General features: G+C 63.3%; 54 protein-coding genes (2 of these 54 running past the window's edge). 24 read left to right on the forward strand and 30 right to left on the reverse strand.

Annotation, left to right across the window (positions count from 1 at the left end):
- Positions 1–127 carry the 3' portion of a histone-like nucleoid-structuring protein MvaT gene (gene mvaT / locus JV551A3_RS26060; protein WP_015271662.1) on the forward strand. It extends 251 nt beyond the left edge of the window, so the window shows 127 of its 378 coding nt (coding positions 252–378); its start codon lies beyond the left edge, outside the window; it ends in the stop codon at positions 125–127.
- A gap of 85 nt (positions 128–212) precedes the next feature.
- Here mvaT and sbcB read toward each other — a convergent pair whose 3' ends face one another.
- The 3 genes from sbcB to JV551A3_RS26075 all read right to left on the reverse strand — a co-directional run bounded on the left by sbcB (position 213) and on the right by JV551A3_RS26075 (position 2,583).
- On the reverse strand, positions 213–1,646 hold the full coding sequence (gene sbcB, locus JV551A3_RS26065) for an exodeoxyribonuclease I (protein ID WP_133975192.1): 1,434 nt from the start codon (positions 1,644–1,646) through the stop codon (positions 213–215).
- A gap of 67 nt (positions 1,647–1,713) precedes the next feature.
- Entirely contained in the window at positions 1,714–2,073 is a 360-nt protein-coding gene (locus JV551A3_RS26070) for a PilZ domain-containing protein (RefSeq protein WP_114170035.1), read from the reverse strand.
- A gap of 123 nt (positions 2,074–2,196) precedes the next feature.
- Positions 2,197–2,583: a tol-pal system YbgF family protein gene (locus tag JV551A3_RS26075; protein WP_025340503.1), complete on the reverse strand. Its 387-nt coding sequence runs from the start codon at positions 2,581–2,583 to the stop codon at positions 2,197–2,199.
- Positions 2,584–2,762: 179 nt separating this feature from the next.
- On the opposite strand from JV551A3_RS26075, the gene pyk reads away from it, so the two are divergent.
- Together pyk and JV551A3_RS26085 are read left to right on the forward strand one after the other, a co-directional pair.
- Positions 2,763–4,214: a pyruvate kinase gene (gene pyk, locus JV551A3_RS26080; protein ID WP_133975194.1), complete on the forward strand. Its 1,452-nt coding sequence runs from the start codon at positions 2,763–2,765 to the stop codon at positions 4,212–4,214.
- Between the two features lie 220 nt (positions 4,215–4,434).
- Entirely contained in the window at positions 4,435–5,643 is a 1,209-nt protein-coding gene (locus JV551A3_RS26085; RefSeq protein ID WP_133975196.1) for an NHL repeat-containing protein, read from the forward strand.
- Positions 5,644–5,767: 124 nt separating this feature from the next.
- On the opposite strand, the gene JV551A3_RS26090 is transcribed toward JV551A3_RS26085, so the two are convergent.
- Positions 5,768–6,688, reverse strand: coding sequence for an iron-sulfur-binding ferredoxin reductase (locus JV551A3_RS26090; protein ID WP_133975198.1), 921 nt, complete (start codon positions 6,686–6,688; stop codon positions 5,768–5,770).
- 377 nt (positions 6,689–7,065) lie between these two features.
- Between JV551A3_RS26090 and JV551A3_RS26095 the strand changes: the two genes are divergently transcribed.
- Entirely contained in the window at positions 7,066–8,589 is a 1,524-nt protein-coding gene (locus tag JV551A3_RS26095; protein WP_112250390.1) for a fumarate hydratase, read from the forward strand.
- Positions 8,590–8,708: 119 nt separating this feature from the next.
- Here JV551A3_RS26095 and JV551A3_RS26100 read toward each other — a convergent pair whose 3' ends face one another.
- A complete protein-coding gene (locus JV551A3_RS26100) occupies positions 8,709–9,581 on the reverse strand; it encodes a carbon-nitrogen hydrolase family protein (protein ID WP_133975200.1) in 873 nt (290 codons plus the stop codon).
- Positions 9,578–10,168 (reverse strand): GNAT family N-acetyltransferase, encoded by a 591-nt coding sequence (locus tag JV551A3_RS26105; protein ID WP_112250386.1) that lies wholly within the window; start codon positions 10,166–10,168, stop codon positions 9,578–9,580. The genes JV551A3_RS26100 and JV551A3_RS26105 overlap by 4 nt, the downstream gene beginning before the upstream one ends.
- Positions 10,169–10,283: 115 nt before the next feature.
- Here JV551A3_RS26105 and JV551A3_RS26110 point away from each other — a divergent pair, with 115 nt between their 5' ends.
- Entirely contained in the window at positions 10,284–10,682 is a 399-nt protein-coding gene (locus JV551A3_RS26110; RefSeq protein ID WP_015271666.1) for a nuclear transport factor 2 family protein, read from the forward strand.
- Between the two features lie 124 nt (positions 10,683–10,806).
- On the opposite strand, the gene JV551A3_RS26120 is transcribed toward JV551A3_RS26110, so the two are convergent.
- From JV551A3_RS26120 to JV551A3_RS26145, 6 genes are all read right to left on the reverse strand, one after another.
- Positions 10,807–11,385 (reverse strand): DJ-1/PfpI family protein, encoded by a 579-nt coding sequence (locus tag JV551A3_RS26120; protein ID WP_112250384.1) that lies wholly within the window; start codon positions 11,383–11,385, stop codon positions 10,807–10,809.
- 51 nt (positions 11,386–11,436) lie between these two features.
- A complete protein-coding gene (locus JV551A3_RS26125) occupies positions 11,437–12,594 on the reverse strand; it encodes a phospholipase D-like domain-containing protein (RefSeq protein WP_133975202.1) in 1,158 nt (385 codons plus the stop codon).
- A gap of 1 nt (position 12,595) precedes the next feature.
- Positions 12,596–13,177 carry a YceI family protein gene (locus tag JV551A3_RS26130; protein WP_013974065.1) on the reverse strand — a complete coding sequence of 194 codons (582 nt, stop codon included), beginning with the start codon at positions 13,175–13,177 and terminating at the stop codon, positions 12,596–12,598.
- Positions 13,178–13,221: 44 nt separating this feature from the next.
- Positions 13,222–13,518: an amidase gene (locus JV551A3_RS26135; RefSeq protein WP_133975204.1), complete on the reverse strand. Its 297-nt coding sequence runs from the start codon at positions 13,516–13,518 to the stop codon at positions 13,222–13,224.
- Positions 13,515–14,597 (reverse strand): serine hydrolase domain-containing protein, encoded by a 1,083-nt coding sequence (locus JV551A3_RS26140; RefSeq protein ID WP_133975206.1) that lies wholly within the window; start codon positions 14,595–14,597, stop codon positions 13,515–13,517. The genes JV551A3_RS26135 and JV551A3_RS26140 overlap by 4 nt, the downstream gene beginning before the upstream one ends.
- Positions 14,598–14,764: 167 nt before the next feature.
- Positions 14,765–15,652 carry an acyl-CoA dehydrogenase middle domain-containing protein gene (locus tag JV551A3_RS26145; protein ID WP_133975208.1) on the reverse strand — a complete coding sequence of 296 codons (888 nt, stop codon included), beginning with the start codon at positions 15,650–15,652 and terminating at the stop codon, positions 14,765–14,767.
- A 159-nt stretch (positions 15,653–15,811) separates the two neighbouring features.
- Here JV551A3_RS26145 and olsB point away from each other — a divergent pair, with 159 nt between their 5' ends.
- Both olsB and JV551A3_RS26155 read left to right on the forward strand, forming a co-directional pair.
- Positions 15,812–16,567 (forward strand): L-ornithine N(alpha)-acyltransferase, encoded by a 756-nt coding sequence (gene olsB, locus JV551A3_RS26150; RefSeq protein ID WP_133975210.1) that lies wholly within the window; start codon positions 15,812–15,814, stop codon positions 16,565–16,567.
- Positions 16,567–17,355 carry a lysophospholipid acyltransferase family protein gene (locus JV551A3_RS26155; RefSeq protein ID WP_133975212.1) on the forward strand — a complete coding sequence of 263 codons (789 nt, stop codon included), beginning with the start codon at positions 16,567–16,569 and terminating at the stop codon, positions 17,353–17,355. The genes olsB and JV551A3_RS26155 overlap by 1 nt, the downstream gene beginning before the upstream one ends.
- A gap of 122 nt (positions 17,356–17,477) precedes the next feature.
- Here JV551A3_RS26155 and JV551A3_RS26160 read toward each other — a convergent pair whose 3' ends face one another.
- Positions 17,478–18,062, reverse strand: coding sequence for an acyl carrier protein phosphodiesterase (locus JV551A3_RS26160; RefSeq protein WP_133975223.1), 585 nt, complete (start codon positions 18,060–18,062; stop codon positions 17,478–17,480).
- A gap of 150 nt (positions 18,063–18,212) precedes the next feature.
- Between JV551A3_RS26160 and JV551A3_RS26165 the strand changes: the two genes are divergently transcribed.
- Together JV551A3_RS26165 and JV551A3_RS26170 are read left to right on the forward strand one after the other, a co-directional pair.
- Positions 18,213–18,515 carry an ArsR/SmtB family transcription factor gene (locus JV551A3_RS26165; RefSeq protein WP_003258229.1) on the forward strand — a complete coding sequence of 101 codons (303 nt, stop codon included), beginning with the start codon at positions 18,213–18,215 and terminating at the stop codon, positions 18,513–18,515.
- Between the two features lie 17 nt (positions 18,516–18,532).
- Positions 18,533–19,582, forward strand: a complete 1,050-nt coding sequence (locus tag JV551A3_RS26170; RefSeq protein ID WP_133975225.1) for an alkene reductase — start codon at positions 18,533–18,535, stop codon at positions 19,580–19,582.
- A 123-nt stretch (positions 19,583–19,705) separates the two neighbouring features.
- On the opposite strand, the gene JV551A3_RS26175 is transcribed toward JV551A3_RS26170, so the two are convergent.
- The 3 genes from JV551A3_RS26175 to JV551A3_RS26185 form a co-directional block, all read right to left on the reverse strand.
- Positions 19,706–20,575, reverse strand: coding sequence for an ATPase (locus tag JV551A3_RS26175; RefSeq protein ID WP_133975227.1), 870 nt, complete (start codon positions 20,573–20,575; stop codon positions 19,706–19,708).
- Positions 20,576–20,662: 87 nt separating this feature from the next.
- Positions 20,663–21,658 carry an NAD-dependent epimerase/dehydratase family protein gene (locus JV551A3_RS26180; RefSeq protein WP_133975229.1) on the reverse strand — a complete coding sequence of 332 codons (996 nt, stop codon included), beginning with the start codon at positions 21,656–21,658 and terminating at the stop codon, positions 20,663–20,665.
- A gap of 49 nt (positions 21,659–21,707) precedes the next feature.
- A complete protein-coding gene (locus JV551A3_RS26185) occupies positions 21,708–22,598 on the reverse strand; it encodes a LysR family transcriptional regulator ArgP (protein ID WP_133975231.1) in 891 nt (296 codons plus the stop codon).
- A gap of 97 nt (positions 22,599–22,695) precedes the next feature.
- Between JV551A3_RS26185 and JV551A3_RS26190 the strand changes: the two genes are divergently transcribed.
- The 9 genes from JV551A3_RS26190 to JV551A3_RS26230 all read left to right on the forward strand — a co-directional run bounded on the left by JV551A3_RS26190 (position 22,696) and on the right by JV551A3_RS26230 (position 36,642).
- On the forward strand, positions 22,696–23,295 hold the full coding sequence (locus JV551A3_RS26190; RefSeq protein WP_133975233.1) for a LysE/ArgO family amino acid transporter: 600 nt from the start codon (positions 22,696–22,698) through the stop codon (positions 23,293–23,295).
- A 475-nt stretch (positions 23,296–23,770) separates the two neighbouring features.
- Complete coding sequence (locus tag JV551A3_RS26195; RefSeq protein WP_013974076.1) at positions 23,771–24,367, forward strand: superoxide dismutase; 597 nt, start codon at positions 23,771–23,773, stop codon at positions 24,365–24,367.
- Positions 24,368–24,718: 351 nt separating this feature from the next.
- Positions 24,719–26,773, forward strand: a complete 2,055-nt coding sequence (locus JV551A3_RS26200; RefSeq protein WP_166674302.1) for a putative bifunctional diguanylate cyclase/phosphodiesterase — start codon at positions 24,719–24,721, stop codon at positions 26,771–26,773.
- A gap of 158 nt (positions 26,774–26,931) precedes the next feature.
- The gene (locus tag JV551A3_RS26205) at positions 26,932–28,269 is read left to right on the forward strand and encodes an imelysin family protein (protein ID WP_112250358.1); all 1,338 of its coding nucleotides are present in this window, start codon (positions 26,932–26,934) and stop codon (positions 28,267–28,269) included.
- A 321-nt stretch (positions 28,270–28,590) separates the two neighbouring features.
- Positions 28,591–30,018: a di-heme oxidoreductase family protein gene (locus JV551A3_RS26210; protein WP_133975235.1), complete on the forward strand. Its 1,428-nt coding sequence runs from the start codon at positions 28,591–28,593 to the stop codon at positions 30,016–30,018.
- 20 nt (positions 30,019–30,038) lie between these two features.
- Positions 30,039–31,103 carry an imelysin family protein gene (locus JV551A3_RS26215; protein WP_133975237.1) on the forward strand — a complete coding sequence of 355 codons (1,065 nt, stop codon included), beginning with the start codon at positions 30,039–30,041 and terminating at the stop codon, positions 31,101–31,103.
- 2 nt (positions 31,104–31,105) lie between these two features.
- A complete protein-coding gene (locus JV551A3_RS26220; RefSeq protein ID WP_133975239.1) occupies positions 31,106–32,203 on the forward strand; it encodes a DUF1513 domain-containing protein in 1,098 nt (365 codons plus the stop codon).
- Between the two features lie 233 nt (positions 32,204–32,436).
- Positions 32,437–33,585 (forward strand): efflux RND transporter periplasmic adaptor subunit, encoded by a 1,149-nt coding sequence (locus JV551A3_RS26225; protein WP_133975242.1) that lies wholly within the window; start codon positions 32,437–32,439, stop codon positions 33,583–33,585.
- Positions 33,586–33,597: 12 nt separating this feature from the next.
- A complete protein-coding gene (locus JV551A3_RS26230; RefSeq protein ID WP_133975244.1) occupies positions 33,598–36,642 on the forward strand; it encodes a multidrug efflux RND transporter permease subunit in 3,045 nt (1,014 codons plus the stop codon).
- A gap of 168 nt (positions 36,643–36,810) precedes the next feature.
- Here the strand turns inward: JV551A3_RS26230 and JV551A3_RS26235 are convergent, their stop codons facing one another.
- The 5 genes from JV551A3_RS26235 to colR all read right to left on the reverse strand — a co-directional run bounded on the left by JV551A3_RS26235 (position 36,811) and on the right by colR (position 40,523).
- Positions 36,811–37,044 carry a hypothetical protein gene (locus JV551A3_RS26235; protein WP_112250346.1) on the reverse strand — a complete coding sequence of 78 codons (234 nt, stop codon included), beginning with the start codon at positions 37,042–37,044 and terminating at the stop codon, positions 36,811–36,813.
- On the reverse strand, positions 37,041–37,742 hold the full coding sequence (locus JV551A3_RS26240; protein WP_133975246.1) for a lipopolysaccharide kinase InaA family protein: 702 nt from the start codon (positions 37,740–37,742) through the stop codon (positions 37,041–37,043). Before JV551A3_RS26240 ends, JV551A3_RS26235 begins: the two co-directional genes overlap by 4 nt.
- Positions 37,743–37,748: 6 nt before the next feature.
- A complete protein-coding gene (locus JV551A3_RS26245; protein ID WP_133975248.1) occupies positions 37,749–38,432 on the reverse strand; it encodes a class I SAM-dependent methyltransferase in 684 nt (227 codons plus the stop codon).
- A gap of 107 nt (positions 38,433–38,539) precedes the next feature.
- Positions 38,540–39,850 (reverse strand): sensor histidine kinase, encoded by a 1,311-nt coding sequence (locus JV551A3_RS26250; RefSeq protein ID WP_133975250.1) that lies wholly within the window; start codon positions 39,848–39,850, stop codon positions 38,540–38,542.
- On the reverse strand, positions 39,840–40,523 hold the full coding sequence (colR, locus tag JV551A3_RS26255; RefSeq protein WP_003255215.1) for a two-component system response regulator ColR: 684 nt from the start codon (positions 40,521–40,523) through the stop codon (positions 39,840–39,842). The genes JV551A3_RS26250 and colR overlap by 11 nt, the downstream gene beginning before the upstream one ends.
- Positions 40,524–40,706: 183 nt before the next feature.
- Between colR and JV551A3_RS26260 the strand changes: the two genes are divergently transcribed.
- A complete protein-coding gene (locus JV551A3_RS26260; RefSeq protein ID WP_133975251.1) occupies positions 40,707–41,435 on the forward strand; it encodes a phosphatase PAP2 family protein in 729 nt (242 codons plus the stop codon).
- Positions 41,436–41,600: 165 nt separating this feature from the next.
- Here the strand turns inward: JV551A3_RS26260 and groL are convergent, their stop codons facing one another.
- The 5 genes from groL to JV551A3_RS26285 all read right to left on the reverse strand — a co-directional run bounded on the left by groL (position 41,601) and on the right by JV551A3_RS26285 (position 46,364).
- On the reverse strand, positions 41,601–43,241 hold the full coding sequence (gene groL / locus JV551A3_RS26265) for a chaperonin GroEL (RefSeq protein WP_085626533.1): 1,641 nt from the start codon (positions 43,239–43,241) through the stop codon (positions 41,601–41,603).
- 50 nt (positions 43,242–43,291) lie between these two features.
- Positions 43,292–43,585, reverse strand: a complete 294-nt coding sequence (locus JV551A3_RS26270) for a co-chaperone GroES (RefSeq protein WP_003260750.1) — start codon at positions 43,583–43,585, stop codon at positions 43,292–43,294.
- A 334-nt stretch (positions 43,586–43,919) separates the two neighbouring features.
- A complete protein-coding gene (locus tag JV551A3_RS26275) occupies positions 43,920–44,381 on the reverse strand; it encodes an FxsA family protein (protein WP_025340530.1) in 462 nt (153 codons plus the stop codon).
- Positions 44,382–44,448: 67 nt separating this feature from the next.
- Positions 44,449–45,180: a HugZ family pyridoxamine 5'-phosphate oxidase gene (locus tag JV551A3_RS26280; RefSeq protein ID WP_133975253.1), complete on the reverse strand. Its 732-nt coding sequence runs from the start codon at positions 45,178–45,180 to the stop codon at positions 44,449–44,451.
- 173 nt (positions 45,181–45,353) lie between these two features.
- Positions 45,354–46,364 (reverse strand): DUF481 domain-containing protein, encoded by a 1,011-nt coding sequence (locus JV551A3_RS26285; protein WP_112250332.1) that lies wholly within the window; start codon positions 46,362–46,364, stop codon positions 45,354–45,356.
- A gap of 166 nt (positions 46,365–46,530) precedes the next feature.
- On the opposite strand from JV551A3_RS26285, the gene JV551A3_RS26290 reads away from it, so the two are divergent.
- Positions 46,531–46,884, forward strand: a complete 354-nt coding sequence (locus tag JV551A3_RS26290; protein WP_085592113.1) for an MGMT family protein — start codon at positions 46,531–46,533, stop codon at positions 46,882–46,884.
- 43 nt (positions 46,885–46,927) lie between these two features.
- Positions 46,928–48,475 (forward strand): AmpG family muropeptide MFS transporter, encoded by a 1,548-nt coding sequence (locus JV551A3_RS26295; protein WP_112250330.1) that lies wholly within the window; start codon positions 46,928–46,930, stop codon positions 48,473–48,475.
- Between the two features lie 132 nt (positions 48,476–48,607).
- Here the strand turns inward: JV551A3_RS26295 and JV551A3_RS26300 are convergent, their stop codons facing one another.
- From JV551A3_RS26300 to JV551A3_RS26310, 3 genes are all read right to left on the reverse strand, one after another.
- Positions 48,608–49,846 carry an MFS transporter gene (locus tag JV551A3_RS26300; protein WP_133975255.1) on the reverse strand — a complete coding sequence of 413 codons (1,239 nt, stop codon included), beginning with the start codon at positions 49,844–49,846 and terminating at the stop codon, positions 48,608–48,610.
- Between the two features lie 215 nt (positions 49,847–50,061).
- Positions 50,062–50,904, reverse strand: coding sequence for a mechanosensitive ion channel family protein (locus JV551A3_RS26305; RefSeq protein WP_046616540.1), 843 nt, complete (start codon positions 50,902–50,904; stop codon positions 50,062–50,064).
- A gap of 113 nt (positions 50,905–51,017) precedes the next feature.
- Positions 51,018–51,503 carry a YajQ family cyclic di-GMP-binding protein gene (locus tag JV551A3_RS26310; protein WP_016713577.1) on the reverse strand — a complete coding sequence of 162 codons (486 nt, stop codon included), beginning with the start codon at positions 51,501–51,503 and terminating at the stop codon, positions 51,018–51,020.
- Positions 51,504–51,603: 100 nt separating this feature from the next.
- Here JV551A3_RS26310 and JV551A3_RS26315 point away from each other — a divergent pair, with 100 nt between their 5' ends.
- Genes JV551A3_RS26315 through JV551A3_RS26325 form a run of 3 tightly spaced genes read left to right on the forward strand, consistent with a single transcriptional unit; the run spans position 51,604 to position 55,158 of the window.
- The gene (locus JV551A3_RS26315; RefSeq protein WP_133975257.1) at positions 51,604–52,521 is read left to right on the forward strand and encodes a putative 2-dehydropantoate 2-reductase; all 918 of its coding nucleotides are present in this window, start codon (positions 51,604–51,606) and stop codon (positions 52,519–52,521) included.
- 38 nt (positions 52,522–52,559) lie between these two features.
- A complete protein-coding gene (locus JV551A3_RS26320) occupies positions 52,560–54,590 on the forward strand; it encodes a sensor histidine kinase (protein WP_133975260.1) in 2,031 nt (676 codons plus the stop codon).
- Between the two features lies 1 nt (position 54,591).
- Positions 54,592–55,158 carry a cob(I)yrinic acid a,c-diamide adenosyltransferase gene (locus JV551A3_RS26325; protein WP_085614292.1) on the forward strand — a complete coding sequence of 189 codons (567 nt, stop codon included), beginning with the start codon at positions 54,592–54,594 and terminating at the stop codon, positions 55,156–55,158.
- A gap of 144 nt (positions 55,159–55,302) precedes the next feature.
- Here the strand turns inward: JV551A3_RS26325 and JV551A3_RS26330 are convergent, their stop codons facing one another.
- Positions 55,303–56,217, reverse strand: partial view of a Nudix family hydrolase gene (locus JV551A3_RS26330; RefSeq protein WP_133975262.1) — the 3' portion only. Its footprint extends 30 nt past the window's final position; 915 of the gene's 945 nt are visible here — the last part of the coding sequence; its start codon lies off the right edge, out of view; it ends in the stop codon at positions 55,303–55,305.

Genomic DNA, 56,217 nt, shown 5'->3' on the forward strand with positions numbered 1-56,217 from the left:
GCAATACAAGAACCCGCACAACAATGAAGTGATCGAAACCAAAGGCGGCAACCACAAGACCCTGAAAGAATGGAAAGCCAAGTGGGGTGGCGATGTGGTTGAAAGCTGGGCGACCCTGCTGGACTGATTGTCCGCACACGCCTGCTGCTTATCGCAACAAGAACGCCGGCATATTGCCGGCGTTCTTGTTTGTCCGCGTTTTGTGTCAGCGCTCAGCCAATTGCAAACTGTGCCTGCAATTGCCGGGCATGTACCTGCCACGCGTCCAGCACCCGCCGCCCCGCCTCGTCGGCGCCCTCCCAGGCCTGCTGCCGCGCCTGTTCAAAGTCGCCCAGCGTATTCGGCGCGCCCCACCGCGGGTCGCTCAGGCGCTGCTGGCAGAAGCTGAACCAGCGTTGCCGCTCTTCTCCGGTCAGGGTCTCGGGGAAGTTTCGCGCCCGATAGCGGAACAACAGTTCAGGCAGGCGCGAGTCATCGAACATCCACTGCCCGCGCCCCAACTGCGCCGGTTCCAGTGCACGAACTTGCTCACATAAGCGGCGATCACGGTCCCCCAGAAAACCGTCATACAACTGTTGTTCCGGGTCTTCACTCGGGGCGAAGTCTTCCTTGCCGTAGATGTGTTCCAGCTTGTCTTGCCATTGCGCCTGTTGCTTGGCCAATTCTTCGCCACGCAATTGTAACAACGTCAAGTCCAGCCCCAGCCGTCGTTGATCGGCCGGGCGCAATACCGAAAGTGGCGCCAGTACCGGGCAGCGATTGATCTGCACCAGTTTGAGCGGCACGGGTAATTCGCCTTCGGCCAGTTCTTCATGGCGGGTATACAAACGCTGGCGTAGAACTTCAGCACTTTCCCGTAGTAACGGTAGGGTTTCCTGATGCAGGTCGCACACAATCAGTGCATTGCGATTACGCGGGTGCCAGGCCAGTGGCAATACGACACCAAGGTAATTGCGTGCCGCCGAGAAGCGCCCGGATATATGTACCAGAGGCTGCAACAAACGGATCTGCTCCATCACTTTATGCTTGCTGCGCAACTGGAACAGCCAGTCATACAACTTGGGCTGTTTTTGACGGATCAGGCGGGCCAGGGCGATAGTTGCCCGCACGTCGGAAAGCGCCTCGTGAGCATGCCCGTGGTCGATGCCATTGGCCTTGCTCAGCAGTTCCAGGCGCAGGCTGGTGCGCCCGTCCTGTTGCGGCCACTCGATGCCGTCCGGGCGCAATGCATAGGCCGTGCGCACGATGTCGATCAGGTCCCAGCGGCTGTTGCCGCCCTGCCACTCTCGCGCGTAGGGGTCGAAAAAGTTGCGGTACAGGCTGTAGCGGGTCACTTCGTCGTCGAAGCGTAGGGTGTTGTAGCCAGCACCGCAGGTGCCAGGGTGCGCCAGTTGCGCATGTACCCGGGTCATGAACTCGGCTTCGCACAGGCCCTGCTCGGCCAGCAGTTGCGGAGTGATACCGGTCACCAGGCAGGCGGCCGGGTGCGGCAGGATATCATCGGAGGGCCGGCAATAAAGGCTGATCGGCTCGTCGATTTCGTTGAGGTCGAAGTCGGTGCGCACGCCGGCCACCTGTAGCGGCCGGTCACAGCGCGGGTTGATGCCGGTGGTTTCGTAGTCGTGCCAGAAAATGCTGGAGGTCACGGGGTCGTCCTGTATCGAGGTCGACCCGATTCTAGCGCGATTCTGGCCTGAGCCAGGATGCGCAGACTCAGACGGAAGCGTTGGCCGGGTTGAAGCTGAAAAAGTCGCGCAACGAGCGGACGAATTCGTCGTATTCGCGAGGCGCCTGCAGCAGCATGAAGCCGGAATCGTAATGCCCCGGCGTCTGGTCTTCGCGGCACCACAGGCAACTGGCGGTGAGGTTGACGAACTGATGCCCGCCCCCGACCAGCGGCAGACGCAACTGAAGGTCGTAGTCGGGCCCGACCAGCACCGGCAACTGGCTGATCAGCATGAGCCCGTCCTCGGAGGCATTGCCCAGCTGGCCGATCAGCTGACCGGTACAGCGGTTGAACACCTGCAGGACACAAGGCAGTTGATGGCGTTCGATGTGGCGCTTGTTGAACATGATCGCGATTGCAGTCCGTATCCGGAGCCAGGAATACGTGGAACTGGCGGTTGTTGTAACAGCTGAGTTACAGATTAGCCCAGTGCACGCGGCAAATCCTGTTAAATAAAATGCACCTTGGTGTTAACGCCAAGGTGCGGCGGTCACCGGGTTTGCCACGGCGGCTTCGGCGCCGCGCAAATGGCCGAGTTTCTCCAGGGTCTGCAGGCGCGCCTGGGCGCGATAGGCGTATTCGTTGCCCGGGTACTGCTGGATCAGGTACTGGTAGGTCTGCGCGGCATCCACGTACAACGCCTGGCGCTCCAGGCACTGGCCGCGCAGCAGCGACACCTCGGGGTGGATGAACGGTCGCGCACGGCTGGTGCGGTCGACCTGTGACAGCTCGAGCATGACCCGTGCGCAATCGCCACGGTCGTAGGCGCGGTAGGCATTGTTCAGGTGGTGGTCCATGGACCAGCGGGTGCAGCCGACGGCGCTGGCCGCCAGGGCTAAAACGATCAGGGCTCGCATGGGGGTCTCCTTTGATGCCAGTGTATCGGCCTTTGCCGGCAAATCTTCACACCCTTTTGCAAGGATACCTTGCCCGTTCAAATGCCACCCTGCCTTGGTCGCAGGTAGTGCAACGGAACAATGACTACAGCGAGATTCAGGAGTAGCCTTTCGCTGCGCTTCACTATAGGAGTCTGTGCATGAGCATCCGCCGTACCAAAATCGTCGCCACCCTTGGCCCCGCCAGCAACTCGCCGGAAGTGATCGAACAGCTGATCCTCGCCGGCCTGGACGTGGCACGCCTGAACTTCTCCCACGGCACTCCGGACGAGCACAAGGCCCGCGCGCGCCTGATCCGTGAAATCGCCGCCAAGAACGGCCGCCATGTTGCACTGCTGGGCGACCTGCAGGGTCCGAAGATCCGCATCGCCAAGTTCGCCAACAAGCGCATCGAATTGAAGATCGGTGACAAGTTCACCTTCTCCACCGCCCACCCGCTGACCGAAGGCAACCAGGACATCGTCGGTATCGACTACCCCGACCTGGTCAAGGACTGCGGCGTTGGTGACGAATTGCTGCTCGACGATGGCCGTGTGGTGATGCGCGTCGAAACCGCCACCGCAGATGCCCTGCACTGCGTGGTGATCATCGGTGGCCCGCTGTCGGACCACAAGGGTATCAACCGTAAAGGCGGCGGCCTGACCGCACCGGCCCTGACCGAGAAGGACAAGGCCGACATCAAGCTGGCCGCGGAAATGGACCTGGACTACCTGGCCGTGTCCTTCCCGCGTGACGCCAGCGACATGGAATACGCACGCAAGCTGCGTGACGAAGCTGGCGGCAGTGCCTGGCTGGTGGCCAAGATCGAACGCGCCGAAGCGGTGGCCGACGACGAGACCCTCGACAAGCTGATCCTCGCCTCCGACGCCGTGATGGTTGCCCGTGGCGACCTGGGCGTGGAAATCGGTGACGCCGAGCTGATCGCCATCCAGAAGAAGATCATCCAGCACGCCCGCCGCAACAACAAGGCGGTGATCGTGGCGACCCAGATGATGGAGTCGATGATCCAGAACCCGATGCCGACCCGCGCCGAAGTGTCCGACGTGGCCAACGCCGTGCTGGACAACACCGACGCGGTGATGCTGTCGGCCGAAAGCGCCGCTGGCTCCTACCCGATCGAAGCCGTACAGGCCATGGCCCGCATCTGCCTGGGTGCCGAAAAGCACCCGACCAGCCAGAAGTCCAGCCACCGCCTGCACACCACCTTCGAGCGTTGCGACGAAAGCATCGCCCTGGCGGCCATGTACACCGCCAACCACTTCCCTGGCGTCAAGGCGATCATCGCCCTGACCGAAAGTGGCTACACCCCGTTGATCATGTCGCGTCTGCGTTCGCACGTGCCGATCTTCGCCCTTTCGCCGCACCGCGCCACCCAGGCACGCGCCAACATGTTCCGTGGCGTCTACCCGATCGCCTTCGACCCGGCTTCGCTGCCGGCCGACAAGGTGAGCCAGGCGGCCGTCGACGAACTGCTCAAGCGTGGCCTGGTGGAGCAAGGTGACTGGGTGATCCTGACCAAGGGTGACAGCTACCACACCATCGGTGGCACCAATGGCATGAAGATCCTGCATGTCGGTGATCCTCTGATCTAAGCTCTGTTTATTACTGTACAAAGCCCTGCGAACGTAGTTGAGCGGGGCTTTTTATTATCCGGATCGAGACCGCTTTTATTAGCAAAGGTGCGAGTAGACGCCCTGAAATGCATTGTTTGCACCATCTCTACTCATATATAACCTAGTATTTTTGCCAGTAGTTACCCTGCATTGACCATGTGATCATTCAAGCTCCTTTCAGCATACTAGAGTTTACGAAATGAGCGAACCCAAACCATCCTCGGGCTTGTTAGACCCAGACTATGGGGAAAAAGGCGTTAGCCATCCCCACCCCGATATGCTTGCGATCACCGCATCAGTCGACGCTCAGCCGGGGAGATTGATTACCGGAATTGGGTCAAGTGAGCGCTACTTCATCGCAAAAGTCGATGATTCCGGAAAGCTCGACAAGCGATTCGGTACAGACGGTATCACTTGGGGACACTTCCCCGGAGATGGCTATGTAAGGAGCATACAAACTACCGCCGACAACCGAGTATTTGTCATCGGCAGCGAAACGAGAGATTACTACAACAACTTAATTGTTGCTCGCTTCGATGAGAACGGTCAGTTGGATATAGGTTTCGGAGACAACGGCTACAAGCTTATAGAATTACCCATTCAGAGAAAACGTCACGACTCAGCTACTGCAGAGATCTCACACAACCCTGGGCACGCCAACCAGACTCACCTGCTCGCGGCCGACAAAATCTACATTTTTGATCATTTCGCCAAGTCAAGCGCAGTGGTTCGACTGGACCTTGACGGGAACCTGGACAGGAGCTTTAGCGAAAACGGCTATAAGTACTTGACCCCACCAGGATATGAGGGTTCCTCTAACCTAGCCTTCTCCATGACAATTAGAAATAACAAAATTTATGTATGCGGCTCTATTTTCAGTTGGGATAACCTACCCTTTGTAGCATGCCTCAACGATAACGGAACGGAAGACAAAGGCTTTAACAATACAGGCTATCATGTGCTCACCGAGCAAAAAAATCATTCGCTCAGGGATATCGTAGCACTGGAAAAACAACAAGGCATTGTATGCTGCGGTTATAGCGGCCTGGGATACATTTGCGGCTTTAAAGAAAATGGCGAATTAGACTTTATCAAATATACTGATTCCAAGCAGGTCGAAGCCAGGTGGCAGTTTGTCCAAACATTCAATGAACACATCATTACCGTTGGCACAGCAAGGATTGGCGGAGAAACTGTAGATCATGACGAGATCATCGTAGGCCGTTGGAATCTTGATGGCAGCCCCGACACATCATTCGGCCGGTACCAGCAAGGGTGGGATCATTTGGCCTTGGGCCTTGGTAATGAATATGCGTATAGCGCTGATAGGGAAACCGACGGCAAAACAATAATTACCGGCAACACGGGTGGTGGAGTAATACTTCGTTGTCTAACCGCCGTTAAATAATCGGTTTCACAGGATACCCTTATACGGACCTACCCGTAACAACCCCCAGCTAATTGCAGTGGTGCGCTCTATGCGATAGGTCCGTACTACAGGTCCCTCAACACGTAACCTCTCCCCAAAGCGATCAAAGAGCACTAACAAACCTATCGGTAAACACCTGCCTGCGCGGCACACCGGCAATGAACAGCCACCGCGCCAACCGCTCGACACTGTTGGGCGCCCCGCACACCAGCGCTACCGTCTGGCGCGATGACGGCCGCAGCCCGGCCAACGCTTCATCCAACTGCTCTGCCAATACCAACTCGACATTCACACCCGCCATCTCACGCAACGGCTCGGCCAGATAATGCCCGGCGCCCTCGCGCGCCACATGCATCACCCTGATTTCACCTTGGTGCCCCTGCCGCAATGCCTCGCGCAAGATGCCCCACAACGGCGCCAGCCCGGTCCCCGCCGCCAGCAACCACAGCGGCCGCTGCTGCCAGTCCGGGTCGTAATGCAAGGCCCCACCCCTGAGCTCGCCCAGGCGCAGCACATCACCCAGTTGCAAGCCACGGGCCCTGTCACAAAAGGCACCGGGGCGCTGACAGTCGATATGGAACTCGAGATAATCATCTTCGCCCGGCAGGCTGGCCAAGGAGTAAGGCCGCGCTACCGCGCCATTCCACAGCACCACATGCTGCCCCGCCTGGTAACGCATTGCCCGTTCGGGGCGTAACCGTACGCGCAGCACATCGCCGAACCAGTCCAAGGCACACACCTGCGCCGGCAGGCCATCCTGCTGCGGGTCGAACAGCGCCACGCGCAGGTCTTCGACTACCTGGCACTGGCAGGCCAGGCGCCAGCCCTGGGCGTGCTTGTCCTGCGCCAGGGCCTGGGGCAAGGCGTCCAGCGGTTGCCCGGCCAGGCAGCGCACCAGGCAGGCATGGCAACTGCCGGCGCGGCAGCTGTAAGGCACGTTGAGCCCGGCATCATTCAAGGCATCGAGCAGGTTGCTGCCGGTCGGCACCGCCCAGCGGCGCTCGCCCACGCAAAGTTCGGGCATTGTGAGCTATCTCTTCCAGCTGTTGATTTTCTGGGGGCGCTTTGCGCCCTATTCGCCGGCAAGCCAGCTCCCACAGGTAATGTGCAAGCCTCAGGCATGGTGCAATCCTGTGGGAGCTGGCTTGCCGGCGATGGGCTGCAGAGCAGCCCCTTCCAAAGCATCCTATTTCTTCAGCGAGCCAGCAAGAACAATGCCTGCCACCTGCCGACCATGGTCCAGACCACTCGCAGGTGTTTCACACGGTGAGGCACGCTATACTGCCGCGCCCTTTTGCGTCGGCCATGCTGCCGGCGCGCCTTTGCAAGGCGTTTCGACACGCTGGTCGGCACCGTCGAGCGTCTATATGAATGTTCCCGTCTTTAAGAGGAGCGCGCTGCATGACCGTGATCAAGCAAGACGACCTGATTCAGAGCGTCGCCGACGCCCTGCAATTCATCTCGTACTACCACCCCGTCGATTTCATCCAGGCCATGCACGAGGCCTATCTGCGTGAAGAGTCGCCTGCTGCCCGTGATTCCATCGCCCAGATCCTGATCAACTCGCGCATGTGCGCCACCGGCCACCGCCCGATCTGCCAGGACACCGGTATCGTCACCGTGTTCGTGCGCGTGGGCATGGACGTGCGCTGGGACGGCGCCACCCTGAGCGTCGACGACATGATCAACGAAGGTGTGCGTCGCGCCTACAACCTGCCTGAAAACGTCCTGCGCGCTTCGATCCTGGCCGACCCGGCCGGTGCCCGCAAGAACACCAAGGACAACACCCCGGCAGTGATCCACTACTCCATCGTCCCAGGCGACAAGGTCGAGGTCGATGTCGCAGCCAAGGGCGGCGGCTCGGAGAACAAGTCGAAGATGGCCATGCTCAACCCGTCCGACTCGATCGTCGACTGGGTACTGAAGACCGTCCCGACCATGGGCGCTGGCTGGTGCCCGCCTGGCATGCTCGGCATCGGCATCGGCGGTACCGCCGAGAAGGCCGCGGTGATGGCCAAGGAAGTGTTGATGGAGTCCATCGACATCCACGAACTGAAAGCCCGTGGCCCGCAGAACCGCCTGGAAGAAATCCGCCTGGAGCTGTTCGAGAAGGTCAACCAGCTGGGCATCGGCGCCCAGGGCCTGGGTGGCCTGACCACCGTGCTCGACGTGAAGATCATGGACTACCCGACCCACGCCGCTTCGCTGCCGGTGTGCATGATCCCCAACTGCGCCGCCACCCGCCACGCCCACTTCGTGCTCGATGGCTCCGGCCCGGCCGAGCTGGAAGCGCCGTCGCTGGACGCCTACCCGGAAATCGTCTGGGAAGCCGGCCCGAGCGCCCGTCGCGTCAACCTCGACGCCATCACCCCAGAAGAAGTCGCCAGCTGGAAGCCGGGCGAAACCATCCTGCTCAACGGCAAGATGCTGACCGGCCGCGATGCCGCGCACAAGCGCATGGTCGAAATGCTCAACCGTGGCGAAGAGCTGCCGGTGGACCTGAAAGGCCGCTTCATCTACTACGTCGGCCCGGTCGACCCGGTCGGTGACGAAGTGGTAGGCCCAGCTGGCCCGACCACCGCCACCCGCATGGACAAGTTCACCCGCCAGATCCTCGAGCAGACCGGCCTGCTGGGCATGATCGGCAAGTCCGAGCGCGGCCCCACCGCCATCGAAGCGATCAAGGACAACAAGGCCGTGTACCTGATGGCCGTCGGCGGCGCCGCCTACCTGGTGGCCCAGGCCATCCGCAAGTCGAAGGTCCTGGCCTTCGCCGAGCTGGGCATGGAAGCGATCTACGAGTTCGAGGTCAAGGACATGCCGGTGACCGTCGCCGTGGACAGCAACGGTGAGTCGGTACACATCACTGGCCCTGCCCTGTGGCAGAGCAAGATTGCCCAGAGCCTGGCAGTCGAAGTGAAGTAAGCCTGATGTAGAGTGTCGCCTTTTTCGCGGGTAAACCCGCTCCCACAGGTAACGCGCAGCCTCAGGCTTGCGCTGCCCGTGTGGGAGCGGGCAAGCCCGCGAAGAGGCCGGCACTGTTTTCACAGAACTCTGTCAAACTGCTCCGGCCAATCCCTGCGGGTAAACACCTGCCCTTCCCGCCTCACCCGCCGCACCTCTTCAAGGTCCACTTCGCACACCAGCCACTGGCTGCAAACCGGACTCAGCTCTTCACTCAGCGCCACTACCCCATCCCCCGGCATCCCATGATCCGGCGGCACGAACAACCCTGCCCGGCCGATATTCTCGTCCAGCGCCGGCGACCACGGCGCCAGCCCGACAGTAGGGCTCTGCAACACCGCAATCTGGTTCTCCAGCGCCCGCGCCTGCGCGCCAATGCGCACCCGGTGGTAACCCGCCTCGGTGTCGGTGCAACTTGGTGTAAGGATCAGGTCGGCACCACCCTCGGCCAGGCGCCGGGCCAGCATCGGGAATTCGTTGTCGTAGCAGATCAGGATCCCCAGGCGCCCCAGTTCGGTGTCAAACACCTGCAGCCCCTGGCCCGCGACTATGTCCCACTGCTCCCGCTCGAAACGGGTCATCATCAGTTTGTCCTGGTAGCCCAGCACACCGTTGGGGCCGAACAGCCAGGCACGGTTGCGATAGCGCCCATCGCTGTCCAGTACCGGTACGCTACCTGGTTGCAGGTAGATACCCCAGCGCCGGGCGAGGCCCTCGCACAAGGCCTTCCAGGGCTCGATCAACGGCTGGATACCGGCGATAGAGGCCTTCAGGTCACCCCGTTGCTCGGCACTCAGCTGCCCGCTGAGTACCAGCCCGGCGTACTCCGGCAACAGCAGCAGGCGGGCCCCCGCCTCCACCGCCTCGGCGCACAGGCCTTGCAGGTGGTCGGCGTAGGCCTCCCAGGTTTCATGTAGCTCGATAGCGTACTGGCAGGCCGCCAGGCGGATCATATCGGCAGTTCCTTGAGCCAGAACGACATCAGCTTGTCAGAACTCTCCTGCTCGTCCAGGTCGCGCCAGGCGTAGCTGGTGCGCAGCGACGGGTCATGCAGGAAGCCGCGGTTACGCCAGAAGCCATGCAATGGCTTGTAGTCCGCTGGCCGCCGTGGATGCACGCCTGGCCGCTCGACCGCGCAGAACGCGCAGTAATCGAACTCGGCCAGTTTGTGTGCGTAGGACTCGCGCTCGATGAAAAAGCGCACCCCCAGGCCTTGGCCACGGTACTCGGGCAGCACCACCGATTCGCCGAAATAGTACACGCTGGCCGGGTCGCGCCCCTGGGCCAGGAACGGCTGCTGGAACTCGGGGGCGACATCCACCAGCGGCAGGCCGGTGGAGGCGCCGACCACCTTGCCGTGGTCCAGCGCCAGCACCACCAGGCTGCGCCCGGAGCGGGCATAGGTGGCCAGGTAGTCGGCCTCGTATTCCGGGGTGCCGTCGTAAAGGTAGGGAAACTCGCGGAACACGGTAAGGCGCAGGCGAGCGAGGTCATCGATGTAAGGCGCGATAGCGGCGCCGTGCAACAGGCGTATTTCCATGCTTGGCGGTCGTTTTGTCGATGTGGATGACGCGCTCGGCTAAGCCGGGCTTGAGGGGAAACCCTATCATCCGAAGCAACGACCCGCCTTTTCCCTCCACGACAGGTATTGTTCCATGACCGCTACCGAACTGGTAAATGCTTACTACGCTGCCTTTAACGCTGGCGACATGCCGGCCTTTCTTGCCCTGCTCAGCGAGGATGTGATCCACGACATCAACCAGGGCGAGCGACAGATGGGCAAGGCCCGGTTTGCAGCGTTCATGGACAAGATGAACCGCTGCTACCGCGAGCGCCTGGCCGACATCGTGGTGATGCAGAACGCCGACGGCAGCCGCGCGGCGGCGGAGTTCACCGTGCATGGGGAATATCTGGCCGATGACGAAGGGTTGCCGGCGGCCAACGGGCAGACCTATGTGCTGCCGGCGGGGGCGTTCTTCTATATTCACTGCGGGAAGATTGCCCGGGTGACCAACTACTACAACCTCAATGACTGGGTTGAGCAGGTGGGTTGAGCCTGGCAGGGGTGTATTGCCTGTAGCGACCTCTTCGCGGGTAAACCCGCTCCCACAGGGTCGCCACAAATTCCAAAACCTGTGCAATCCCTGTGGGAGCGGGTTTACCCGCGAAGAGGCCCGCTCAGGAGATGCGAGTGCCCAGCACCTTGAGGAATGCCGCCAGCCACGCCGGATGCGCCGGCCATGCCGGTGCCGTCACAAGGTTGCCGTCCACATGCGCCTGGTCCACCGCGATATCGATGAACGTCCCGCCCGCCAGGCGCACTTCCGGGGCACACGCCGGGTACGCACTGCATTCGCGCCCCTCCAGCACACCTGCCGCCGCCAACAGCTGGGCACCATGGCAAACCGCCGCAATCGGCTTGCCGGCCTGGTCGAACGCCCGTACCAGCTCCAGCACCTTTTCATCCAGACGCAGGTACTCCGGTGCCCGGCCACCGGGGATCAGCAACGCGTCATAACCCTCGGCACGCACCCGCACGAAATCGTAATTCAGGGCAAAATTGTGCCCCGGCTTTTCGCTGTAGGTCTGTTCGCCCTCGAAGTCATGAATCGCGGTACGCACGGTCTGCCCCGCGACCTTTTCCGGGCATACCGCATGCACGGTGTGCCCGACCATGCTCAGCGCCTGGAACGGCACCATGACCTCGTAATCTTCGACGTAGTCACCGACCAACATGAGAATTTTCTTCGCCGTCATCGCACCCACTCCTTCGATTGCCTTGAGACAGTCACTGCACGATAGCCGGTCTCAGTCGCGACGGTCGAGCAGGTTGACCACCAACCGGTCCAGCCAACCCCACAACCGCTGCTTCATCCGGCGCCACAGCGGCCGGGCATTCCAGTGGCCCAGGTCGACTACCTCGCTCAAGGCGAAATCACGCTCGAAACTGGCCTGCACGGCTGCTGTCAGCGGCGGGTCGAGTGCCTCGATATTGGCCTCGAGGTTGAAACGCAGGTTCCAGTGATCGAAGTTGCATGAGCCGATACTGACCCAGTCGTCGATCAGCACCATCTTCAGGTGCAGGAAACACGGCTGGTACTCGTAGATGCGCACCCCGGCGCGCAGCAAACGCGGGTAATAGCGGTGCCCGGCGTAACGTACCGATGGGTGATCGGTGCGTGGCCCGGTTAGCAGCAGCCGCACATCGACCCCTTTGCCGGCAGCCCGGCGCAGCGACCGGCGCACGCTCCAGGTCGGCAGGAAGTAAGGCGTTGCCAGCCAGACTCGCTGCTTGCCGCTGTTGATTGCCCGTACCAGCGAATGCAGGATGTCCTGGTGCTGGCGGGCGTCGGCATACGCCACCCGGCCCATGCCCTGCCCCTGCGCAGGCACCTTGGGCAGGCGCGGCAGGCCAAAGCCCTCAGCGGGGCGCCAGGCGGTACGACGGTTGTTGGCGTGCCACTGGCGATCGAACAGCAACTGCCAGTCGCTCACTACCGGCCCCTGCATCTGCACCATCACCTCGTGCCATTCACTGGTCGCCTCACCCGGCGTCCAGAACTCGTCGGTGACACCCGTGCCGCCCACCACTGCCCAGCGCTCGTCCACCAGCAGCAACTTGCGGTGATCGCGGTACAGGTTGCGCAGGCCACGCTTCCAGCGCAGGCGGTTGTACCAGCGCAGGTACACACCTGCGTCCAGCAGGCGCTGACGCAACTTGCTGTTGAAAGCCAGCGAGCCATAGTCGTCGAACAGGCAGCGCACCCGCACGCCACGTCGGGCAGCCTGCTCCAGCGCTTCGACCACCGCATCCGCGCAGTCACCGGCCTCGACCAGGTACAGCTCCAGGTCGACCTGGAACTCGGCGCGCACGATCGCCAGGAGCATGCGCGGAAAAAACTCGGGGCCGTCGATCAGCAGTTCGAACTGGTTGCCATCCCGCCAGGGAAAGACCGGCCCCGGCATGTCAGCGGGCGGTGAAGATCAGCACCGCGCTAACCGGCACCGACGGGTTGATGGACTTGAGCCCGGCGAACTTGCGCAGGCGTTGCAGCCCCGGCAGCAGGCCGAAATCCTCGGCGCGCAGCACCAGGGGCTCGAGGGTCACCACCTGGAAGCGTCGCTCGTCCAGGCGGGTGGCCAGCAGCAGGGCGTTGTAGCTGTGCGACTGGCCATGCAGGGTTACGGTCAGCGGCAGGCGCAGTTCGATCTGGGCACCGTTGGCCAGGTCGTTGATCGGCCGCAGGTCCAATTGCGCCTGCACCTTGGCTTCGGCAAAGCGCTCGACCTCGAACAGGTCCTCTCGCATACGTTCGTCACGCAGCGGAATACCGCTGCTCACCGAGTCCATCTCGATGCTCAACCCGGCCACACCCTTGCGGTCGACCGTGCCATGCAGCACCAGGAACCGGTGCACTTCGGCGGTGTTACCGTTCTTGCCGGTAATGAACGAAAGGCGCGAAGACTCGCCATCGAGGTGCCAGTTGGCATGGGCGGGCAGGCAAAAAGCCAGCAACAGGGCGGGCAGCAGGCGGGGCAGCTTGAACATGACAGATCTCGTGAAACCAGGCCGCCAACCTTACCCGCCCGCCTTCACGGCAGCAAGCGGCAGCCCTCGCGTGGGCCTTGCCAGGCGGCCTGGTTGCGTCGGCCCAGGCCTTCGGCGGTGACCTGCCGCTGTTGGCTGTCTTCCGCAAGCAAGCTCAGCGGCAGCCATTGCTTCACATAGCCTTGGCAATACGCCGGCTCGAAACCCATGACGAAGCGGCACGAGCAATATTCCTTGGCCGAGTAGGCCGAAAGAATGCCGGGGAAGTCCGCCAAGGCCTGGCGCTCGTGCCAGGCCCAGTACACTACCCCCAGCAATACCACCAGCAGCACCCGCTTCATGCCCCCTCCCCGGCCAGCACCGCGAGTATCAGCTTGAGCAGTTCGTCGTGCTGGTAGCTGCCGTCGCGGTCATCGGCATAACGCACGATCACCAGCTTTTGTGCGGGCAGCACGTATAGCGCCTGGCCCCAGTGGCCAAGGGCTGCATAGGTGTCTGCGGGCGCACTCGGCCAAGGCCGTGCAGCGTCGGCCAGCGGCTGGTTGAGCCACCAATGGCCACCGGGGTTGGCCTCGCCGGGCAGCGCTTCGGCCCTGGCAAACGGCGTGCGGCTGAAGGCCACCCAGGGCTTGGGCAGCAATTGCCGCCCCTGCCAGCGCCCGTCACGCTGCATCAGCAGGCCGATACGCGCCAGGTCGCGAGCGCTGAGGTACAGGTAGGACGAGCCCACGTAGGTTCCCGAGCGGTCCCGCTCCCATACCGCGCTGTCGATGCCCAAAGGGGTGAACAGCGCATGCCAGGGGTAGTCGCGGTACTGATCGGCATCGAGCATGCCACGCAGCGCGGCGGCCAGCAGGTTGCTGTCACCACTGGAATAGAGAAACCGCTGGCCCGGGCTGGCCACCGCTTCCCGCGCGGCTGTATACGCCGCCATGTCCTCGCGGCCACGGGTATACAGCATGGCCACCACCGAGGACTTGAGCGGGGCGTACTCGTAGTCCTCCTGCCAGTCCAGGCCGCTGGCCCAATGCAGCAGATCGGCCATGCGCACGCCAGGGTGGCCGTGCATGGCCGGGTAGAAACGGGCGACCGGGTCATGCAGCTGAAAGCGGCCTTCGCCCTGGGCTACGCCCAACAGCGTGGCGAGTACGCTCTTGCTGATCGACCAGGTGAGGTGGGCGGTGGCGGCGGTGCTGGGGGCGGCGTAGCGTTCGTGAAGGATACGGCCGTCGCGGATTATCAGCAGGGCGTCGGTGCGGATGCCGCTGCGTTCTGGGGTGGTGCGGGCGGGGAAGGCGTAGGCGTCGACGGCTTGCCAGTCGAGAGGGGTGTTGTCGATTGGCCAGTCCGGAGTTGGCCAGACCTCGGCTTTGGCGGTTCCCGTAGCCATGCAAAAAAGCAGCAGCAGACTTTTCAGCATCCAGTTTCAGGCTCGCAATTTTGGGGCTGCTGCACAGCCCTTTCGCGACACAAGGCCGCTCCCACAGGGAATAGCGCTGCTCTTGCTTTTGTGGGAGCGGCCTTGTGTCGCGAAAGGGCCGCAAAGCGGCCCCAGGATTCATCGGATCATCCAAACCTATCAGGCATTCATGACAATCCCGCAGCAGCCCAGGCCTTGTTCAGCCGCTTCTCCCGCGCCGCCGTCGCCAGCGCCATCACCCCCTGGTCACGCTGCCAGATCTGCGCCCACTGCTCCGGCCCCGCTGCCAACGCAGCATCGATCTCCCCTCGCAGCGCTTGGAACTGTGCGAACAATCCCCCCAGCAACAAATGGCAACCCACGCTATCGGCACACTGCCGGCTGCCCTCGGCACACCCCGCCAGCAATCCAAGCAAGCGCAGGCGCAAGTCCTGCGGCCAGGCGCACTCCTGCCCCACGCCATACAGCCAGGCCGTCAGTGCCGTAAGCACATACAAGTCCTCCAGCGAACGGAACGGCTTCACATAGGCATCCCAGCCATCACCGGCCAGCAATTCGCACGCTGCCTGCTCCAGCACCAATCGCCCGTGGCCTACCTCCGGCATCAGCGGCAGGGTAGGCAGCGCTTCCAGCGTCACACCGGGCTCCCCGGGGTAGACCACCGCCAGGCTCAATTGTGGTGCCGCCCCAGTCGCCTCGCAGCGTGCCGCCACCAACAGCCATTCCGCCTCCAGGCCTGCAGTGACGAAATCCTTGCTGCCGGTCAGCCGCAAGCCGTCCAGGCGCGTGTGCATGTCCGCCGGCCGCACGCTGCGCCGTTCGGTGGCACACAGGGCACCGAGGCTGGGTGGGGCACTGGGCCACAGCACGCGCAAGGCGGCCTGGTAGCCGACCAGGAAGGCCAGGCCCGGGGTGCTCATCGCGCGCCCGCCGAGCACCGCCAGTTCGAATGGGGCAACCGGGCCAAGGCGCTCCAGCAGGGCGGCATAGGTTTCGCCCAGGGTGCCCGCCAGCGCTTGGCGAAGCGGGTCGTTGAGTCGTTGCAACCAGGCCATCGGTCGGCTCCTTGCTGAGGGCTTTCAGTTGAGGCTCAGGGGGTGTCACGCAAGCATCACCAAAGATTCACAGGGGTGACACCCCATCTACCTAGGCTGACTTTGCACAACAAAGCCGACCGGCCGCAACCCTTCATGGCTGGCTTATGGAGACTCGTAATGACTCGGATCGCTCACGCTGGCGACAACAGCACCGAACGCCGTCTGCAAGCCGAACGCCTGGTTGGCGCTGCGGCCCTGCAGGAAGCCCAGGCCCTGCGCTACAAAGTGTTCAGCGCCGAATTCAAGGCCAAGCTCAAAGGAGCCGAGCAAGGCCTGGACATGGACGACTACGACGTGCACTGCCGCCACATTGGCGTACGCGACCTGAGCACCGGAGAGCTGGTTGCCACCACCCGCCTGCTGGACCATCAGGCTGCCAGCAGCCTGGGCCGCTTCTATAGCGAAGAAGAATTCAGCCTGCACGGGTTGTTGCAGTTGCAGGGCCCGATCTTGGAGCTGGGCCGCACCTGCGTAGCCCCCGACTACCGCAACGGCGGCACCATCGCCGTGCTCTGGGGCGAACTGGCCGAAGTGCTCAACGAAGGCCGCTACAGCTACCTGATGGGCTGCGCCAGCATCCCCATGCAGGATGGCGGGGTACAGGCCCACGCAGTGATGCAGCGACTGCGTGACCGCTACTTGTGCACCGAGCACCTGCGCGCCGAGCCAAAGAACCCGTTGCCCAACCTGTCCCTGCCGAACAATGTCATTGCCGAAATGCCACCGCTGCTAAAGGCGTACATGCGCCTGGGCGCGAAGATCTGCGGCGAGCCATGCTGGGACGAGGACTTCCAGGTGGCCGACGTGTTTATCCTGCTCAAGCGCGACGAACTGTGCCCACGCTACGCCCGCCACTTCAAGGCAGCGGTCTGATGCCGAAGCTGCGGGTAATGGCCCGCCTGACTCGACTGCTGCTGGTGCTGCTGCTGGGCATGCTGATGGCCAGCGTGATTGCCCTGGGCGAACGCCTGGGGTTCAAGGCACCCATCGAGCGCCGCCAGCGCTGGTCCTGCCTGTTCATGAAACGCCTGGTCGCGGCCTTGCCCTTCGATGTACGGGTAATCGGCGAGCTGCCGCAGCGGCCGATGCTGTGGGTCAGCAACCACGTATCCTGGACCGATATCCCCCTGCTCGGCATGCTGCTGCCGCTGTCGTTCCTGTCCAAGGCCGAAGTGCGCCATTGGCCGGTGGCCGGCTGGTTGGCGGAAAAGGCAGGCACTCTGTTCATCCGCCGTGGCGGGGGCGACAGCCAGCGCCTGCGCGAGCAGATCGCCGGGCAACTGGGCCTCTCCCGGCCGCTGCTGATCTTCCCGGAAGGCACCACCACCAGCGGCCGTACCCTGCGCACCTTTCATGGCCGCCTGCTGGCAGGCGCCATCGACCGTGGCGTGGCGGTGCAGCCGGTGGCCATCCAGTACCTGCGCGAAGGCCAGATCGACCCGATTGCGCCGTTCATTGGTGACGATGACCTGGTGTCGCACCTGATGCGCCTGTTTGCCCTGCCGCGGGGCGAGGTGTGCATTCACCTGTTGCAGCCGATCGGCAGCGTGGGCAAGGAGCGAGCGGTGCTGGCGCTGCAGGCGCAGCAGGCGATCCACCTGGCGTTGTTCGGGGTTGACGAAGTCGAGCTGGCGCCACGGCGGCAGGCGCGGGCTGCCTGAATTGTTGCACTGCCAGTACCGGCCTCTTCGCGGGCTTGCCCGCTCCCACAGGATTCGCGCATATCTTGAGGACCGCGCCAACCTGTGGGAGCGGGCAAGCCCGCGAAGAAGCCAGCGCAGGACTAACTGTCAGATAACCGGCCAGCCGCAGCAAACGCCTGCAACTGTGGATAAAACGCCCTGAAGTCCGCCAACAGTGGCTCATACAACCGCTCCAGTTCCCCCATCACCCCAACCATCCCTTCCGGCCGCGACAAGCGCCGGGCAATGCCGTTGAACACCTGCTCCAGCGTGGCAAAGTCGCCATACGCCCCCAGCCAGTCATCCGCCGCCATGAACGGCGCAATCCGCGCCAGCCGCCCCGGCAACTCGGGCTCCGCCAGCAATACCCGATAAAAGTCCCCGGTGAACTGCTCCAGCGGCTGTTCGGCATAATCCCGCCAATGCCGCGCCAGGCAATGGTCGAAAAACACATCCAGAACGATGCCTGCAAAGCGCCGCCGCTCCCGTGGAAAACGCGCCAGCGCCGCCAACACCAACGGGTGCTGGTCGGTATAGCTGTCGATATGCCGGTGCAGCCGGATGGCCGCCTCCAGCGCAGGTGGGAAGCGCCCTTCCAATGAGCCTTTGACGAAGTCGCCATACAGGCTGCCAAGCAGTTGTTGCGGCGCCGGGCCGCCCAGGTGCAGGTGTGCGAGGTAGTTCATCAGCGCAGTCTAGCACCGCCAGCTGGCATATCGTTATAACGCGATATAGCGATTCATGCTGAGCTCAGAACCTCTTGGTATTGGTATATCGGCAAAGCGCGATTTACATTTCGTTCCATCGCGATATACCGCTACAACGAGCCTCAACCCATGCCTCTCGATCTCGACGAAATCATAAAAGCGCTGGCCCACCCGGTCAGGCGAGAAATCCTCAGCTGGCTGAAGGACCCGGCAACGCAATTCCCCGACCAGTACCACAGCACCGAGAACGGTGTGTGTGCCGGGCAGATCGACCAACGCTGCGGCCTTTCGCAGTCGACCGTCTCCGCCCACCTGGCCACCCTGCAGCGCGCCGGGCTGATCAGCAGCCAGAAGATCGGCCAATGGCACTTCTTCAAACGCAACGAAGCCACCATCCAGGCATTTCTCGAACAACTGCGCCAAGCACTTTGAACAGGCAGGTAACCGTCATGACCACGCTTTTCGATCCGATCACCCTGGGCGACCTGCAACTGCCCAACCGCATCATCATGGCCCCGCTCACCCGCTGCCGGGCCGACGACGGCCGCGTACCCAACGCGTTGATGGCCGAGTACTACGTGCAGCGCGCCAGCGCCGGGCTGATCCTAAGCGAGGCGACCTCGGTCAGCGCCATGGGCGTCGGCTACCCGGATACCCCCGGTATCTGGAACGACGAACAGGTGCGTGGCTGGAACAATGTGACCAAGGCCGTGCATGCCGCCGGCGGGCGCATCTTCCTGCAGCTATGGCATGTAGGCCGCATCTCCCACCCCAGCTACCTGAACGGCGAGCTGCCGGTAGCCCCCAGTGCAATTCAGCCTAAAGGCCATGTAAGCCTGGTACGCCCGCTCAGCGACTACCCCACCCCGCGCGCGCTGGAAACCGAAGAAATCATCGACATCGTCGAGGCCTACCGCAGCGGTGCCGAGAATGCCAAGGCTGCCGGTTTCGATGGCGTGGAAATCCACGGTGCCAACGGCTACCTGCTCGACCAGTTCCTGCAGAGCAGCACCAACCAGCGCACCGACCGCTACGGCGGCTCGCTGGAAAACCGTGCGCGGCTGCTGCTGGAAGTGACCGATGCGGCCATCGAGGTGTGGGGCGCCAACCGCGTCGGCGTGCACCTGGCACCGCGTGCCGATGCCCATGACATGGGCGATGCCGACCGCGCCGAAACCTTTACCTACGTAGCCCGCGAGCTGGGCAAGCGGGGTATTGCCTTCATCTGCTCGCGTGAAAAGGAAGCCGATGACAGTATCGGCCCGCTGATCAAGGAAGCGTTCGGTGGCCCGTACATCGTCAATGAGCGGTTTGACAAGGCCAGTGCCAATGCGGCCCTGGCCAGTGGCAAGGCTGACGCCGTGGCGTTTGGCGTGCCGTTCATCGCCAACCCTGACCTGCCGGCGCGGCTGGCGGCGGATGCGCCGTTGAACGAGGCGCGGCCGGAGACTTTCTATGGCAAGGGGCCGGTGGGATACATCGACTATCCGCGGTTGTAACTGAAATCGCCGGGGCCGCTTTGCGGCCCTTTCGCGACACAAGGCCGCTCCTACAGGAAATCGCGTTCCCCTGTAGGAGCGGCCTTGTGTCGCGAAAGGAGGGCAAAGCCCTCCCCTACCATGTCACGGCCGGGCATTGATCTGCTGCTGCAGGTTCTGAACCTGGCTCTGCAAGGTATTCAGGTTACGGGTCGTCTGCGCCCTGAAGGCATCGAACTCCTGCACCGAAGCACCACCGGAGGCCGCCGCGGCCGGGCGGTTGTCGATCTGGCTCTTGAGCACCAGAATGTCCTGCTCCAGGCTCTGGATGGCCGCGCTCGGGTTACCCTGCTTCTTCAATGCCGCCACCTCGCTGCCCAGGCTCTTGAGCTGCCCATCCAGCTTGGCGCCATCCACCTGCGCGGCCTTCAGCGCAGCGACCTGTTCGTTCAACCCCTTGAATTGGGTATCCAGCTTGCCCCCATCGACCTGGCCCGAGCGCAATGCGGCCAGTTCACCATTCACCGCCTTCAACTGCGCCTGCAACTGGCTTTGCAGCTCGGTCACGGCCTTCTGCTGTTCACGGGTATCGGCCAGCACCTGCTCAAGGCGCTTGCCCAGGTCGCCGGTCTGCCCGGCCACGCCCTTCTGCAACTGGCGCAATTGCAGCTTCAGCGCCTCGCTGTTGGTAGTGGCGCCGGATTCGCTGGCCGCCACCTTGCCACTGATCGCCTGCAGGCGCCCGGCCGCTTCTTCGCTGATGCGGGCGAAGCTTTCCTGGGTCGCCACCAGCTGCTGCTCCATCAGCGAGATCTGCTGGAAGCTCCACCAGCCAAGGCCCGCCAAGGCGATGAACGAGGCGCCGAGCAACGCCCAGAGCGGCGCCGTGCTGGCACCGCGGGCGGCTTTCTGGCGGCTGCGCGCCACGTGCGCCGGCATCAGTTCGTCATCGTCATGGGTGCCGGCACGCAGGGTCGGCACGTCATCGTAGTCATCGTGAGCATGGTTACGCATGGATACATTCAACCGCGGTAGTCGCAAAGAGGCACGAGTATAAACCGCCAGCGCGGCGCGTTGATGACCATTGTCGGCCGGGCGGCTTCACTGCCCCGGGGGCTGATGCTTCCACCAGGCGCAGAATTCATCCAGCGCCGTCCACAGGCTGACCTTGGGCTGGTAATCCAGGTACTGTCGGGCACGGCTGATATCCAGGGTGAAATCGCGGCTCATCACCTGCATCCCCAGGCGCGACAGGGTCGGTTGCGGGCGCCCCGGCCACAACATGCAAGCCGCCTCGTTCAGCGCGGCCAGGCTGTAACCCAGGCCGTAGGAACGGTAACGGGTAACCTGCGGCAGCTGCATCTGACGCATCACGTAGTTGACCACGTCCCACAGCGGCAACGGCTGGCCGTTGCTGATGTTGTAGGCCTGGCCCAGCGCCCGGTCGTCGGCGAACAAGGCACTGAGCAGCGCTTCGTTGAGGTTGTGCACGCTGGTGAAATCAACTTTGTTAAGGCCGTTGCCGATGATTGCCACACGCCCCTTGCGCTGCATCTGCATCAGCCGCGGGAAGATACTGGCATCGCCCGCGCCAGTGACGAAGCGTGGGCGCAGTGCCAGTACCTCGAGACCGAACTCCTGGGCACCGAATACCTTCTGCTCGGCCATGTGCTTGGTATGCCCGTAGTGGTCGTGAAAGCGGCGCGGCACCTGGTCTTCCCGGATGTCCAGGCGCGAGCGGCCATTGAAGTAGATCGACGGAGAAGACAGGTGTACCAGGCGTCGCACGTGCTCCTTCAAGCAGCCCTCGACCACGTTTTCGGTGACCACCACATTGCCTTGGTAGAAATCCTGATAGCGCCCCCAGTTGCCCACTGCGCCAGCGCAATGCACCACCGCATCGACGCCCTGGCACAGGCGGCGGGCCAGTTCGGCATCACCCAGATCGCCGGAGATGAACTGGGCGCCGCGCTTGACCAGGTGCTCGACCCCTTCGGCTCGACGGCCGCTGACCCGCACGTCCAGGCCCTGCTCCAGGGCAAAGCGCGCAAAGCGCCCGCCAATGAAGCCGCTCGCGCCGGTGACCAGAATTCGCATGTAAGACTCCGTCTTGCCAGATTTCAGATGCAACTGACGCCAGCCGTGGCTACAAGGGCACCAGCCATTGCCGTGCGGTGTGCCGCAGGTGGTCGGTCAGTTGCGCAAGCAGTTGCCCGCCATTGCGCCAATGATGCCAGTACAGCGGCACATCGATGGGGGTATCGCTGCAGATTTCCACCAACTGCCCGCTGGCCAGTTGCTCGCGAGCTTGCAGTTCCGGTACCAGGCCCCAGCCCAGGCCCGCTTCGGTCATGCGCAGGAAACCTTCGGACGACGGGCACAAGTGGTGCAGGAAGCCGTCCTCGATGCCCAGCGATGCCAGGTAGCGGTGTTGCAGGAAGTCGTCCGGGCCGTAAACGATCGCAGGGGTACGGGCCAGGCGGCTGGCAGCGAAACCCTGCGGAAAATGCCGCACCATGAACCCGGGGCTGGCCAGCGCCCGGTAGCGCATGGCACCCAGTGGCAGGCTGCGCGCGCCGGCCACCGGCCGCTCGCTGCCACACAGGCAGGCCGCCACTTCGCCCGCACGCATGCGTTTCAGGCCCACTTCCTGGTCTTCCACCACCAGGTCGGTCAGCACGTTCTGCTGTGCGCAGAACTTGCCCACTGCGCCGGCCCACCAGGTGGCCAGGCTGTCGGCGTTGATGGCGATGCGCAGGCGCTCCGGCATGCCCTCCTCGTCCAGCGCCGGCACCTGGCGCTGCAGGTCGCGTTCGAGCAGGCGCACCTGCTGCACATGGTTGAGCAACTGGCGGCCGACTTCGGTCGGGCTTGGTGGGGTGGCACGCACCAGCACTGGCTGACCGACCCGCGCCTCGAGCAGCTTGATGCGCTGGGAGATGGCCGACTGCGACAAGCCCAGCACCTGCGCCGCGCGTTCGAAACCGCCCTGCTCGATCACCGCGGCGAGGGCGGCCAGCAGCTTGTAGTCGAACATCGATTTTCCTAATGAGGGATCAGCTCTATTTGTTTTTCTTATACAGCGTGGTTCATCACAATGGCCAGCATCTTTTAGCTTCTTTGGAGAGCAGGCCATGTGGCAAAGCTATCTCAACGGCATGCTCGTGGCCTTCGGCCTGATCATGGCCATCGGTGCACAGAACGCCTTCGTCCTCGCCCAGAGCTTGCGCCGCGAACATCATTTGCCGGTGGCGGCACTGTGCATCGTCTGTGACGCCATCCTGGTGGCAGCCGGGGTGTTCGGCCTGGCCACCGTGCTGGCGCACAACCCGACCCTGCTGGCGATCGCCCGCTGGGGCGGTGCGGTGTTCCTGATCTGGTACGGCGCCAAGGCTTTGCGCAGCGCCTGCTCCAAGCAAAGCCTGCAACACCAGCAAGGCCAGGGTGCGCGCTCACGCCGCGCGGTACTGCTCAGCGCCTTGGCGGTGACCCTGCTGAACCCGCACGTGTACCTCGACACGGTGCTGCTGATCGGCTCGCTGGGCGCCCAGCAGGCTGCGCCCGGTGCCTACGTGGCCGGCGCCGCCAGTGCCTCGCTGCTGTGGTTCTCGACCCTGGCGATCGGCGCGGCCTGGCTGGCGCCGTGGCTGGCCCGGCCGGCGACCTGGCGCATGCTCGACCTGATGGTGGCGGTGATGATGTTCGCGGTGGCGGCGCAGTTGATTTTCAACTGAGCGCAGGGCCTGGCATAGCATCTTCATCGCCTGTGAGACCGAGCGCCGCCCGCGCGGCGCTTCGCAGCACAAGGCTGCTCCTACATCTGTTTCGGGCCAGTTATTCCTGAGACGAAAGCGCGCGGCCCCTTGGCGTTCATCTCAAAATCGTGCCGGGCAAACAAGGCGGTCGCGTGCGTTGGCACAGGCGATACTGGCCCGAAACAGATGTAGGAGCAGCCTTGTGCTGCGAAGCGCCGCGCGGGCGGTGCTCGATCTCACAGGCGCTACAACCCTCAAGGCGAACACCACCGGTCGGTACGCCCCAACCGCTCTGGAACCTCTATTCCCTATCTTTGTTGCGTGGTTATGCGCCGGGCCCGGTGCTATGATCCAGCCCTTGCGTCGCAAAGAGTACAAACTCGCCGACGCTCATCGGGCCGCCCGTGATCGGCCTTGCGCAAACCGCAAACAGACCTGAATCAGGAGATCCACCATGGCTTTTGAATTGCCGCCGCTGCCGTACGCCCACGATGCCCTGCAGCCGCACATCTCCAAGGAAACCCTGGAGTATCACCACGACAAGCACCACAACACCTATGTCGTGAACCTGAACAACCTGGTCCCAGGCACCGAATTCGAAGGCAAGACCCTGGAAGAGATCGTCAAGAGCTCTTCGGGCGGCATCTTCAACAACGCCGCTCAAGTCTGGAACCACACCTTCTACTGGAACTGCCTGGCACCAAACGCCGGTGGCCAGCCGACCGGTGCCCTGGCTGACGCCATCAACGCCGCTTTCGGTTCCTTCGACAAGTTCAAGGAAGAGTTCACCAAGACTTCGGTTGGCACCTTCGGTTCCGGCTGGGGCTGGCTGGTGAAGAAGGCTGACGGTTCCCTGGCCCTGGCCAGCACCATCGGCGCCGGCTGCCCGCTGACCAGCGGCGACACCCCGCTGCTGACCTGCGACGTCTGGGAGCACGCCTACTACATCGACTACCGCAACCTGCGTCCGAAGTACGTCGAGGCGTTCTGGAACCTGGTCAACTGGGCCTTCGTTGCCGAACAGTTCGAAGGCAAGACCTTCAAGGCCTGAGTCATTCAGCCCTGAACGAAAAACCCGGCCCGGTGCCGGGTTTTTTTATGCCTGTAAGGCCCTCTTCGCGGACGCGCCCGCTCCCACAGGTACGGCGCCGCTTGTTGACTTGATGCTATCCCTGTGGGAGCGGGCGTGCCCGCGAAGAGGCCGGCACAGATTTCACCTTCAACCCACCAGCAAACGCTTGCTCAGCCCGCATAGCACGCTAACATCAAACCTCTGGAAGATTGATACAGCGCACTCAAGTTGCGGGGTCAGGCAACCGATACACTACTGATGGTCGGCCGATAGTGTATCGTCATCGTTGATGGCAAAATGATGCCATGCGCATGGATTAAGGAAACCCCATTGAAGCTGGAATTGCGGAACAGCTTGTCGGTCAAGTTGCTCAGGGTCGTGCTGCTGTCGGCGCTAGCGGTCGGTGTCGTGCTTAGCTGTGCGCAAATCGTCTACGACACGTACAAGACCCGCCAGGCCGTCAACAACGATGCCCAACGCATCCTCGACATGTTCCGCGACCCCTCGACCCAAGCGGTATATAGCCTGGACCGCGAAATGGGCATGCAGGTGATGGAAGGCCTGTTCCAGGACGAATCGGTACGCATGGCCTCCATCGGCCACCCCAACGAAACCATGCTCGCAGAAAAGTCCCGCCCGCTGCAGGACATGTCCATGCGCTGGCTGACTGACCTGATCCTCGGCCAGGAACGCACCTACACCACGCAACTGGTTGGCCGCGGCCCCTACAGCGAATACTACGGCGACCTGAGCATCACGCTGGACACCTCGTCCTACGGCGAAGATTTCCTGATCAACGCCGTGATCATCTTCATTTCCGGCGTGCTGCGGGCCCTGGCCATGGGCCTGGTGCTGTACCTGGTCTACCACTGGCTGCTGACCAAACCGTTGTCCAAGATTATCGAGCACCTCACCCAGATCAACCCCGACCGCCCCAGCCAGCACCAGCTACCACTGCTCAAGGGCCATGAGAAGAACGAGCTGGGCCTGTGGGTAAATACCGCCAACCAGCTGCTGGCCTCGATCGAGCGCAACACCCATCTGCGCCACGAGGCGGAGAACAGCCTGCAACGCATGGCCCAGTACGACTTCCTCACCGGCCTGCCCAACCGCCAGCAGTTGCAGCAGCAACTGGACAAGATCCTCGTCGACGGTGGCCGCCTGCAACACCGCGTGGCGGTGCTATGCGTCGGTCTGGACGACTTCAAGGGCATCAACGAGCAGTTCAGCTATCAGGTCGGCGACCAGCTGCTGCTGGCCCTGGCCGACCGCCTGCGCGCCCACAGCGGGCGCCTGGGCGCGCTGGCACGCCTGGGCGGTGACCAGTTCGCCCTGGTGCAGGCCAATATCGAGCAGCCTTATGAGGCGGCGGAACTGGCGCAAAGTATCCTCGACGATCTGGAAGTGCCGTTCGACCTCGACCAGCACCAGCAGATCCGCCTGCGTGCCACCATCGGCATCACCCTGTTCCCGGAAGACGGCGACAGCACCGAGAAGCTGCTGCAGAAAGCCGAACAGACCATGACCCTGGCCAAGGCCCGTTCGCGCAACCGCTACCAGTTCTACATCGCCAGCGTCGACAGCGAGATGCGCCGCCGTCGCGAGCTGGAAAAGGACCTGCGCGAAGCCCTGCCGCGCAACCAGCTGTACCTGGTGTACCAGCCGCAGATCAGCTACCGCGACCACCGCGTGGTCGGTGTCGAAGCACTGCTGCGCTGGCAGCACCCGGAGCTGGGCATGGTGCCGCCAGACCAGTTCATCCCCCTGGCCGAACAGAACGGCAGCATCATCAGCATCGGCGAATGGGTGCTCGACCAGGCCTGCCGGCAACTGCGCGAATGGCACGACATGGGCTTCAGTGACCTGCGCATGGCGGTCAACCTGTCCACCGTGCAGCTGCACCACAACGAACTGCCGCGGGTGGTCAACAACCTGCTGCAGGCCTACCGCCTGCCACCACGCAGCCTGGAGCTGGAAGTCACCGAGACCGGCCTGATGGAAGACATCAGCACCGCCGCCCAGCACCTGCTGAGCCTGCGCCGCTCCGGAGCACTGATTGCCATCGACGACTTCGGCACCGGCTACTCGTCGCTCAGCTACCTGAAATCGCTGCCGCTGGACAAGATCAAGATCGACAAGAGCTTCGTCCAGGACCTGCTGGACGACGATGACGACGCCACCATCGTTCGCGCCATCATCCAGCTGGGCAAGAGCCTGGGAATGCAGGTGATCGCCGAAGGCGTGGAAACCGCCGAACAGGAAACCTACATCGTCGCCCAGGGTTGCCACGAGGGCCAGGGCTACCACTACAGCAAGCCGCTGTCGGCCCGTGAGCTGACCAACTTCCTCAAGCAGGCGCAGCGAAATCAGGTTTCGATGCTCTGAGCCGCCTGACCGGTTACAGGCCATGACTGGCATTTACACGAATTGCACGTCCGCCCCCTTTACAGCAAATGCAAATCTTTCGCATGATGTTGCCGTTTCGCGTGCCACGGCGCACGGTCCACCCCTTGGTCCAACCACACGACGCAGGAAAACCAATAATGATTCGAATGCCTCTGGCCTCCGCCAGTCTGCTGGCCATTGCCATCGCTCTCGCCGGTTGCGGTGAAGGCAAGGACGACAAGGCCGCCGCGCCGCAAGCCCAGGCACCTGCTGCCGCCAGCACCACCGCTGCGGCGCCCGGGGCTGTCGACGAAGCCGCCGGCAAAGCCGTGGTCAAGCATTACGCCGAGCTGGTGTACGCCGTGTACAGCGACTCGCTGAGCACCGCCAAAACCTTGCAGACCGCAGTCGACGCGTTCCTGGCCAAGCCGAACGACGAAACCCTGAAGGCAGCCAGGGAAGCCTGGGTCGCCTCGCGCGTACCGTACCTGCAGAGCGAAGTCTTCCGCTTCGGCAACACCATCATCGACGACTGGGAAGGCCAGGTGAACGCCTGGCCACTGGACGAAGGCCTGATCGACTACGTCGACAAGAGCTATGAGCACGCCCTGGGCAACCCGGCGGCCAACGCCAACATCATCGCCAACACCGAGATCCAGGTGGGCGAAGAGAAGGTCGACGTCAAGGACATCACGCCCGAGAAGCTGGCCAGCCTGAACGAGCTGGGCGGTTCCGAAGCCAACGTCGCCACCGGCTATCACGCCATCGAGTTCCTCCTCTGGGGCCAGGACCTGAACGGCACCGGCCCGGGCGCGGGCAACCGTCCGGCGTCGGATTACCTGGAAGGCAAGGGCGCCACCGGTGGCCACAACGACCGCCGCCGTGCCTACCTGAAAGCGGTCACCGACCTGCTGGTCAAGGACCTCGAAGAGATGGTCGGCAACTGGGCGCCGAACGTCGCCGACAACTACCGCGCCAAGCTGGAGGCAGAATCGGTCAACGACGGCCTGCGCAAGATGCTGTTCGGCATGGGCAGCCTGTCGCTGGGCGAACTGGCTGGCGAGCGCATGAAGGTTTCGCTCGAAGCCAACTCGCCGGAAGACGAGCACGACTGCTTCAGCGACAACACCCACTACTCGCACTTCTACGACGCCAAGGGCATCCGCAACGTCTACCTGGGCGAGTACACCCGTCCAGATGGCAGCAAGGTGACCGGCCCGAGCCTGTCGTCGCTGGTGGCCAAGGTAGACCCGGCCGCAGACGCCACCCTCAAGGCCGATCTGGAAGCCACCGAAGCCAAGATCCAGGTGATCGTCGACCACGCCCTCAAGGGCGAGCACTACGACCAGCTGATCGCGGCCGACAACGCAGCCGGCAACCAGATCGTGCGTGACGCCATCGCTTCCCTGGTCAAGCAGACCGGTGCGATCGAGCAGGCCGCGGGCAAGCTGGGCATTGCCAACCTGAACCCGGATACCGCCGATCACGAGTTCTGATCCTGCTGTAGCGGTACTGGAAGAGGCGGCCTTCGGGTCGCCTTTTTTGCTTAAGGGCCTCCACGGTCCCTTGTAGGAGCGGCCTTGTGTCGCGAAAGGGCTGCAGAGCAGCCCCAGGATTTCAGCACTGATGCAAAAAGTGCTGGGGCCGCTCTGCGGCCCTTTCGCGACACAAGGCCGCTCCTACAAGAGTCCCCGCCAGCGCTGCCGACATGGCCAACTGACACCGATTTCATCCAGCAATTGCAAATTGCTCTTATTCAAACTCCCTCACCCTGCTAAGCTTGCACGCCGGTTTTTCGCTCACGCCCAGGATTCTCGATGTCCTTGTCGCTGTCCCGACTCTCCCCCCTGCTGCTGGCCTTTGCCCTCGCCGCCTGTGACGACGCCCCGCGTTTCACCCAGGCCGAGCCTGGCGAAGCGTTGTCGGGCGGCAAAGCCACCGTGCAGCGCACTGACCGCAATGCCTATTCCCTGCCTTCGGCCAATCTCTCGCCCGAGCGGCGCCTGGACTTCGCCGTAGGCAACAGCTTCTTCCGCAACCCCTGGGTGATCGCCCCGTCCACCACCACCGCCCGTGACGGCCTGGGCCCGCTGTTCAACACCAATGCCTGCCAGAACTGCCACGTGCGCGACGGCCGCGGCCACCCGCCAGAGCCGGGCGACAGCAACGCCGTATCGATGCTGGTACGCCTGTCGATCCCCGACCAGCCCTACCTGGCCAAGGTGGTCGAACGACTCGGCGTCGTGCCAGAGCCGGTCTATGGCACCCAGCTGCAGGACATGGCCATCCCCGGCGTGACGCCGGAAGGCAAGGTGCGGGTGAGCTATACCAGCGAAACGGTGTCGTTCGAGGATGGCCACCAGGTCGAGCTGCGCAAGCCGGCCCTGCAGATCACCCAGCTCGGCTATGGCGTGATGCACCCCGACACGCGTTTTTCGGCACGGGTGGCGCCGCCGATGATCGGCCTGGGCCTGCTCGAAGCCATCCCCGAAGCCGACTTGCTGGCCAATGAAGACCCCGACGACCGCAACCGCGACGGCATCCGTGGCCGGGCCAACCGGGTGTGGGACGACGCCCAGGGCAAGACCGTGGTCGGCCGCTTCGGCTGGAAGGCCGGGCAGCCCAACGTCAACCAGCAGAACGTGCACGCCTTTGCCGGCGACATGGGCCTGACCACCACCCTGCAGCCCAGCGACGACTGCACCCCGGCGCAGGCCGACTGCCTGGCCGCGCCCAACGGTGACGGTGCCGATGGCGAGAAGGAGGTCAGCGACAACATCCTGCGCCTGGTCACCTTCTACACCCGCAACCTGGCCGTGCCGGCCCGCCGCGACGTGGGTTCGCCGCAGGTGCTCGCGGGCAAGAACCTGTTCTACCAGGCCGGCTGCCAGGGCTGCCATACACCGCAGTTCACCACCGCCGCCAATGCCGCCGAGCCGGAGCTGGCCAACCAGCTGATCCGCCCCTACAGCGACTTGCTGTTGCATGACATGGGCCCGGGCCTGGCCGACGAGCGCACCGAATTCGCCGCCAACGGCCAGGACTGGCGCACCCCACCGTTGTGGGGCATCGGCCTGAGCGAAACGGTCAGTGGCCACAGCCAGTTCCTGCACGACGGCCGCGCCCGCAATTTGCTCGAAGCGGTGCTCTGGCACGGCGGCGAGGCCGAGGCAGCGCGCAATTTCGTACTCACTTTCAATGCCGAGCAGCGTGCCGCGCTGCTGGCTTTCCTGAACTCACTTTAAAAAGCGCAAAGGAGCCGGGCATGTTCCGACCCAAACTGTTGTTCACCAGCCTCGCCGCACTCGCCCTCGGCGCCTGCTCGCCGCAGGACCCGCAAGCCGTGACCTCCGCTGCCATCGCCAAGCAGGTGATCCTGCCCACCTACAGCCGCTGGGTCGAAGCCGACCGCACGCTGGCCGCCAGCGCCCTGGCCTACTGCGAAGGCAAGGAAAGCCTGGACAAGGCCCGTGCCGACTTCCTCAACGCGCAAAAGGCCTGGGCCGAACTGCAACCGCTGCTGGTCGGCCCGCTGGCCGAAGGCAACCGCGCCTGGCAGGTACAGTTCTGGCCCGACAAGAAAAACCTGGTCGGCCGCCAGGTCGAGCAGTTGGTCAACGCCGACAAGCCGGTCGATGCCGCCACCCTGGGCAAGGCCAGCGTGGTGGTACGTGGCCTGTCGGCCTACGAGTACATCCTGTTCGACAGCAAGCCGGACATCGCCACTGCCGAGCAGAAAGCCCGCTACTGCCCGTTGCTGGTGGCCATCGGTGAACACCAGAAGGCCCTGGCCGAAGAGATCCTCAAGGGCTGGAACAGCACCGACGGCATGCTCTCGCAGATGACCAAGTTCCCCAACCAGCGCTACGCCGACTCCCACGAGGCCATCGCCGACCTGCTGCGCGCCCAGGTGACCGCCCTGGACAGCCTGAAGAAAAAGCTCGGTGCACCGATGGGCCGCCAGAGCAAGGGTATCCCGCAGCCACTGCAGGCCGAAGCCTGGCGCAGCCACAGCTCGCTGAAGAGCCTGGAGGCCAGCCTCAAGGCCGCCGAAGCGGTCTGGCTCGGGGTCGACAACCAAGGCCTGCGCGGCTTGCTGTCCAGCGACCAGAAAGCCCTGGCAGAGAAGATCGACGCCGCCTACGCTGCCTCGCTCAAGCTGCTGGCCGACAACCAGAAGACCCTGGGCGAGCTGCTGGCCGACGACGCTGGCCAGCAAACCCTGAACCAGATCTACGACAGCCTCAACGTCGTCCACCGCCTGCACGAAGGCGAGCTGGCCAAGGCGTTGAACATCCAGCTGGGCTTCAATGCCAACGACGGTGACTGATCATGCTGCGACGCCAGGCCCTCAAACTCGGTAGCGTATTGCTCAGCGCCCTCACCCTGGGCGGCTGGAGCCTGTTCCGCAACAAAGGCAGCGAGCCCCTGCTGCTGTCGGCGCGTGACGACGGCGACGGCAAGCACTATGCGGTCGGGTTCCGCCTGGACGGCACCCAGGTGTTCAGCACCCAGGTCGCCCAGCGTTGCCATGCCATCATCCATCACCCGCAGCTGCCGATCGCCCTGTTCGTCGCCCGCCGCCCAGGCACCGAAAGCTACCTGGTCGACCTGCGCGACGGGCGCTTGCTGCAGACCGTCACCTCGCAGCCGAACCGGCACTTCTACGGCCACGCGGTCATTCACAAAAGTGGCGAATGGCTGTATGCCACCGAGAACGACACCACCGACCCTGGGCGTGGCGTACTCGGTGTGTACCGTTTCGAAGGCGAGCGCCTGGTCCACACCGGCGAGATTCCGACCCACGGCATCGGCCCGCACGAGGTAGCCTGGCTGCCTGACGGCGAAACGCTGGTCGTGGCCAACGGCGGTATCCGTACCGAAGCCGAAAGCCGGGTGGAGATGAACCTCGACGCCATGGAGCCGAGCCTGGTGCTGATGCAGCGCGACGGTACCCTGCTGAGCAAGGAAACCTTGGCCCAGCAGATGAACAGCGTGCGCCACCTGGCGGTGGGCAGCGATGGCACCATCGCTGCCTGCCAGCAGTTCATGGGCGATGCCGATGAAACTGCCGAACTACTGGCGATCAAGCGCCCGGGCGAGCCGTTCAAGGCCTTCCCGGTGCCGGAGCGGCAGTTGCAGGCCATGGCCCAGTACACCGCCAGCGTGGCTATCCACAGCGAGCTGCGCCTGGTGGCGCTGACCGCGCCAAGGGCCAACCGCCTGTTCGTCTGGGACCTGGACAGCGGCGCGGTACGGCTGGATGCGCCAATGCCCGATTGCGCGGGGGTGGGTGCGGTGCAGGACGGCTTTGTCGTCACCTCCGGGCAGGGCCGTTGCCGGTTCTATGATTGCCGCAAGGGCGAACTGGTCGGGCAACCGATGAACCTGCCGTCCGGTTTCTGGGACAACCACCTGCATCTGGTCTGATTTTCGGGCTGGCTGTACTGGCCCCTTCGCGGCTAAAGCCGCTCCCACAGGAATTGCGCAACCCGCTGACTGCGCGGGCCCTGTGGGAGCGGCTTTAGCCGCGAAGAGGCCGGCCCAGGCATTCCACTCCCCTTCCTTCCAAAAACAGTCAATACTTCCCCCATCCACACGTGGGCAGGATCGCCCGTTGTCGTGTCCAAGCGAATAACAACCATATCCAAGGAACCGGACCTATGCTGCGCCGCCGCATGCTCATCATGTTGGCCGTGGTTCTGCTGATCGTGCTGGCCCTGGGGGGCTACAAGGCCTTTTCGATCTACCAGCAGATCCAGATGTTCACTGCCCCCAAGCCGCCCATCACCGTGGCGGCCGCCTTGGCCGAACAGCGCTCGTGGCAAGAGCGCCTGCCCGCCGTCGGCAGCCTCAAGGCGCTACAGGGCGTGGAGCTGAGCCTGGAGGTGGACGGCATCGTCAAAGCCCTGCATTTCGACTCGGGCCAGCAGGTCAAGGCAGGGCAGCTGCTGCTGCAACTCAACGACGACCAGGAAACTGCCCTGCTCGGCACCGCCCAGGCCGACCTGGGCCTGGCCAAGGTCGATTTCGGCCGCGGCAGCCAGTTGGTCGGCGACTCGGCCATCTCCCGCGGCGAGTTCGACCGCCTCACCGCCCAGTACCGGCGCAACCAGGCGGTGGTCGACCAGCTCAAGGCATCGAAGACCAAGAAAAGCATCAGCGCCCCGTTCAGCGGCACCATCGGCATTCGCCAGGTGGACGTCGGCGACTACCTGGCCACCGGCACGGTGATCGCCACCCTGCAGGACACCTCCAGCCTCTACGTCGACTTCAACGTACCGGAACAGGCCCTGCCGCACCTGAGCCTGGGCCAACAGGTACTGGTGCAGGTGGCCGCCTACCCGGGCCAGACTTTCCCCGCCAGCCTCAGCGCCATCAACCCCAAGGTCGAGGAAACCACGCGCAACCTGCTGGTGCGCGCGACCATGGCCAACCCGGACGGCAAGCTGTTGCCGGGCATGTTCGCCAGCCTGCTGATCCTGCTACCCAACCCGCAGTCACAAGTGGTAGTGCCGGAAAGCGCCATCACCTACACGCTGTATGGCAACTCGGTGTACGTCGCAACGCCAAAAAAGGACAAGGACGGCAAGCCGCAAAACGATGACAAGGGCCAGCCGCAGCTCACCGCCGAGCAGCGCGCGGTGCAAACCGGCGAGCGCCGTGACGGTATGGTGGTGGTCCGCAAGGGCCTGCAGGCCGGGGAGCAGGTGGTCACCGCCGGCCAACTGAAGCTCACCCCCGGCGCCGCAATCCGTATCGGCCAGGACAAAGCCCTCAAGCCCGCACAGGGCGCGCCGGGTAAGGACTGACAGGAGGCTGGCATGGCGTTCACCGACCCGTTCATCCGCCGCCCGGTGCTGGCCAGCGTGGTCAGCCTGCTGATCCTGCTGCTGGGCTTCCAGGCCTGGAGCAAGCTGCAGATCCGCCAGTACCCGCAAATGGAGAACGCCCTGATCACGGTAACCACCGCCTACCCCGGCGCCAACGCCGAGACCATCCAGGGCTATATCACCCAGCCGCTGCAGCAAAGCCTGGCCAGCGCCGAAGGCATCGACTACATGACCTCGGTGAGCCGGCAGAACTTCTCGATCATTTCCATCTACGCACGCATCGGCGCCGACAGCGACCGGTTGTTCACCGAACTGCTGGCCAAGGCCAACGAAGTGCGCAACAAGCTGCCCCAGGACTCGGAAGACCCGGTCCTGAGCAAGGAAGCCGCCGATGCCTCGGCGCTGATGTACATCAGTTTCTACAGCAAGGAGATGAGCAACCCGCAAATCACGGATTACCTGTCGCGGGTGATCCAGCCCAAGCTGGCTACTCTGCCGGGCATGGCCGAAGCGGAAATCCTCGGCAACCAGGTGTTCGCCATGCGCATCTGGATCGACCCGGTGAAACTGGCAGGCTATGGCCTGTCGGCCACCGACGTGACCAATGCCGTGCGCCGCTACAACTTCCTTTCCGCAGCCGGCGAGGTGAAGGGCGAATACGTGGTCACCAGCATCAACGCCAGCACCGAGCTGAAGTCGGCAGAGGCGTTCGCCGCCCTGCCGGTCAAGACCAGTGGCGACAGCCGCGTGCTGTTGGGCGATGTGGCACGGGTCGAGATGGGGGCAGAAAACTACGACACGGTCAGCTCGTTCGACGGTACCCCATCGGTGTACATCGGCATCAAGGCCACACCGGCCGCCAACCCGCTGGACGTCATCAAGGAAGTGCGGCGCATCATGCCCGAGCTGGAAAGCCAGCTGCCCCCGGCGCTGAAGGTATCGATCGCCTACGACGCCACGCTGTTCATCCAGGCCTCCATCGACGAAGTGATCAAGACCCTCGGCGAAGCGATATTGATCGTCATCGTGGTGGTGTTCCTGTTCCTCGGTGCCTTGCGTTCGGTGCTGATCCCGGTGGTGACCATTCCGCTGTCGATGATCGGTGTGCTGTTCTTCATGCAGATGATGGGTTACTCGCTCAACCTGCTGACCCTGCTGGCCATGGTGCTGGCCATCGGGCTGGTAGTGGACGACGCGATTGTCGTGGTGGAAAACATCCACCGGCACATGGAAGAAGGCAAGTCGCCGTTCGACGCCGCCCTCGAGGGCGCCCGCGAAATCGCCATGCCGGTGGTGTCGATGACCATCACCCTCGCGGCGGTGTATGCCCCGATCGGCTTCCTTACCGGGCTTACCGGAGCACTGTTCAAGGAGTTTGCCCTGACCCTGGCCGGTGCGGTGATCATCTCCGGCATCGTTGCCCTCACCCTGTCACCAATGATGTGCGCGCTGCTGCTGCGCCCGGAGCAGAACCCCAGTGGCCTGGCCCACCGCCTGGACGTGCTGTTCGAACGCCTGAAGGTGCGCTACCAGCGACTGCTGCACACCACCCTCGACAGCCGCCCCGTCGTGCTGGTGTTTGCCGTGATCATCCTGTGCCTGATTCCGGTGCTGCTGAAGTTCACCCAGAACGAACTGGCGCCCAACGAAGACCAGGGCGTGATCTTCATGATGAGCAGTTCGCCGCAGCCGGCCAACCTTGATTACCTCAACGCCTACACCGACGAATTCACCCCGCTGTTCAAGGCGTTCCCCGAGTATTACTCTTCGTTCCAGATCAACGGTTTCAATGGCGTGCAGACCGGCATCGGCGGTTTCCTGCTCAAGCCCTGGAACGAGCGCGAGCGCACGCAGATGGAGCTGCTGCCGCTGGTGCAGAGCAAGCTCGAGGAAATCGGCGGCCTGCAGATTTTCGGCTTCAACCTGCCATCGCTGCCCGGCACCGGCGAGGGCCTGCCATTCCAGTTCGTGATCAACAGCGCTGGCGACTACCCGGCACTGCTGGATGTGGCCCAGCGCATCAAGGCCCGCGCCCAGGAATCCGGCAAGTTCGCCTTCCTCGACATCGACCTGGCCTTCGACAAGCCGGAGGTGGTGGTGGACATCAACCGGGCCAAGGCGGCGCAGATGGGGGTGTCGATGGACACCTTGGGCAGCACCCTGGCGACCTTGCTGGGCGAGGCGGAAATCAACCGCTTCACCCTCGAAGGCCGCAGCTACAAGGTGATCGCGCAGGTCGAGCGACCGTACCGCGACAACCCCGGCTGGTTGAACAACTATTACGTGAAGAACGACCAGGGCCAGCTACTGCCGCTATCCACGCTGATCACCCTCAGCGACCGCGCCCGCCCGCGCCAGCTCAACCAGTTCCAGCAGCTGAATTCGGCGATCATCCAGGGAGTGCCCATGGTCAGCCTGGGCGAGGCGCTGCAGACCGTGCAGGGCATCGCCCGCGAAGAGGCTCCGGAAGGCTTCGCCTTCGACTATGCCGGCGTGGCGCGCCAGTACGTGCAGGAAGGCAGCGCGCTGTGGGTCACCTTCGGCCTGGCGTTGGCGATCATTTTCCTGGTGCTGGCGGCCCAGTTCGAAAGCTTCCGCGACCCACTGGTGATTCTGGTGACGGTGCCGTTGTCGATCTGCGGCGCATTGCTGCCGCTGTTCCTCGGCATATCGAGCATGAACATCTACACCCAGGTGGGGCTGGTGACGCTGATCGGGCTGATCAGCAAGCACGGTATCCTGATTGTCGAGTTCGCCAACCAGCTGCGTGAAGAGCGCGGCCTGAGCGTGCGCGAGGCGATCGAGGAAGCTGCGGCGATTCGCCTGCGGCCGGTGCTGATGACCACGGCAGCGATGGTGTTCGGCATGGTGCCGCTGATCCTGGCGACCGGGGCGGGGGCGGTCAGCCGCTTTGACATCGGTACGGTGATTGCCACCGGGATGTCGATTGGTACGCTGTTTACCCTGTTTGTATTGCCTTGTATCTACACCCTGTTGGCGCACAAGGTGCAGGCCAAAGAACCCGCTGTAGCCTGAAACGGCCTCTTCGCGGGTGAACCCGCTCCCACAGGTACAGCGTCAGGTTCGGATATTGTGCAGTTCCTGTGGGAGCGGGTTCACCCGCGAAGAGGCCGGACAAGGCAGATGCAAAAATGCCAGAGGCCCCGCAATCGCGAGGCCTCTGGCATTTCTACTGCACCGGGTTCAACCGAACGGCCGCAACCCCTGGCGCAAGCCGAAAAGGAACAGCAACAGGTCCTGATCCGGCGCGGCCTTGGCTTGTTGCTGCGGTTTCACATCCCGCGGCAACGCGCACTGGTCGGCCAGCTCGGCCTTGCTGAACACTGTCGGCCTCGGCTCTTCCCAGGCAGCCACCGCCACGGTGGTCACCGCCAGGCCAGCTACCAGGAACAAAGCTCGAGCTATTTCTAGTTTCATTGCTCTAACCCTTTGACAGCGCTGCCAAACGCCATCTGGTAAAAGTAGAGCAGTGTTTGCCATTCCGCGTCGTTGATCGACGAATGGCGGCGCAGTTGTCGCAGGTCATTGCCCGCCGCGCGCTGGCAACTGATGCGCCGCCGGCATTTTTCCAGGTCCAGCAGGGCGACCTCGACGCGGGCCTGCTCACCCTCGCCAATCACCTTGATGAACACATGCTTGCCATACAGGCAGCCGTGCTGCCAATGCCCCAGATGCATGCGCGCCAGGTTGTCCGCCAGGTCCTTGAGCATGCGCTCATGCACCACCTGCGGGTAACGCTCGCGGGCACCTTCGGCATGCCAGGTGTCGAGTTCGACGAAGCCGTCGAGTGCTTCGCTCACCAGCAGCGCACGCCACTGGTGGTCGGCACCACGCTCGGCGCCACAGAAGACGATGCGCGGTACACGCACGCCCAGTTGCTCGAAGCTGTTCAACGCATCGAGCTCACGCAATACGGTCGGCCGGCCGAAAGGGTGCAGCACGCTACGGTAGATATGCCCGACCTGGCGTTTGGCATACAGCAGCTTGCCGTTGCCATCGTCGAGGCGTTGCACACCACTCTCGCCACCACGGCGCTGGTTAGGCTCCTCGACCCACTCGCCCTGCTGGCGCCAGTAAAAATCGAACCGCGACTCCCCATTCTGGGCTACAGCCATCAAACACTACCCCTTACGCAATACATAGACCCGCCACATGGCATAGAACGGCAGAAAGTCGAGGCGTTCCTGGATTCTGAAGCCGGCGGCTCGGAATTCTTCTTCGACCGTGTCGGCCGGTAACACAAAGCGGTTCTGGTAATTGTCCTGGTTACCGTTCCTGGCGCTGCGACGCTGTTCCAGCTTTTTTCGGCGCCAGGCCTTGAAGTTACCATCCACCCACAACGACAGGATCACACTATCACGGCTAACCCGTTGAAATTCCGACAGAATTGTCTTTCTGTGCGCCGCTTCGCCGATGTGGTGGAACAAGCGCATGCAGAAGATGCTGTCCACCGAGTTGTCCGGCAAGTCGATGGCAAACGCCGATGTCTGCAAAGGCCGTACCCGTGCCACCACCTCTGGCGCTTGCGCGGTACAGGCTGTCTCGATCATCGCTTCGGAGTTGTCGGCGCCAATGATTACCCGGTTGGGCTTTTCTGCCAGCAATGGCCAGAAGCGGCCGGCACCGCATGGCAGGTCGAGGACCAGGCCAGGCTCACCAGCCAATGCCAAGGCGCGGCGCGCCAACTGCTCATCACGCTTGTGGGAAAGGCGTCGCGCCAGGCCATCCTGGTGCTTGAGAAAGTACTCACGCGCATGTTCTTTGTCGTACTTCTCGGAAAATTCAAGCTTGATGGGGCTACGCATTGGGCATCTCCTGACTCCATTCCGCCCACATTAGGCAAGCAAGCGTAGGAATCAGGTCATGCTGATGTGAAAAATATGTTGAGCGCCGAATGACCTGTTACAACAGATTACTCGACCAAAGCCTCCGGGTCGCCCTTGGCTGCGGTATTGCTCAGGTCCACCCTGAAACGGCAGCCGTGCGGCAAGGTCGAGGTCAGGGTGACATGCCAGCCCTGGTCATCGCAGATCCGCTGTACCAGCGACAGGCCCAGGCCCAGGCCCTCGCCGCGCCGCTCATCGCCGCGCACGAACGGCCGGAACATCGCCTCGCGCTGCTCCTCCGGGATACCCACGCCGCTGTCCTCCACGCTGAAGCCGTTGGCTTCCAGGCTCAGGCGGATATAGCCGCTATCGGTGTAGTGCGCGGCGTTGCGCAGCAGGTTGCCCATCACCGACTGCAGGAAGGTAGCGTTGTACAGCACTGGGCCGGCACTGACGCGGCCATCGAAATACAGGGCCAGGCCCTTCTGCTCGATAGTGTCGCGCCAGACCCCGACCAGTTCATCAGCCACCTCCCGCAGAGTGGCCCGCGAAGCCACCGCGCCCTCGTCGCGCTGTGCCCGGGCCAGCATCAGGAAGGTCTTGACCAGTTCGCGCATTTCTTCCGTGGCTCTAGCCACGCGCTCCACTTGGCTGCGCGAGCGGGCATCCAGCGTCGGGTTTTCCATCAGCAATTCGCACGAGGTGGCCAGCACCATCAAGGGCGTACGCAGTTCATGGCTGACGTCGCTGGTGAACAACCGTTCGCGGGTCAGCGCATCGCGCAGGCGGCCCAGGGTATCGTCAAAGGCGACCGCCAGCTGGCCGACTTCGTCCGCGGCGTAGTCCGGCGCAAGCGGCGGGGCCAGGCCCAGCAACTGGTCACGGTGGCGTACCTGGCGTGCCAGACGGATCACCGGCGCCATCACCCGACGCGCCACCAGCCAGCCGAGAATGACCGCCAGCACCAGGCTGAGCACGAAGCCTACCACTACCACCGCGAACAGCACCCGCTCGCGCTCCTCGAAGTCGCTCTGGTCCTGCAGCAGCACATAGCGGCGGCCATCCACGATCTCGACCATGGCGTGGTACGACAGCTGGTCGCGGAATACCTCGTGGAAGCCGCGGTCAAGGTGACGCAGGTCCTTGGGCAGTTCAAAATCGTCACGCCCGCCGCTGAAGTAGAACAGCTGGTCGGGACGTGGCCGGTGGCTCCAGTCACTGACGCTGTCCATGCGCAACAGGCGCTGCAGATCACCGCCCAGCACCGAGGAAATCAGCCGCTCTTCCACCAGGTGCACGGTGCCGACGATGCCGAAGGCGAAGGCCCCGGCCACCAGTGCGCTCATCAGGGCAAAGGCGATGATGATGCGCTGGGCAAGGCTTTGCTTAAACTCCATCACGGCCCTCGGCGAGGCGATAGCCGACGCCATGGACAGTATGCAGCAGCGGTTTTTCGAACGGCTTGTCGATCACCTGGCGCAACTGGTGCACGTGGCTGCGCAGGCTGTCGCTGTCGGGGCAGTCATCGCCCCAAAGGGCTTCTTCCAGAACTTCGCGACGCAATACGTGCGGGCTTTTCTGCATCAGCACCGCCAGCAGCTTGAGGCCGACCGGGTTGAGCTTGAGCAGGCGGCCCTGGCGGGTGACTTCGAGCGTGTCGAGGTCATAGCTGAGGTCGGCTACCTGCAAGGTGCGGCGCCCGCCGCCTTGGGCCCGGCGCAGCACCGCTTCGATGCGGGCGGCCAACTCCGACAGGGCGAAGGGCTTGAGCAGGTAATCGTCGGCACCGGAGCGGAAGCCCTGCAGGCGGTCGTCCAGTTGGTCGCGGGCGGTGAGCATGATCACCGGCGTGTCGCGGCGGGCGTCTTCGCGCAGGCGCTTGCACAGTGTATAGCCGTCGATGCCCGGCAACATGATGTCGAGCACGATCAGGTCGTAGTGCTCGGTGGCAGCCAGGTGCAGGCCGGACAGGCCATCCTGGGCGCAGTCGACGGTGTAGCCCTTCATCCCCAGGTAGTCGGCCAGGTTGGCCAGGATATCGCGGTTGTCTTCAACCAAAAGAATGCGCATCGGTTTCTCCTGTGCGGCGCTTCTCGCTGTGGTGCGCGGCAGGCGCAGCTTAAGGCCTATGCCTGCAGGGTGCCAGCCCCAGGAAAAATTCAGCGCACTTGACGGTTTTTTCACTGATCCTTCACGGACACAGGATAGCGGGCGGCCGACAATGGCCGATCTTTTTCGCGCCCTGGAGCCGCCATGCAGCAACCAACCCGCCCCCGCCCGATCAATTTCTGGCTGTACCTGGGGCTACCCCTGGCGACGGCGCTGGGCCTGATCCTGCTGGAACTGACCTCGGTCGACATGGACATTGCCAACCTGTTCTTCGACCCCGCCGCCGGGCAATTCATCGGCCGCCACAGCTATTTGCTGGAGAACATCCTGCATGACCGGGTCAAGCAGGGGGTGATCCTGCTGGGAGTGATGTCGCTGGTGACCTTTGCTGCCAGCTTCTTCTGGAAGCGCCTGTTCGGCTGGCGCCGCGAGCTGGGCTGCCTGGTGCTGGCACTGGGCCTGTCCACGGCGTTTGTCACACCGCTGAAAAAAGTGACCCAGGTGCAATGCCCGTGGAGCCTGACCCAGTTTGGCGGGAAGGAAACCTACAGCAAGCTGCTGGAGCCGCGGCCAGCGACCGACAAGCCCGGGCTGTGCTGGCCGGGCGGGCATGCCGCAACCGGGTTCTGCCTGTTCGGGCTGTTCTTCATGTTGCGTGATCGCAAGCCGAGGCTGGCGCGGGTGGCGTTGACGGTAGCCTTCATCGCCGGGTCGGTGCTGTCGCTGGGGCGGATGATGCAGGGGGCGCACTTCCTTTCGCACAACGTATGGACGGCGGTGTTCTGCTGGTTGATCGGTTTGGGGTCGTACTACCTGGTTCTGTATCGTCGGGGAATGGCTGAGGTACCTGCCGCTGAGCGTAGCGTCGCCTGACCCAGGGGCCGCTTTGCGGCCCATTCGCAGCACAAGGCTGCTCCTACAGGAGATCGCGTACTCTGTAGGAGCAGCCTTGTGCTGCGAAGAGGCCCTGGCAGAAAACAAAAAAGCCCCGGCTCTCGCGAACCGGGGCTTTTTGATGGTGCAGGGGGTAAGGCTGGCTTACATCATGCCGCCCATGCCACCCATGCCGCCCATGTCAGGCATGCCAGCAGCTGGCTTGTCTTCCGGCAGGTCGGCAACCATGGCTTCGGTGGTGATCATCAGACCGCCGATCGAAGCAGCAGCTTGCAGCGCCGAACGAGTGACCTTGGCTGGGTCCAGGATACCCATCTCGATCATGTCGCCGTATTCGCCGGTAGCAGCGTTGTAACCGAAGTTACCCGAGCCTTGCTTGACCTTGTCAGCGACAACGCTTGGCTCGTCGCCGGCGTTGGCAGTGATCTGGCGCAGCGGCGCTTCAACGGCGCGACGCAGCAGGGCGATACCGACGTTCTGGTCTTCGTTGTCACCTTTGAGGTTGACAATGGCAGCCAGGGAGCGAACCAGGGCCACACCACCGCCAGGTACCACGCCTTCTTCAACGGCTGCACGGGTAGCGTGCAGGGCGTCTTCAACGCGGGCTTTCTTCTCTTTCATTTCAACTTCGGTGCCGGCACCGACCTTGATCACGGCAACACCGCCAGCCAGCTTGGCCAGACGCTCTTGCAGCTTCTCACGGTCGTAGTCAGAGGAAGTCTCTTCGATCTGGGCACGGATCTGCTTGACGCGTGCTTCGATCTCGCCGTCGGCGCCAGCGCCGTCGATGATGGTGGTGTTTTCCTTGGACAGGATGACGCGCTTGGCGTTACCCAGGTGCTCCAGGGTAGCGGTTTCCAGGGACAGGCCGATTTCTTCGGAGATGACCTGGCCGCCAGTCAGGACGGCGATGTCCTGCAGCATGGCCTTGCGGCGGTCGCCGAAGCCCGGAGCCTTGACCGCAGCAACCTTGACGATGCCACGCATGTTGTTGACTACCAGGGTAGCCAGGGCTTCGCCTTCAACGTCTTCGGCAACGATCAGCAGTGGGCGGCCGGCCTTGGCAACGGCTTCCAGAACTGGCAGCAGCTCACGGATGTTGGAGATCTTCTTGTCGACCAGCAGCAGCAGCGGGCCTTCCAGCTCGGCAACCATGGTGTCCGGCTTGTTGACGAAGTATGGCGACAGGTAGCCACGGTCGAACTGCATGCCTTCTACAACCGACAGTTCGTTTTCCAGGCCCGAGCCTTCTTCAACGGTGATCACGCCTTCTTTACCGACCTTTTCCATGGCTTCGGCAATGATTTCACCGATGGAGTTGTCGGAGTTGGCGGAGATGGTACCTACCTGGGCGATGGCCTTGGAGTCGGCGCATGGCTTGGACAGGTTCTTCAGCTCGGCGACGACGGCAGCGGTGGCCTTGTCGATGCCGCGCTTCAGGTCCATCGGGTTCATGCCGGCAGCGACGGCTTTCAGGCCTTCGTTGACGATGGCCTGAGCCAGAACGGTAGCGGTGGTGGTGCCGTCACCGGCAGCGTCGTTGGCCTTGGAAGCAACTTCCTTGACCAGCTGGGCGCCCATGTTTTCGAAAGCGTCTTTCAGCTCGATTTCCTTGGCAACGGAAACGCCGTCCTTGGTGATGGTCGGCGCGCCGAAGCTCTTGGCCAGCACCACGTTACGGCCTTTCGGGCCCAGGGTCGCTTTTACCGCGTCAGCCAGAACGTTGACACCAACCAGCATTTTCTTACGAGCGGAGTCGCCGAATTTTACGTCTTTAGCAGCCATGATCGTTTAATCCTTGGAAATTCTTTGGAGTAACGGGAAGTCGGGGGAAATCAGCCTTCGATAACGGCGAGGATTTCGTTTTCAGCCATGACCAGCAGGTCTTCGCCATCGACTTTCACGGTGTTGCTGCCCGAGTAAGGGCCGAAAACCACTTTGTCACCCACTTTCACGGCCAGCGCGCGAACTTCGCCGTTGTCCAGGATGCGACCGGTGCCGACGGCGACGACTTCGCCGCGGTTTGGTTTTTCAGCGGCCGAACCCGGCAGGACGATACCGCCAGCGGTTTTCGATTCTTCTTCGCTGCGACGGATGACTACGCGGTCATGCAGAGGACGAAGCTTCATTGTCGATCTCTCCCAAAGTGTGGTTTTCATCGGCCGGTGTCGACACCGGCGGGTTAATGCTATCCGGCGTTGCCGGAAGGCCGCTCGCCCAAGGCGAACCGCCTGAGTAATGACTGGTGTTGCCACCAGAAACCTTGCGGTGACCACTACATGAGGCCGCCATATTCAATTACAAGGCTTGTTTCAGAAAATTTTTCATTAGCGCCTTGGCCCCGCAAAAAGCTGGGGCCGCTGCGCGCCCCTTTCGCGACACAAGGCCGCTCCCACAGGAGGTGTGCATTCCCTGTGGGAGCGGCCTTGTGTCGCGAAAGGGCCGCAAAGCGGCCCCCAGCCATTACTTGTCGCGGCGCTCGTACTCGCCCTCGATCACATTCGGGCGATGGCCGCCATCCTGTGGGCGAGCCTGGAACGGGTCGTCCTGGAAGGCGCGCTGGCGCATGGCCTGGGCCTCGGCACGCTCGCGCATCTTGCGCGCAGCCAGGTGACGGGTGAAGGGCAGCAGGCACAGCAGGCCCAGCACGTCGCTGATGAAACCAGGCAGCAACAGCAGGCCACCACCAACGGCCAGCATCATGCCCTGGAACATGTCCTCGGCGGGCAGTTCGCCACGCTGCAGGCTTTCACGGGCGCGCAGTGCGGTGGCCAGCCCGGCCACGCGCATCACCAGCACACCCAGGGCGGAGCCGGCAATGATCAGCAGCAGCGCCGGGAAGAAACCGATGGCGGCACTGACCTTCACGAAGACGAACAGCTCCAGCACGGGGAACAGGAGAAACAGCAGTAGAAAAGCACGCATCAAAGCATTCCTCGTTGGAAGAGAACCTTCCTGTAAGACCAACAGATGGATGCGTGCGCTCGGCTTTTCAACCCTCGACTTCCGTCGCAACCGGCCACTGGTCGGCGCGAGCCAGCAAAACCAGGGCTTCGCGGACTTGTGTCGGCGTGTTGCAAATACTCGGGAAAGGCAGCCAGTGCACCGCTTGGCCGATACGCAGGTGCATGCCTTCGCTGTCCACCCCGACCATCTGCGCTGGCGCATGGCTTGGCAAATAGGCCAGCTGCACATAATGGGCGATGGCGTTGGCGTGGTCGTTGTTCATGTGCTCGACCATGCTTGCCTCGGCTTTACCGGCGAACGGGTTGGCCAAGGTTACATGGTCGAGCCAGTGGATCGCGCCGAAGCCGCCGATGTAGCGGTGGCGCACCGGCTGCAACACCCAGAAGTCGAAGTCGTGGGCCTTGTGGTAGTTGGCTGCTTCCGGGAAATAGCGGTAGTAGCGCTCGGCGGCGGCCTCGATGGCGACCTCCTCCACCAGCTTGTGCGCCTCGGCCATTACCGTCAGGCGCCCCACCGCCTGTACGTCCTCGGCTTCGCGCTCACCCACCAGCAGCGAGCACTTGGGGTCTTTCTGCAGGTTGTGAGTGTGCTGGGCGATGCGGCTGATGAGGATCAGCGGGTTGCCCTGGGCATCCAGGCAGTACGGCACGACAGAGCCGAAGGGGTAGCCGGGCATCGACTTGGAATGGGTCGAGAGCACGCCGCGGTATTCCTTGAGCAGCAGCTCCCGGGCGGGGCGGATGGCGTTGGTACTCACGAAGGGCGGCTCCTGATGGCGGGCTGGATGGGACAAGATAAGCATTATCAGATCCAGTGCCAATGGGGCTGCTTTGCAGCCCATCGCGACACAAGGCCGCTCCTACAGGATTCACGCGATCCCCTGTAGGAGCGGCCTTGTGTCGCGATGGGCCGCACAGCGGCCCCAAGTATCTACCAGGTAACGCCAAAGCCAGCTGTATAGCGAGTCTTGTCCAGGTCACTGTCCCGCGTACCGGTGATGATGTCCTTCTCCGCCTTGAGGTTGAGCGATGCCCACTCGGTGACCTTGTAGCGCAGGCCAACCTCGGCATCCAGCGCATAATCGGCCACGCCACCCAGTGGCTTGGCGAACTCGCCGTTGGTGAACAGCTGCACGTTCTTGCCGATCAAGTAGCGGGTGTAGTCCCACTTCACCGCCGCGGAATAGAAGTTGTCCTTGGCGCCATCCTGGTATTCGAAGTCGGTGCGGTTGATCAGCGAACCCAGCGAGAACGCGCCCAGCTCGTTGTCCCAGAACTGGTAACCCGGGCCGGTACCCACGGTGCGCTGGCGGGCGAGGTCTTCGATGCGGTCACGCTTGTACTCCACACGCCCCTGCCAGAACCACTTTTCGGTGAGGAAGCGGTCCAGGGCGTACTCGGCACTCCAGTTGTCGGTGGTGGTGACGTCGTCCTTGGTCTCGCGGTTGTATTCGCCTTCGGCGTTGTGCCGCCAACGGCCATGGCGGGCGCTGGTCTTGAAGCCGACATCGTAGTCGTCGGTGTCATTCTCGGCGCGCTTGTAATCCAGGGCCACATCGACGTTGCCTTTCCACACGAAATCCTCGACCAGGGGCTTGGGCTTCATGATCTGCTCGATGCTGGCAAGCTCCACGGTCTTCGGCGCCTCGCCATTGGCCAGGGTCACCTTGCCGGGCTCGGCGGCCTTCAGCGACTTGGCGCGCTCACCGCTGTAGGCGTCCTGCTTGACCAGCATCTCCTGGTCGCTCTCCAGGGTCTGGACCTCTTTCCAGTCCAGGGCGATGGAACCGCCATAGGGGGTTTCCAGCAGCAGCTTGCCGCCGTCGAAGACTTTGATCTTGCCGCTGAGCCGGTCACCGTTTTTCATCCAGACGGTGTCGGCGAACACCGGGGAGGCGCACAGGGAAACAGCAAGCAGGCACAACAGGGATCTAGAATACATAAGCGGGCTATGATCTGCGGACTACGGGTTCGATTTGGCGAAAAAAGCCGGGCATTATCCAGATAACCACGACCAGAGCAAGGAAAGACCGGGAGCATGCCGTTGAGTTCAACTCTCATTTGCCAGACCGCCGGTCCGGTTTCATCTGCAGCCCAATGGGGGCCTGATGTCTGACGGATATGAGCACGCCCTGGACTCCGCCGAGGGCCGACGAACGGCGCTGTATTCGGTACTCGGCCAGGTGCCGGCCGGCAAGGTAGTCAGCTATGGCCAGCTGGCCGAGCTGGCGGGCCTTGGGCGGGCGGCACGCTGGGTCGGGCGCACCCTTGGGCAACTACCTGCAGATACTCGCCTGCCCTGGCACCGGGTGCTTGGCGCTGGTGGCCGGCTGAGCCTGGCACTGGGTACCCCGTCGGGGGATGAACAAAGGGCGCGACTGCGCGCGGAGGGTGTGAATGTAACCAACAATCGTGTGGATATGACGCGCCATGGCTGGCGCCCGATGGAGCACAGCGGTTAGAGTGCGCGCTTTGTTTTCGCAAACTTGAGGCAGATGTTGGCCCATGCCCCGTAAAACCTGGCGCGCTGCGCTTGCTGCATATGCCAGCCCGTCAACCTTGGTACTTTTGCTGCTCGGCTTCGCCGCCGGTCTGCCCTACATGCTGGTGTTCTCCACCCTTTCGGTGTGGTTGCGCGAAGCCGGCGTGGCCCGCGAGACCATTGGATACGCCAGCCTGATCGGCCTGGCCTATGCCTTCAAGTGGGTGTGGTCGCCGCTGCTCGACCAATGGCGCCTGCCGCTGCTCGGCAGCCTTGGGCGTCGGCGTTCATGGCTGCTGCTGTCACAGGCGCTGGTGGTGGTCGGGCTGGTCGGCATGAGCCTGTGCGACCCGCAGCAACACTTGTCATGGCTGATCGCCCTGGCGGTGTTGGTGGCCTTCGCCTCCGCTACCCAGGACATCGCCGTCGATGCCTACCGCCTGGAAATCGCTGACGACCAGCGCCAGGCTGCGCTCGCCGCCAGCTACATGGCCGGCTACCGCGTGGCGGCCCTGCTGGCCACGGCTGGTGCCCTGTTCTTTGCCGAATGGTTCGGCTCTACCGGTTTCAGCTACCTGCACAAGGCCTGGGCCGGCACCTACGTCATGTTTGCAGTGATGATGCTACCCGCCGTGTTCACCACCCTGATCATGCGCGAACCGCCCGTACCCATGCGTACCCAGCTGTCGGCAGCGCGCTATGGGCTGGTGCACCAGCTGGCATCGGTGTTCGTGCTGATCATCCTGCTGGTTTCAGTACCGGCCAGCTTCACCCAGATGTTCAACACCGGCTGGTCCAGCGTCATCTCCGGTGATGCAACGCCACTGGACCTGTTGCTGGAAGACCGTGCCTTCCTGCGCCTGATCCTCTACGTGCTGCTGACCTGGGCGTGCCTGTCGAGCCTGGGCCGCCGCGGCCTGGCGCCGGTGCTGACGCCGGTCAACGACTTCATCGCACGCTACCGCTGGCAGGCCCTGCTGCTGCTCGGCCTGATCGCCACCTATCGCATGTCGGATACGGTGATGGGCGTAATGGCCAACGTGTTCTACATCGACATGGGCTTCACCAAGGACCAGATCGCCAGCGTCAGCAAGATCTTCGGCCTGATCATGACCCTGGTCGGCGCCGGGATCGGTGGCCTGCTGATCGTGCGCTTCGGCATCATGCCGATCCTGTTCATCGGCGGTGCTGCCTCGGCGGGTACCAACATCCTGTTCCTGATGCTGGCCGACATGGGCCCGAACCTGCAAATGCTGGTGGTGACCATCTCGCTGGACAACTTCAGCTCCGGCATGGCCACCTCGGCCTTCGTCGCCTACCTGTCGAGCCTGACCAACCTGAAGTTCTCGGCTACCCAGTACGCGTTGCTCAGCTCGATCATGCTGCTGTTGCCAAGGCTGATCGGGGGCTATTCGGGGGTCATGGTGGAGAAATTCGGTTACCACGACTTCTTCCTGATCACTGCCCTGCTGGGCGTGCCCACCTTGATCCTGATTGCTCTGCAGTGGCGCCAGGAGGCGGGGCCGGGTAAACCGGTGGGTGAGGAAAGTTCAGCAGCGCAAAGGCCCTGAAGAAGCTGTACCGCCTGTATCGGCCTCTTCGCGGGTAAACCCGCTCCCACAGGTACAGTATTGCTCTCGAGAGCTGTGCAGTCCCTGTGGGAGCGGGTTTACCCGCGAAGAGGCCGGTTCAGGCAATGAAGATTACTGGGTAACTGCCCCGGCTCGCCCGCCCACCACAAACCACAGTGGCCACAGCGCCAAGGCCCCCGCCACACCCGCCGCCAGGGCAAAGTGCAGCAAGCTGGCCCCGGCACCAATCATCGCCAGTAGCGCCCCACCCAACCCCAGCAAGGCAATGGTGATCATCCCCAACATGGCCGAGACCAGGCCCTTGCTCTGCTCGCTGGCGAACAGCGTCATGCGATACAACACCGCGTTGGCCACGCCCAACCCCAGCGCGTACAGCGACATGCCCGCCACCACGCTGGTCACGCTCGGCCAGTACCAGGTCGCCAGCACCATCAGGCACAGCCCGGCCAGGTATGGCCACAATGCACCACGCACCAGTGCCGGCAGCGGATAGCGGTCGGCGATGCGGTTGATTATCAGGTTGCCAAGGATCAAACCGCCAAACACCGGCAACTGCCACAAGGCGTATTCCATGGTGCTCAGCCCCTCGTCGTGGATCAGCAGCACCGGTGACAGGCCGATCCAGCCAATCAGCGGCAGACCGACCAGGCCCAGGGCCGCGCTACCAGCGACAAAGCGGCGGTTGGCCAGCAACTGGCCGTAGCCAGCCAGCAGCGGCAGCAGGTGGATCGGCGTGAACGCCAGGCGAGAGCCGTCACGACGCTCCACGCCAAGCGTTTCCGGCATCAACCGGTACAGCAGCAGCCAGGCCAGAACCGCGCCAATGGCAAAGGCCACGAACAGCCAGCGCCAGTCCAGCCACTGCAGCAGCAAGGTGCCCACCAGCGGCCCGAGCAATGGCGAGAGCAAGGCGATATTGGCCAGCAGGGCCATCATGCGCACGGCGTCCGCTTCGCTGAAGGCTTCGTTCAGGGCCGGGTAGCTGACCGTGACCACAAAGCCCAGGCCGATGCCCTGCAGCAGGCGCAGCAGGTTGAACAGGCCGATGTCGTGGACCCAGAAGGTGGCCAGGCAGGCCAGGCCGAAGAACGCGCAGCCGATCAGCAGCAGCGGACGCCGGCCATAGCGATCGGCCAGCGGACCGATCAGCCATTGCAGCACTACGCCCCCCAGCAGGTACAGGTTGAGCGCATGGGGAATGTACTCGGGGCTGGCGTTCAGGTCGCCGACCACCACCGGCATGGCCGGCATGACGGCATCGCTGGCCAGGTAGGTGAGCAGCTCGAACAGGGCCAGGGTCAGGCCGAACAGCAAGGCGCGCAGGGGGGTGATGTACAGCAATGGTTTCATGATGGCGTATCAGGTGTGGCAGGTGAGGTCAGGCTATATGCCAGAAATGGCGGGGTATTGCTGTGAACAAGTGTAATCAGGGGAGAAAAAACGGGGCCGCTGCGCGCCCCATCGCGACACAAGGCCGCTCCTACAGGGGTTACGCGATTCCCTGTAGGAGCGGCCTTGTGTCGCGAAAAGGTCGCGAAGCGGCCCCGACCGATGACAACACGGTATTACTGCGCTGCAGTTTCCTGCACCACGCGAATCACACGCTGCGGGAACGGAATGTCGATCCCTTCGGCCTTCAACCGGTCACGCGCATGCTCGTTGAGCATGAACATCACATCCCAGTAATCGGCGGTCTTGGTCCACAAGCGCAAGGACACGGTGATCGAACTGTCGCCCAAGGTTGCGACCACTGCCTGCGGCGCCGGGTCGGGCAGCACGCGAGGGTCCTGCGCCAGCTCCAGCAGCACGTTGCGCGCCTTCTGCAGGTCGGCCTCGTAGTCCACGCCCACATCGAACACCACCTTGCGCGTCGGCTGGCGGTTGGTGTTGGTGATGATGCCGTTGGACAGGCTGCCGTTGGGCATGATCACGGTCTTGTTGTCACCGGTGCGCAGCACGGTGTGGAAGATCTGGATGCTGTCGACGGTGCCGGCCACGCCTTGCGCCTCGATCCAGTCACCGATGCGGAACGGGCGGAACAACAGGATCAACACGCCACCGGCAAAGTTCGCCAGGCTTCCTTGCAAGGCCAGGCCGATGGCCAGCGTGGCACCACCAATCGCAGCCACGAACGAAGTGGTCTCAATGCCGATCATCGAGGCAACGCTGATCGCCAGCATGACCTTGAGGATTATGTTGGCCAGGGTGCGGATGAAGCCCTGCAGTGCCGGGTCTTGTACGCGCAAACCCACCAGCCTGGCGAGTCGATCACTGACCACGTTGGTAAGCCACCAGCCGATCGCCAAGGTCAGCAGTGCCAGCAGCAGGCGGCTGCCGTATTCCATGATCAAGGGGACCCAGGTCTGCGATTGGCGGACCAGCTGATCGACTTCAGCGTTCAAATCCATATTCATCTCCTGATGCCGAACGGCATGTACACGTATAGCAGGCCGCCGTCGGTTCGGCGGCCTTGGCCCCCATGGACATCATTACGCCATCGGGGTTCCGGACAACCCTGCGATCAGTCGCGGAAGTTGTTGAACTGCAATGGCATGTCGAATTCCTTGGTACGCAGCAGGGCAATGGCTTCCTGCAGGTCGTCACGCTTTTTACCGGTAACGCGTACCTGCTCGCCCTGGATGGCGGCCTGCACTTTCAACTTGCCATCCTTGATGGTGGCGACGATCTTCTTCGCCAGGTCCTTGTCGATGCCTTCGCGGAATTTGGCTTCCTGTTTCTTTTCCTTGCCCGAGGCGTACGGGTCCTTGGTTTCCAGGCACTTCACATCGATCTTGCGCTTGACCAGCGCCAGGCGCAGGATTTCCAGCATCGCTTCAAGCTGGAACTCTTCCTCGGCGGTGAGCATCACGGTCTGCTCTTTGTCCTTGAACTCGAAGGTGCCCTTGCCCTTGAGGTCGTAGCGACGGTCCAGGTCCTTGATGGCGTTGTCGACCGCGTTCTGCACTTCGTGCTTGTCCAGTTCCGATACCACGTCGAACGAAGGCATGGTTGTTCTCCCAAAATAAAAGCGCGCTCAGGCTGAAGATGGAGCGCGCTGGGTTTGACGGTTAAAATGCGGGCTCATTATAACGGGTTGCGAAACGCATATGAGCAGCACCTGGCATATTCTCGGCGCCGGTAGCCTGGGCAGCCTGTGGGCTTGCCGCCTGGCGCGCGCGAGCAAGGCAGTGCGCCTGATCCTGCGTGACGGGCAACGGCTGAAGGCCTACCAGCAGGCCGGCGGCCTTACCCTGGTCGAACAGGACCAGCCCCGCCACTACGCCATCCCCGCCGAAACCGCGCAGGCACACGGCCCGATCCATCGCCTGCTGGTGGCTTGCAAGGCCTACGACGCCGCCCCGGCCATAGCCGGCGTGGCAGCACGTCTGGCCGAGGGCGCCGAAGTGGTGCTGCTGCAGAACGGCCTGGGCAGCCAGGACGAAGTCGCCGACCTGGTGCCCCACGCGCGTTGCATCTTCGCCTCAAGTACCGAAGGGGCGTTCCGCGAGGGTGACTGGCAGGTACGCTTTGCCGGCCACGGCTTCAACTGGTTGGGTGACCCTCGCAACCCGACGATCCCGGCCTGGTTCGATGACCTGCATCAGGCCGGCATCCCCGCCGACTGGACGGTAGATATCCTCACCCGCCTGTGGCGCAAGCTGGCACTCAACTGCGCCATCAACCCGCTGACCGTGCTGCATGACTGCCAGAACGGCGGGCTGCTGGGGCATCTGGGCGAAGTGGACGCCCTGTGCGCCGAGCTGGCCCAACTGCTGCGCCGCTGTGGCCAGCCAGAAGCGGCAGACGGGCTGGACGAAGAAGTACAGCGGGTGATCCTCGCCACTGCGGCCAACTACTCTTCCATGTACCAGGATGTACGCGCAGGCCGGCGCACCGAGGTGCACTACCTGCTTGGCCACGCCTGCCGCGCCGCCGGCCGGCATGGCCTGCAGCTGCCAGAGCTGGAACGCCTGCTGCAGCGCCTGGTCGATAACCTGCGTGTGCGTGGTTTGCCCTGCGACTGACGCGGCCCTTTCAACCGGATACGGATATTGCCCAACCCATGACCTTGCGCCAACGCCTGGAAAACCTCCCGGTCGGGCAGAAGCTGCTGGCAGCCCTGCTGGTGTTGCTGGTGACCATCCTGCTGGTGGCCAACCTCACCTTCATCAGCGCCGCCTACTGGATCACCCAGGAAAGCATGGCGCCACAGGCACTGCACACCATCGGCCGGCTGGTGGCCAACCCGCAGCTGGCCGCACGCGCCGGCGATGCACCGGACACCGCCAGCGCCCTGCTCAAGGAACTGGACAGCTACACACCGCTGCGCGCCGCCGCCGTCTACGGTGGCGATGGCCGCATACTGGCGCAGCTTCAGCACGGCGAGCCGCTGGCCCTGCCCAGGCGTTTTCGCGACATCGACGGCTGGCGCCTGATGGAGTTTCGCAGCACCCAGCTGATACGCATGCCACGTGACGCCAACCCGCCGGCGCACCTGCTGCTGGTGGCCAGCAGCGAACTGCCCACGGCCTTCTACACCGGCACCCTCAGCGCCAGCCTGGGCATCCTGGTGTTCAGCATCCTGCTGTGGATCGTCATCGCTCGGCAAATCAAACGCCTGATCACCCAGCCGATCAACCAGCTCGAAGAACTCAGCCGCCAGGTCACCCGCGAAGAGAGCTATGCCCTGCGTGCGCAGCGCGGCAACGACGATGAAATCGGCAGCCTTGCCGAAGCATTCAACACCATGCTCTCGCGCATCGAGGCCCGCGAACAGCAGCTCAAGCGCACCCGCGACGAGTTCCAGGAGGCCTATGACCAGGCCCAGGGCCTGGCCGAGGAAACCCGCCACACCAACCGCAAGCTGGAGCTGGAAGTCCAGGTGCGCAGCAAGATCGAGAAAAAGCTGACCGGCTTCCAGAATTACCTGAACAGCATCATCGACTCGATGCCCTCGGCGCTGATCGCCCTCGATGAACAGCTCTACGTGACCCAGTGGAACCACGAAGCCACGGTGCTTTCCGGCACGCCACTGGACGAAGCGCTGAACCAGCCGATCTTCATTGCCTTCGAACCGCTCAAGCCGTTCCTGCCGCAACTGAAGGAAACCGTGGAAAAGCACCGAGTGGCGAAGATCGAGCGGGTCACCTGGCCCAAAGGCGACGACCTGCGCCACTACGCCCTGACCTTCTACCCACTGACTGGTGGCGGCGGCCGTGGCGTGGTCATCCGTATCGACGACATCACCCAGCGCCTGTCGCTGGAAGAAATGATGGTGCAATCGGAGAAGATGCTTTCGGTCGGCGGCCTGGCCGCCGGCATGGCCCACGAAATCAACAACCCGCTGGGCGCGATCCTGCATAACGTGCAGAACATCCGCCGACGCCTGTCACCAGAGCTGCCGCGCAATCAGGAACAGGCAGAGGAACTGGGCATCGACCTGCCCACGGTCAACCGCTACCTGGAAAGCCGCGAAGTGCCGCAATTGCTCGACGGCATCCAGCAGGCCGGTGCCCGGGCGGCGAAGATCGTCACCCACATGCTCAGCTTCAGCCGCCGCAGCAACCGCCAACTGGCGCCATGCGACCTGCCGGCGCTGATCGACCAGGCGGTGGAGATTGCAGGCAACGACTTCGACCTGGCCATCGGCTTCGACTTCAAGGGCCAGGCCATCGTGCGGCAGTTCGACCCCGAACTGGGGCCGGTGCCGTGCACCGCCAACGAATTGGAGCAGGTGCTGCTCAACCTGCTGAAAAACGCCGCCCAGGCCATCCATCAGCGGCCTCAGCCGAGCGAGCCCGGGCGCATCACCCTGCGCACCCGCTTGAACCCGCCGTGGGCAGAAATCCAGGTCGAGGACAACGGCGTCGGCATGCCCGAGGGGGTGCGCAAGCGCACTTTCGAGCCGTTCTTCACCACCAAGGAAATCGGCCAGGGTACCGGGCTGGGCCTGTCGGTCTCGTACTTCATCATCACCAACAACCACAAGGGGCAGATGGAAGTACAGTCCACGCCCGGCCAGGGCACCTGCTTCACCCTGCGCCTGCCCCTCGGCCAGCCGGCAACGGTGACGCCGGCCAAAACGGAGAAATGACATGGGCTACCGCCTGTCGAAGATCTATACCCGCACCGGCGACAAAGGCGAAACCGGCCTGGGCGACGGACGCCGGGTACCCAAGGACCACCCACGGATCGAGGCGATCGGCGAAGTGGACAGCCTGAACAGTCAGTTGGGGCTGCTGCTTGCGGGGCTGGCCGAACAGGGCCTGGATGAAGTGAGCGCGGTATTGGCACCGTGTCAGCACCGCTTGTTCGACCTGGGCGGTGAGCTGGCGATGCCCAGCTATCAGGCGCTGAACCTGGCGGAGGTGGAACGCCTGGAAGCGGCGATCGATGTGTGGAATGAAGAGCTGGGGCCGTTGAAGAACTTCATCTTGCCCAGTGGCTCGGCGTTGGTGGCCCAGGCGCATGTGTGCCGCAGCCTGGCGCGCAGTGCGGAGCGGCGGTGCCAGCAGCTGAATGCGCTGGAGCCGTTGGCGGGGGTTGGGTTGGCGTATATCAACCGGCTTTCGGATCTGCTGTTTGTGGCGGCGCGGATCATCGGGCGGCGGCAGGGGGTGGCTGAGGTTTTGTGGCAGCCTGCCGAGAAGCCGCAGGGCTGATAGTTTTGGGGCTGCTGCGCAGCCCGATCGCGACACAAGGCCGCTCCTACAGGAGAACCGTGTCATCTTGAAGGAATCGCATCACCCTGTAGGAGCGGCCTTGTGTCGCGATCGGGCCGCAAAGCGGCCCCAATTACAGGCAACTCAAATCTCAGGCCAGAACGCCCGAATCCCGGCAACACCCTGTGCCCCCGCATCCCAGGCCTGCTCACGCTCAGCCGGCCCGACCCCGCCCAGCAGGTAAACCGGCTTGTTGAACCCGGCAATCAACCGCTGTGCCTCGTCCCACCCCAGCGGCACCGCCTCAGGGTGAGTCCGGGTCGCCTGCACCGGCGACAAGGTAACGAAGTCCACACCCATCTGTTCCGCCAGCGCCAGCTCCTCGGCGTTGTGGCAGGACGCCGCCAGCCAGCGCTCTCTGGGGAACGGCCGGCCGTTGGCGGCATACTTGCGCAGTTGTGCAGCCGTCAGGTGCCAACCTGCGGCCGGGAAGTCACCCAGCCACTCCAGCGGGCCTTTGAGCATCAGCTGCGCCTTGCCAGCGCACAGGCCGACCGCATCCACCGCCACATCGCGGTACTTGGGGTCGTACATGTCCGGGGCGCGCAACTGGATCAGGCGAATGCCGCTGGCCACCGCTTTCTGGATGCCCTTGAGCATCTGCGGCACTTCCAGGCCATCGGGGGTGATCAGGTACTGGTCCGGCAGGCGCGCGGCCGCAACGATCGGCTTGTTGGCCTCGGGAAATTCGTACAATGGCAAATCGCGCGGGGCAACCCATTCCAGCGGCTGGCCTTCGGCGCCATGCGGCTCGCCGGTGAACGCCTCGACTTCGCGCACATCCAGCAACACCTGCTTGTCCGGGTAGTCGTGGCTGACCTTGATCAGCGCGCGCGAACGGCTCACCTCGATGCCCAGTTCCTCGCGCAGCTCACGGGCCAGCGCCGCCTCGACACCCTCACCCTCTTCCACCTTGCCGCCTGGGAATTCCCACAGGCCGCCCTGGTGCTGGGTATCGGCACGCCGTGCGATCAGAATGCGGCCGTCAGTACCGCGAAT

The sequence above is a fragment of the Pseudomonas inefficax genome (assembly GCF_900277125.1).
GTDB lineage: Bacteria > Pseudomonadota > Gammaproteobacteria > Pseudomonadales > Pseudomonadaceae > Aquipseudomonas > Aquipseudomonas inefficax.

Coding starts and splice junctions, on each gene's coding strand:
- JV551A3_RS26160 (WP_133975223.1), bottom strand. CDS start 18,062: ATGAACTACCTCGCACACCTGCACCTGGGCGGCCCGGCGCCGCAACAA.
- JV551A3_RS26135 (WP_133975204.1), bottom strand. CDS start 13,518: ATGAAGCGGGTGCTGCTGGTGGTATTGCTGGGGGTAGTGTACTGGGCC.
- JV551A3_RS26320 (WP_133975260.1), top strand. CDS start 52,560: ATGACCTTGCGCCAACGCCTGGAAAACCTCCCGGTCGGGCAGAAGCTG.
- JV551A3_RS26125 (WP_133975202.1), bottom strand. CDS start 12,594: ATGCCGGGGCCGGTCTTTCCCTGGCGGGATGGCAACCAGTTCGAACTG.
- JV551A3_RS26220 (WP_133975239.1), top strand. CDS start 31,106: ATGCTGCGACGCCAGGCCCTCAAACTCGGTAGCGTATTGCTCAGCGCC.
- JV551A3_RS26245 (WP_133975248.1), bottom strand. CDS start 38,432: ATGCGTAGCCCCATCAAGCTTGAATTTTCCGAGAAGTACGACAAAGAA.
- JV551A3_RS26165 (WP_003258229.1), top strand. CDS start 18,213: ATGCCTCTCGATCTCGACGAAATCATAAAAGCGCTGGCCCACCCGGTC.
- JV551A3_RS26325 (WP_085614292.1), top strand. CDS start 54,592: ATGGGCTACCGCCTGTCGAAGATCTATACCCGCACCGGCGACAAAGGC.
- olsB (WP_133975210.1), top strand. CDS start 15,812: ATGACTCGGATCGCTCACGCTGGCGACAACAGCACCGAACGCCGTCTG.
- JV551A3_RS26225 (WP_133975242.1), top strand. CDS start 32,437: ATGCTGCGCCGCCGCATGCTCATCATGTTGGCCGTGGTTCTGCTGATC.
- JV551A3_RS26315 (WP_133975257.1), top strand. CDS start 51,604: ATGAGCAGCACCTGGCATATTCTCGGCGCCGGTAGCCTGGGCAGCCTG.
- JV551A3_RS26290 (WP_085592113.1), top strand. CDS start 46,531: ATGTCTGACGGATATGAGCACGCCCTGGACTCCGCCGAGGGCCGACGA.
- JV551A3_RS26310 (WP_016713577.1), bottom strand. CDS start 51,503: ATGCCTTCGTTCGACGTGGTATCGGAACTGGACAAGCACGAAGTGCAG.
- JV551A3_RS26085 (WP_133975196.1), top strand. CDS start 4,435: ATGAGCGAACCCAAACCATCCTCGGGCTTGTTAGACCCAGACTATGGG.
- JV551A3_RS26120 (WP_112250384.1), bottom strand. CDS start 11,385: ATGACGGCGAAGAAAATTCTCATGTTGGTCGGTGACTACGTCGAAGAT.
- colR (WP_003255215.1), bottom strand. CDS start 40,523: ATGCGCATTCTTTTGGTTGAAGACAACCGCGATATCCTGGCCAACCTG.
- JV551A3_RS26270 (WP_003260750.1), bottom strand. CDS start 43,585: ATGAAGCTTCGTCCTCTGCATGACCGCGTAGTCATCCGTCGCAGCGAA.
- JV551A3_RS26210 (WP_133975235.1), top strand. CDS start 28,591: ATGTCCTTGTCGCTGTCCCGACTCTCCCCCCTGCTGCTGGCCTTTGCC.
- pyk (WP_133975194.1), top strand. CDS start 2,763: ATGAGCATCCGCCGTACCAAAATCGTCGCCACCCTTGGCCCCGCCAGC.
- JV551A3_RS26215 (WP_133975237.1), top strand. CDS start 30,039: ATGTTCCGACCCAAACTGTTGTTCACCAGCCTCGCCGCACTCGCCCTC.
- JV551A3_RS26070 (WP_114170035.1), bottom strand. CDS start 2,073: ATGTTCAACAAGCGCCACATCGAACGCCATCAACTGCCTTGTGTCCTG.
- JV551A3_RS26175 (WP_133975227.1), bottom strand. CDS start 20,575: ATGCGTAACCATGCTCACGATGACTACGATGACGTGCCGACCCTGCGT.
- JV551A3_RS26250 (WP_133975250.1), bottom strand. CDS start 39,850: ATGGAGTTTAAGCAAAGCCTTGCCCAGCGCATCATCATCGCCTTTGCC.
- JV551A3_RS26235 (WP_112250346.1), bottom strand. CDS start 37,044: ATGAAACTAGAAATAGCTCGAGCTTTGTTCCTGGTAGCTGGCCTGGCG.
- JV551A3_RS26180 (WP_133975229.1), bottom strand. CDS start 21,658: ATGCGAATTCTGGTCACCGGCGCGAGCGGCTTCATTGGCGGGCGCTTT.
- JV551A3_RS26075 (WP_025340503.1), bottom strand. CDS start 2,583: ATGCGAGCCCTGATCGTTTTAGCCCTGGCGGCCAGCGCCGTCGGCTGC.
- JV551A3_RS26260 (WP_133975251.1), top strand. CDS start 40,707: ATGCAGCAACCAACCCGCCCCCGCCCGATCAATTTCTGGCTGTACCTG.
- JV551A3_RS26105 (WP_112250386.1), bottom strand. CDS start 10,168: ATGGAAATACGCCTGTTGCACGGCGCCGCTATCGCGCCTTACATCGAT.
- JV551A3_RS26090 (WP_133975198.1), bottom strand. CDS start 6,688: ATGCCCGAACTTTGCGTGGGCGAGCGCCGCTGGGCGGTGCCGACCGGC.
- JV551A3_RS26145 (WP_133975208.1), bottom strand. CDS start 15,652: ATGGCCTGGTTGCAACGACTCAACGACCCGCTTCGCCAAGCGCTGGCG.
- JV551A3_RS26275 (WP_025340530.1), bottom strand. CDS start 44,381: ATGCGTGCTTTTCTACTGCTGTTTCTCCTGTTCCCCGTGCTGGAGCTG.
- JV551A3_RS26300 (WP_133975255.1), bottom strand. CDS start 49,846: ATGAAACCATTGCTGTACATCACCCCCCTGCGCGCCTTGCTGTTCGGC.
- JV551A3_RS26170 (WP_133975225.1), top strand. CDS start 18,533: ATGACCACGCTTTTCGATCCGATCACCCTGGGCGACCTGCAACTGCCC.
- JV551A3_RS26195 (WP_013974076.1), top strand. CDS start 23,771: ATGGCTTTTGAATTGCCGCCGCTGCCGTACGCCCACGATGCCCTGCAG.
- JV551A3_RS26240 (WP_133975246.1), bottom strand. CDS start 37,742: ATGGCTGTAGCCCAGAATGGGGAGTCGCGGTTCGATTTTTACTGGCGC.
- JV551A3_RS26155 (WP_133975212.1), top strand. CDS start 16,567: ATGCCGAAGCTGCGGGTAATGGCCCGCCTGACTCGACTGCTGCTGGTG.
- JV551A3_RS26185 (WP_133975231.1), bottom strand. CDS start 22,598: ATGTTCGACTACAAGCTGCTGGCCGCCCTCGCCGCGGTGATCGAGCAG.
- JV551A3_RS26095 (WP_112250390.1), top strand. CDS start 7,066: ATGACCGTGATCAAGCAAGACGACCTGATTCAGAGCGTCGCCGACGCC.
- JV551A3_RS26110 (WP_015271666.1), top strand. CDS start 10,284: ATGACCGCTACCGAACTGGTAAATGCTTACTACGCTGCCTTTAACGCT.
- JV551A3_RS26305 (WP_046616540.1), bottom strand. CDS start 50,904: ATGGATTTGAACGCTGAAGTCGATCAGCTGGTCCGCCAATCGCAGACC.
- JV551A3_RS26295 (WP_112250330.1), top strand. CDS start 46,928: ATGCCCCGTAAAACCTGGCGCGCTGCGCTTGCTGCATATGCCAGCCCG.
- JV551A3_RS26100 (WP_133975200.1), bottom strand. CDS start 9,581: ATGATCCGCCTGGCGGCCTGCCAGTACGCTATCGAGCTACATGAAACC.
- JV551A3_RS26130 (WP_013974065.1), bottom strand. CDS start 13,177: ATGTTCAAGCTGCCCCGCCTGCTGCCCGCCCTGTTGCTGGCTTTTTGC.
- JV551A3_RS26230 (WP_133975244.1), top strand. CDS start 33,598: ATGGCGTTCACCGACCCGTTCATCCGCCGCCCGGTGCTGGCCAGCGTG.
- JV551A3_RS26140 (WP_133975206.1), bottom strand. CDS start 14,597: ATGCTGAAAAGTCTGCTGCTGCTTTTTTGCATGGCTACGGGAACCGCC.
- JV551A3_RS26190 (WP_133975233.1), top strand. CDS start 22,696: ATGTGGCAAAGCTATCTCAACGGCATGCTCGTGGCCTTCGGCCTGATC.
- groL (WP_085626533.1), bottom strand. CDS start 43,241: ATGGCTGCTAAAGACGTAAAATTCGGCGACTCCGCTCGTAAGAAAATG.
- JV551A3_RS26285 (WP_112250332.1), bottom strand. CDS start 46,364: ATGTATTCTAGATCCCTGTTGTGCCTGCTTGCTGTTTCCCTGTGCGCC.
- JV551A3_RS26205 (WP_112250358.1), top strand. CDS start 26,932: ATGATTCGAATGCCTCTGGCCTCCGCCAGTCTGCTGGCCATTGCCATC.